Here is a 43,717-nt window from a genome sequence, read left to right on the forward strand (position 1 = left end):
TTGTCCCCATTCAATAACACAAGTAAGGTATAACGAAGTAACATAGTAATGAGACAGTCATTCACGAGGGGGAAGCGGATGGGCTATTGCCTGGGGGTTGTTGTTTTTTTGGCTAGCGCCTGCTCGGGCGATAAGGAGGCGGAAAACGTGTCCGCCACGGACTTTGTAAACCCATTTATCGGGGCAAGTACGAGCGTCGGAGCAGCGGGGGTTTATCACGGGCTCGGAAAAACGTTTCCAGGTGCAACGACGCCTTATGGAATGGTGCAGGTCAGCCCCAATACCATAACCGGAGGAGATAACAGCCCCGGATACAGTTTTGAACACAAGACCATAGAAGGCTTCGCGTTTACGCAAATGAGTGGGGTAGGGTGGTTCGGCGACCTCGGTAATTTTTTGGTGATGCCTACCACGGGGAAATTGAAAACGATTGCAGGAAAAGAGGATGGAAGTATCCGGGGATACCGTTCCTATTATAATAAAGATTCCGAGGTCGCCAAACCGGGCTACTACGCCGTGGAACTCACGGATTATCGAATCAAGGTCGAAACGACTGCCGCTCCCCACAGTGGAATGATCCGGTTCACGTTTCCAGAAAATAAGGAATCCCGGATACAGATCGATCTAGCCAGACGTGTGGGTGGTACATCCGTTAAGCAGTATATCCGCAAGGTTGATAACCAAACCATCCAAGGATGGATGAAGTGTACACCGGATGGGGGGGGCTGGGGAAATGGCGAAGGAAACGCAGACTATACAGTTTATTTCTACGCACGTTTCAGTAAGCCACTGGATAACCATGGCTTTTGGCGGGCCGATATTCCGGATGACTGGCCCCGGAAGCGGGACGATGTCGTGAGCGAACCCTACCTCCGACGTGTGGAAAAGGCCGAAATCATCCGGGGACAGACCGAATTGGAAGGAAAGCACCTGGGCTTCTTCTCCGATTTTGAAACGCATGAAAACGAAGAAATTACGTTGCAGGTGGGTATTTCGTTCGTCGATATGGGTGGTGCTGAAAACAATTTCAGAAGTGAAATAGAAGGAAAGAGTTTTGATCAGGTGCGAGCTGAAGCGTTGGCACTATGGGACCAATCGTTATCGGGTATTAAGGTGCAGGGCGGAACGGACGACCAAAAGACGATATTCTATACAGCGCTTTATCATACGATGATCGATCCCCGGATGTATTCGGATGTCGATGGCCGGTTTATCGGCGGCGACAAACGAATACACGAACGTGGAACGTATACAAGGCGGACCATTTTTAGCGGGTGGGACGTTTTCCGCAGTCAGTTTCCACTGCAGACCCTGATCAACCCCCGACTGGTTAGCGACCAATTGAATTCATTGATCTCGCTTGCCGATGAATCGGGTCGCGGCTATTTTGAACGGTGGGAGTTATTGAATGCATATTCGGGGTGTATGATTGGTAATCCGGCGTTATCCGTGCTGGCCGACGCTTATGTAAAGGGCATTAGGGACTACGATGTGGAAAAAGCGTACCAATACGCAGTCAATACATCAGCGCTCTTCGGCAACGACAAACTGGGCTACACCGGTCCACCGTTTAGCATTTCCAATACATTGGAATACGCGTATACCGATTGGTGTGTCGCCCAATTGGCCGATGGATTAGGTAAAAAAGAGGAAGGACAGCGTTTTCGCCAGAAGGCGCAAGCATACCGAAATATTTTCGATCCTGAAAAGGGGTGGTTCCGGCCACGTCGGAACGATGGTTCCTGGGAAGAATGGCCAGACAGTGCCCGCACCAAAGAATGGTATGGGAGTATCGAGTCCAACCCCTACCAACAAGGATGGTTCGTTCCGCATGATATTCCCGGCATGATTGAATTAATGGGAGGACGCAGCAAGACGCTGGAAGACCTCACGAATTTTTTCGAACAAACGCCAGACCATATGTTGTGGAACGATTATTACAATCATGCCAATGAGCCGGTACATCTCGTGCCCTTTCTCTTTAACCATCTGGACGCTCCGTGGTTGACACAAAAATGGACCCGTCATATCTGCGACAAAGCCTATAAAAATTCCGTGGAAGGCATCGTAGGAAACGAGGACGTCGGACAAATGTCGGCCTGGTACGTGCTGGCCGCCGCTGGTATACACCCGTCGTGTCCGGGGAGTACGCGATATGAGATAACAAGCCCGCTATTTGACGAAGTGGAGTTTGCACTGGATCCGCAATATTTCAACGGAAAGTCTTTTAAAATCAAAGCCCATCAGAATGCACCCGAACATGTGTACATCCAAAGGGCATTGCTGAACGGGCAACCATATAACAAGTGCTATATCGATTTTTACGATATCGTTTCAGGCGGTACACTTGAATTGTTCATGGGACCCCAGCCTAATCACGATTGGGGGATCAATCAACAGGTAGCTAAAACGGTGAAAAATGGGGTTGAAGATTAAAATATTACCAATCGTTTTCTTTACGCTCGCATTTTCTTTTGCGCAAGAACGGGATTTGGTGAAATATGTAAATACCTTACAGGGAACCGATTCCGAATGGGCGTTATCTTACGGAAATACGTATCCAACCGTCGGATTGCCATTTGGCGTACACTTCTTTTCTGCACAGACCGGCAAAAACGGAGATGGCTGGAAATACCAATACAAAGCCAATACCATTCGGGGGTTCCAGCAGGTACACCAGTGCAGTCCTTGGATGAATGACTATGCAGTTTTTTCGCTCATGCCGGGCCTCGGAAACCTGGTGGTCAACGAAGATGCCCGTGCCTTGGCATTCCGTCACGAGCATGAAGTAGCTAAGCCACATTACTACGCCGTTCAATTTGATAACGGCATACGGGCTGAAATAAGTCCTGTCGAGCGAGGAGCGCATATGCGGTTTCGTTTTCCCGGTAAGCAAAAAGCATATCTGGTGCTGGATGGGTATATCAAGGATAGCGAAGTGACGATCATTCCGGAGGAACGCAAGATTATCGGCTTTGTCAATAACGGCCGTTTTGTTCCCGGAAATTTCAAAAACTATTTTGTCCTTGTGTTCGACCGCGATTTCAAAAGTTTCGGCACGTGGGAAAATACGCAGGACCACATAAAGGAAGGCAACCTGCATGACACGGGAAAAGGAGTGGGGGCGTATCTTGAATTCGCCCCCGGTACAACCGTCGAGGTGAAGGTGGCCTCGTCATATATCGATCCCCAGCAGGCCGAGTTGACCCTTAAACAAGAATTGGGTGATGCTAAAAGATTTGAAACGACAAAAAATAAAGCCTTTGACATCTGGAATAAATTGCTGAACCGTATCGTGGTGGAAGGCGGAACGGAGGAAGAAAAGGCTACGTTCTATTCCTGCCTGTTTCGGGCCAATCTCTTTTCGCGGAAATTCTACGAACTGGATGCCAACGGCGATCCCCGCTACTATAGCCCCTACGATGGGAAAATCTATTCCGGCTACATGTATACGGACAACGGATTTTGGGACACCTTCAGGGCACAGTTTCCGCTAAGCAACATCCTGCATCCAGAAATGCAGGGCAGGCACATGCAGTCGTTGCTGGATGCCCAACAACAGGCCGGCTTTTTTCCTACCTGGTCCAACCCGGGAATGTCCGGTGTCATGATCGGAAACCATGCCATATCGTTGCTTACCGATGCCTGGGTAAAAGGAATCCGCACCTTCAACCCTGACAGTGCATTACAGGCGTATTACCACGAAGTGACAACTAAAGGAATTTGGGGTGGGTCCAACGGAAGGGAAGGGTGGAAAGATTACTTTACAAAAGGTTACATACCGTATGGTGAAATTCATGAAAGCACGGCAAAGACCTTGGAGTATGCGTACGATGATTTCTGCGGTTACCAGTTGGCAAAGGCGGTCGGCAATGATTTTTACCAAAATGTGTTTGCACGGCAAATGTATAATTACAGAAATGTATTTGATCCGACGGTCAACTTTGTGCGCGGAAGACAGGTAAACGGCGAGTGGCTTCCGGATTTTGATCCCGTCGAATGGGGCGGGCCTTTTACCGAGGCAAATGCGTGGCAATATACATGGTCGGTATTGCACGATGTGAACGGTCTCATTAACCTCATCGGCGGTGAAGAGCGATTTAATGCGAAATTGGATTCCTTTTTCACGATGGAGCAGCGTATTGAATACGGATCCTATGGAAGGGAAATTCACGAAATGCGGGAGATGTTACTGGCGAAAATGGGTCAGTATGCGCATGGAAACCAGCCGACACAACACGTTCCGTATCTCTACAACTTCAGCGGGCAACCCTGGAAGTCACAGAAGCAGGTCCGCATGGTGATGTCGAAGCTGTACAATGCCACCGAAAAAGGATATCCGGGCGATGAAGACCAGGGCCAGATGTCGTCGTGGTATGTATTGAGCGCGCTGGGAATCTATAGTGTTTGCCCGGGAACCGATGAATACGTGATTGGCAGTCCGCTTTTTGAAAAGGCCACGATCACCCTGGAAAATGGAAAGCGTTTTACCATCCGGGCAATCAACAACGGTCCAGAGCAGGTGTATATCCAGTCGGCGCGTCTAAACGGGAAGCCGTATGACAAGAATTACATCACGTATTCGGACATCATCAACGGAGGCGATATCGAGTTTGTAATGGGCGATACGCCGAATTTTGACCGGGGGATCAGTAGCAAATCCAGACCATTTTCATTAAGTCCGTTATCGGTGAACGAAGGTTCCGTCCGTTAATCGATTGAAAAGACCAGTATAGTACCCAAATTATAGATTAAGTTATGAAAAAGAGGTGTCTTATTTTCGCAATGCTAATTGCGCTTGTGGGTGCGTCGTGCAGCAAACAAGGTTTTCTGGACCAGACGCAATCGACCGATCTGAATGAAAAGGTCGTGTTTTCAGACAGCGCCTACACCATCGATTTCCTTTCGAGTATGTATGCGGATATCGGTTTTGCTACCTGGCCAAAGCGATTTGGCGGGGGTGGGCTGGATGCATGCACGGATGAAGCGGAAGGCACCGGTTTGGGAAGTATCAATACATTCATTCAGTTTGCCACCGGTACGGTCAACTCAACTATGATCACGAAAGATGCCTGGACCACGGCGTACACAAACATCCGAAGGGCCAATATTATGCTCAAGAATCTGCCGGACGCTAAATTCGGTGAGGATATCAAAATAAGGGTTAAGGCAGAAACCCGCTTTTTGAGGGCGTATTACTATTTTATTCTGCTGGAGCATTATGGGGGGGTACCGCTAATGGGCGATAGTGTCTACCAGAAAGAAGACCGTGTTCCTGCCACACGTAATACGTTTGAAGAGTGCGTGGAGTACATCGTGGATGAATGTGACGCCGCCGCAGAAGATCTGCCCTGGATGCATGTCGGTGAAAATTACGGACGCATCAGCAAAGCGGCCTGTTATGGACTGAAATCGCGCCTGCTGCTGTATGCCGCCAGTCCGTTGTTTAACGGTGAGTCGGCGGTAACAGACGAGCGTTTGCGTTCGGTCGTCGGTTATCCTGACGTCAACCCTTCGCGGTGGGAGCGGGCAGAGGAAGCTGCGGCACAGGTGATTGAAGGTTCTGGCGGGCAATATCGTCTGCATGTCGATAACGAAACGGAACCTGGCTACGGGTTTTACGAAGTCTTCCAGTTGCGAAAGAACACGGAGTACCTACTGGCCCGGATGCAGGCTTCAAACAGTGACCTGGAAGGAATCTGGAATCCGCCAACCTTTGGCGTTACCAGTCCCGGTGCCCGTCCGTACCTGGAAGTCGTCAATGCGTTTGGTATGAAAAATGGTTTGCCTATTGACGATCCGGCGTCGGGGTATGACCCTGAACAGCCTTATAAAGACCGAGACCCAAGGTTTGCCAATACGATTACGCGGGATCAATCGCTGGTTTTTCACCGGGATGGATTGACAAGACGGCCCGTTAATATCTATGTCAATAAAACCGACCCCAATAACATCACTTCCGGCCAGGATGCCGTCTATAAAGGGACGCCAACCGGGTATTATACGTATAAGATGCTCAATCGGAATGTGGCGGCAGATTGGTTCAATACCTATACGCCGCGGTGCTTCCCCATCATCAGGTACGCGGAAATTCTACTGAATTATGCCGAAGCACGTAACGAACGGCTTGCCTCGCCCGACCAAGAGGTCTACCAAGCGGTGGAAGCCATCCGCGAACGGGCAGGCCTGTCGCCTTACCAACTGCGGGCCGGATTAACCCAAGCTGAAATGCGGGAAATTATCCGAAATGAGCGACAAAAGGAATTGGCGTTCGAAGGACATCGGTTTTTTGACGTCAGACGCTGGAAGATCGCCGAGATGGTCGAAAATGCCCAATTGCACGGCACGGAACCGGTACGAACGTCTTCCGGAACCGTTTATCATACCATAAACGTGCGAAAGCGCATATTTAACCCGCGCATGTATTTGTGGCCCATTCCGCAATCAGAAGTGGCAAAATCAACCGATTTAATTCAAAATCCGGGATATTGATGGAACTGATTAAATCGTTCACGCGAGTTCATTCCCGATTAAAACAACGCATTATGAAAGTCAATTTCGTATTATCTGCAGCCTTACTGGTTTTGGGGCTGATAGGACTTTCGTCCTGTGAGGACGAAGTCTCAAACGTGCCGACAGCCGAGGCGGTGAAAGACATCACTGGCAGCTGGAAAGTGGTCCAGCTTACAAGAAATGGCGAGGATTTGAGCGAGCGCCTTGACCTTTCGGGCTTCCGCATCGGATTTAATTCAGATGGAACCTACACATTGGCCAATCAACTGCCGTTTATTGCCGATGCTCCCGGTACGTATAAGCTCAGCGACCCGCAATATCCATTTGCACTGGTGTTGACGCCTGAGGGTGTTGAGGAAGACGTGGTGGCAAGGTTCCAATTTCCGATGGTTAAAGGCAAGCGGCAGTTAAGCCTATCCTTCAGCCTCGGATGCGAAAGCAATACGTATCAATTTAATTTTGAACGCGAAAACCAAAACTGATGAAAAAGGCAACCCATACATTATTATACATTTACCTGCTCGTTGGTCTTTTCGTTACTATGTTCCTGGTGCATTGCGGACTGACGGCCCTGACGGTGACTGTGCCCGAACAAGCGATGGTAAATGAACGCGTAACCTTTGTGATGCATAGCGGCGCAGAGCCCCGGATAGAGGAACCGGGAACCTATACTACCCAGTTGCTCGCCGGCATCATGGTTCCAAAAAGCTGGAATGCCCGGCAAAATGCGGTGCTAACGTTCACCAGTCCGAAGGGAAACGGCGTCATGCGTATGATACCGGACTCAGAAATAGAGCCGGTGTCGGGCCTGAGCTGGCATCAGGCAGCCAAAAATATGTTTGGAATCGGCCCGAATCTGGTGGACGATTTTGAGTGGATTGTATACCGGAGTACCCAATCTTATACGTTCCGCAACAATGAAGATATCAGTTTCGATGTGAATGTAGAATGTAACGTCGGAGCAGAAAACATGTTGGTCCGATTGGGCTTCTACGTCGGTTCTTCCATTGAAAACCTCCGTCCCGAAGATACGGATTATAAAAAGGTCGCGTTTTCACAAGTATTTGAAGTTACCGGCGGGGAGGGCGACGTGATTGACTTTGTTAATCCGCAGTTGGCCACGGTGCAACCTGTCAGGAGCCTGGACAACGATATCGTCACGTTGACATTTGATGCGGGCGTTACTCACACCGTACTGGATAATCAAGAAGATATCTATTTAGCCATCCGATGCTTTGATGAAGAAGGGTTGCTTATTGACGAAGTTAACGAGCAGACCGATAAAACCCGGCTCAGGAGCATAGGTGGCAGAAAGTTTCTGCTGGATTTTTGGCCGAGGGGATTTTTCAATGTCGAAAGGGGCCAGCGGATCGCCCGTCTTGAATACTTCTATACCGATGCCAGCGGTACCTTACGCGTGGGATACGGTAAAACCGAAGAGCCTTTTAGATATACGTTTCGTTGTCAATGAGCGGGCTGTTTAGCAGTTGAATGAAGTTACATACTAACCAAATTAACTTGGAAATGTTGAGTCACTATATAAAAATCAGTGCAACCGGTTTACTCCTGCTACTCACGGCAAATCAAGTTGCGTACGCAGGAGTCGATAAGTCAGGTACCAGGTGCTGTGCGTTTAATCAAATGGGAGAAAGCAGGCCCATCAAAGTAGTTGATGAATATGGGAAACCGTTACCGGATGTAAAAATCTATTCATTGCAGGAGGAATTCCTGGGCGAGACGGATGAGCGGGGTGAGATTGATATCGCTGTTGTGGGGCCGGATATGCGTATATTACTGAGGCATCCGGCTTACTATCCCAAAACGTTGGCGGTTAAAGCGATGACCACCGTAGCAATGGTTCCGAATTACCTGCAAGAACCTGCGACGGTTGACGTGCTGCACGATAAACGTGACCGGAATTCGGTTATCGGGTCCGTCGCGGTTGTTTATAACAGTCAACTGAAATCGACACCTACCCCCTTGTATCTCAATGCATTGACCGGTAGGCTGCCCGGATTATACACGCAGGAAACCAGCGGATTTCGGTCGGCACGTACCGCTCCGATTACCGCAAATGACCTGGCGGGTTCGCTGCCCACAGACGCTACGAAATACAGCACCAGCCTTAGTGACAATTCGGAGGTGGCTTTTCAATTACGCGGACAAAATCCCGTGGTGCTAATTGACGGAGTTCAACGGGAAATTTACTCGATTGATCCGGAAAGTATCGAATCGGTTACCGTTGCGAAGGATGCGTTATCGGCCATCCTCTTGGGGCAACGAAGCTCCAGGGGAGTGCTGCAGATTACCACCAAAAAAGGCAAGCCGGGGCCTCCGCGTATTTCATTTACTGCGCAAACCGGTGTGCAGAATGCATTGAAACGGCCCGAGCCGTTGAGCGCTCATCAATATGCCTACTTGTACAACGAGGCCTTATTAAATAGTGGGCGGCCGCCGGTGTATTCACAGGAAGACTTTGATGCGTTTAAAAGCGGGAATTCTCCGCTTTTTTATCCCAATGTGAATTGGTATGAGACCGTTTTAAATAAGAATAACCCCATAACCAAATATAACCTCGGGGTAAACGGTGGGACAGAGACCGCGCGCTACGCTTTGTCGTTAAGTTACCTGAACCAGGAGGGAATGTTCCAGTCGTCCGATCAGTTTAATTACGAAACCAACTTAAGGCAACAAAGGTACCTGATCAATAGTTCCATCGATGTCGATGTGACGAGCGATCTCACCATCGGACTCCAGCTGTTCGGCCGGATTCAAGAGGGGCGGCAGCCCGGAGCTGGCGTAGGAAGCATACTCAATGCCTTACATGCTACACCGAATAACGCCTATCCAATTTTTAACGACGATGGCAGTTACGGCGGTTCGTCCGAATATACCACTAACCTGTATCAACAGGTTACCGGCTCGGGATATCGCTTGGATAATACCCGCGACGTGTTGGCAAACCTCGATTTCAATTACCGGTTTGACTGGTGGCTGCCTGGATTATATGCCAAAGGTAAATTCAACGTTTCATCGACTTCGTCCAGCTTAATTGACCGGAGCCGCCAGCAACCGGTGTACGACGTCCGTTACAATGAACAGGGAGAACTCATATACGTACGGTACGGCAATATAGCGGACCAGCCCAACTCGTTTGCTACGACATCTACCGCAAATTTCATCTATTACCAGGGAAGCCTCGGATACGATACCCATATTAACGACGATCACCTGATAGGAGCGCGGATTTTCATGGATCAACAGACGGCAAATTACCAGTTTGATTTACCTGCCATCCACACCAACGTGGCAGCCACCGCAAATTACGCCTACCGGAAGAAGTATTTTGCCGAGTTCGCAGCCAATTACTCCGGCTTTAACCGCTTCCAACCGGGGAGGAAATTCGGACTGTTCTACGCCGTAGGCCTGGCATGGGATGCGGCCCAGGAAGCTTTCTTGGCCGACCAATCCGATTGGTTGACGGAATTGAAATTGCGGGCCACCTATGGTAAAACCGGCAACACGAATGAAGGCGCGTTGGGTTATTACAGCTGGCGGCCTTCCTTCGGTCAAGACGGTGTCAATGGATATAACGTGGGTTCGGAATATTCGTTCGTAAGCAGTTTGGTGGAGAAAGGTCTGGCGAATGTCGATGCGACTTGGGAAAAAGGACATAAGTTCAATGTGGGATTGGATGTGTCGCTGTGGAATTCTCTTAGCCTATCTGCGGAATATTACCGGGATACCTATTACGATCTGTTGCAGCAACGTGGATCCACTATTGAACTGATTGGAATTGGCTATCCAAACGAAAACATCGGCAAGAACCGGTATGAAGGACAGGAACTTGCGATCACCTACCAGAACCGGGTGGGCGGCTTCCATTATTTTATTGCAGCCAATGCCTCGCGGATGCGCACCGAAGTGCTATACATGAACGAAGTTTTCCAGAAGTATCCTTGGAACCGCCGTACCGGAATGCCGGTCGGACAGACGTTTGGTTATCTAGCCGACGGATTGATAAAAAATCAGGCGGAAGCCGACGCTGCCCCGCTTCTCGGTGGAAATCAAGTGCATCCCGGAGATGTCAAATTGGTTGACCTGAATAACGATGGCATCATCAATATCTACGACCAAACGGCTATCGGCAATACGAAACCTTTATTGTATTTCGGAACTACCATCGGGTTCAATTTCAAAGGAGTTGATCTTGCCGTCCTGCTACAGGGAGTTGCCAACCGTACATACCAGCAAACGGATTATTCCTTCGGTAGCAGCGGGGAACGCCAAGGATACACCTACCTGCTTGGCCGGTGGACGCCGGAGACCGCCGAAACGGCGACGTATCCGCGCCTGACCATCGGTGCAGATCCGACCAACACGCCGTATCTCAACACGTCAAGCTATTGGACACGGTCAGGCGAATACCTGCGGATACGAAATGTCGACCTGGGCTATACGTTCCCGTTCTCCTTGAGTCGGAAAATCAGGGTCTCCGCCTTCCGTATTTTTGCCAATGCGCAGAACCTGTTTACCCTTACACCGTATGATAGGCTGGACCCCGAGATCAATGGCGATACCGCGTATCCCATTCAGCGTGTGATCAGTTTTGGGGTGAATGTCAAATTATAAACCTGAAATCAGTTAAAGATATGAACTACATGCATCTAAAATGGTTTATTTTCGTCGGACTCGCAGTCGCTGTCTTTGCCTGTAGTAGCGACCTCGAGGTTGAGCCTATCGAATTACAAACCTTGTACCAGGTATTTGATGAAAACGACTCGGCAGGCGTCGAGGCTAACCGGTTTTTATTGGACTGCTACCGCTTCCTGCCTGAGACGGGGAACCGCGTAGGGGGAGATTTTTTGGATGCCGCTACGGATGATGCGGTATCTTCAAACCCGACCAACACTTCCGTACAGCAATTGGCAATGGGAGCGTATGCGTCCGACAATTATCAAGATAACCGGTGGGCTTCCTGCTACCAAGGAATCCGTCGCGCAAGCATTTTTATTGCGAATATCGATCGAGTACCCTTGAAGGGGAAGCTGGCCAACGGAACTTCATTTAATCGGGTATGGAAAGCGGAAGCCCGGTTTCTGAGGGCGTTATTTTACTTTGAACTGGTCAAGCGCCACGGTGGAGTACCTTTGCTCGGTAATAAAGTATATCAACTGACTGATAATATCGAACTGCCCCGTCAGGATTTTCGGGAGTGCGTAGCGTTTATCGTCAGTGAATGTGACGCCATTAAAGACAGCTTGCGGACCGATCCGTTTAACCTTGCTTTCTACGAAAGACCAACCAAGGCGGCCGCGTTAGCGCTCAAAGCACGGGTGCTGTTATACGCGGCCAGCCCGTTGTTCAACGGGGAGAATATCGATCCGCAAAACTCCCTTACGGGATATACAGACTTTTCTGCCAACCGGTGGGAAGTGGCAGAAAATGCGGCGCGCGACATCTTGGAACTGAATCTGTTTGCACTCGAACCGGAGTTCAAGGACGTATTCATAACCCGGAATCGCGAGCGTATATTTTCGAAACAAGGCGGAAATAACACCAGCGTAGAGAACAATAATGGGCCTGTGGGGTATTCCTCCGGAGTCAATAACGGTCGGACAAGCCCTACGCAGGAGCTGGTAAACGCGTTTGGTATGGCCAACGGGCTGCCCATAGACGATCCGAATTCCGGATATAACGAAAATGATCCCTATGTAAACCGGGATAAGCGCTTTTATGCCACCATCTTCTATAACGGTGCCCCGTGGCTAAGCCGTCCGGTGGAAACCTTTGAAGGGGGTGCCGATAAGCCGGGGGGGACGAAGCAGCAGACGAAAACCGGTTATTACCTGCGGAAATTTATGGGAAATTTTGAATCGGCCGTCAATTATAGCAACGTAAACCACGATCATATTCTCTTTCGTTATGCGGAAGTGCTGCTGAATTTTGCTGAAGCACGCAATGAACGGTTGGCCGCGCCCGACCACGAGGTATATAGCGCGGTGGAGCAAATCCGGCAACGCGCCGGACTGGTGCCCTTCCAGCTTCAGGCCGGCCTCAGCCAATCGCAGATGCGTGAAATTATCCGGAACGAACGCCGCAAGGAACTCGCTTTTGAGGAGCATCGGTTTTATGACGTAAGAAGATGGAAAATTGCTGAACAGGAGTTTAACAAAGAATTGTCCGGGATGACCATCTATCAGACCGGCACCGGAGTCATTCGGCAACCCATTCCGGTATTGAAAATGAATTTCGACGAACGGATGTATTTGGCGCCGATTCCGTTTAGTGAGGTCATCAAAAATCCACAAATGATACAAAATCCGGGTTGGTAATCAAATCGTTAACTTCTATTGGAAATAAGTATGAAAAGGGGCATATATTTTTTACTGGTCATGGTGGCAACGCCCGTTATACTCGTTGCACAGACCGTAGTCTCCGGTATTGTAAAAAATACCGAGGGGCCGTTGTCCGGGGTGACCATCTCGGAGAAAGGCGGCAGCAATGCAGCCCAGTCTGATCAAGACGGCCGGTTCCGTATCTTGTTGAGTAAAGGCAGGAGCGTATTGGTGTTCAGCAGCGTGGGGTATATCACACAGGAACGGTCGGTTACCGGTGAAAAGGAATTGGAGGTGATCCTGCAGTCGAACGTCCAAGATATCAATGAGGTGGTGGTGGTTGGCTACGGAACGACTAAGAAGTTGACCAGCACCGGCGCGATTAGTTCAATCAAGGGAGCGGATATACGGCATATTCCCACGGCTAATGTGCAAAATACCCTTGCAGGTAGGTTGCCTGGGTTCGTGTCGGTACAGCGATCGGGACAGCCCGGCAGGGATGCTTCTGATTTTTATATCCGTGGCGTAAGCTCGCTTAATCCGGACGGAAACCAGCCCCTGATTATCGTAGATGATATTGAATATACATATGAGCAACTGTCACAAATCAATGTAAACGAGATCGAGAGCATCTCGATCCTGAAAGACGCGTCGACCACCGCAGTGTTTGGCATTAAAGGCGCAAACGGGGTGTTGGTAGTAAAAACCCGTCGTGGAGAATCCGGCAAACCAAAAATCAATGTTCGGTTGGAAACCGGAGCACAAAGTCCGGTAACCCGCTTGAAATTCCTGAATGCCTACGAAAGCGCGCTGCTTTGGAACGAAGCAATCGCCAATACCGAAGGAGATAATACCAACCAGCCGTTCAGCCCCGAAGCGCTGGAACATTTCCGGCTGGGTGATGCTCCGTATGCTTATCCCGATGTAAATTGGTACGAGCGGATATTCAAACCGGTGAGTTTCCAACGGAACAGCAACGTGGATGTAACCGGGGGCAGCGAGAGTATCAAGTACTTTATCTCCGGCGGCGCATTCTCCCAGGATGGCAATCTCTATAATTTCGAAGATCACGGAGACCAGGTCAATAATAATTACTATTACCGGCGGTTCAATCTGCGATCCAACCTCGACGTCCAAGCAACCCAAAGCCTGCAATTGCGCCTGGATTTCCGGGCAAACTTTAATCGGATAAACGCGCCTAGGGCAGGCAACATTGTAGGTGAAGTGTTTAACTTCAATAAAATCCGTCCGTGGTCGGCCCCATTTCTTAACCCCGACGGGTCTTATGCCTATGCCAACGATACGCAGGATTTGTTGCCGACCATCAATGCCCGGTTGGCAACAGCTGGATACCGGCTGGACCGGCGAAACGACCTGAATATCCTATTCGGTGGAACGCAGGACTTAGCGGCCATCACAAAGGGACTTTCCTTTTCAGCCCGTGTTGCCTATGCGAGTGTTGAATCTAATGGACGTGAGCAGGCAAGGGATAATTTGCCGGTATATCAGTATTTCCCCGAAACGGATTCATACCAGCTTAAAGGTGGTGCGCCATACGTTTTGAGCCCCTATACACTCCGTGCTTACCAGGGTGATTACAATAGCCGGGTAAATGTACAGGCCAACTTTAATTATGTCAGGTCGTTCGGCGAACATCAAATCAACACGCTATTGCTTTATAACCGGGAGTCCTATAATACCAAAGGCGACAAACAATCCAATTGGATTCCACAGAACTTCCAGGGATTTACCTTCCGGACCGGCTATAACTACAACGAAAAGTACCTTGTGGATATCACGGCGGCCTACAATGGATCCGACCGCTTTCAGGCCGATAAGCGGTACGGGCTTTTCCCCGCCATATCGGTAGGGTATAACGTGGCGAAAGAATCGTTCATCAGGAACAGGTTCGATTTCATCGACTTGCTTAAGCTCCGTGCTTCTTATGGGGTGGTGGGTTCTGATAAAGTGGCGGGCGATCGCTATCTATACCAGCAGGTTTACAACACAGGCGGCAGTTATTCGTTCGGAGAGACCCATCAGAGTGTCGGTACAATTTACGAGGGCAACCTCGGCAACAGCAACGTGACCTGGGAAAAGCAAAATTCATTTGATGTCGGACTGGACTTGAGTATCCTCAAGAATAGGTTTTCGCTGATGGTTGATTATTTCCACAATATTCGATATGACCAATTGGTCACTTCCCAGTCGCTGCCACTCAACATCGGAGTAGGAGTGTCGCCCACCAATATCGCGCGCGTAAGGAACCGAGGGGTGGAGTTCGAGCTGAACTACAACGATCACATCGGCGCGTTCAATTACAACGTAAAAGGTGTGCTAACTTATTTTAAAAATAAGGTGCTCTTTCAGGATGAACCTACACCCGCTTTTCCGTGGCTACGATTAACGGGGCATCAGGTAAACCAGCCCATGGGGTATCTGTTCGACGGTTTTTATACCGAGGAGAACATCGCCGAAAGTGCAAAACCTGCAGGTGGCTACGAAGTGCGCCCGGGCGATCTGCGCTATAAAGACTTGAACGATGACGGCGTGATCGATGATTTCGACCGGACTGCAATCGGCAGACCGGATATACCAAACACCAGTTTTGGCCTGACATTGGGAGGAAGTTATAAAGGATTTAGTTTCAATGTGCTGCTGCAAGGGACCACGGGATATAGCTTCAGTGTGCAGGGAAGCGGCATTGAGCCGTTTCAGAGTCAGTTTCAACCCATCCATCAGCAACGGTGGACTCCTGAAACCGCTTCGACTGCCCGGTTCCCCCGGTTGACAACAAACCCGACGACCATCAACAGCCCGTCGTCCTATCTGTCTGATTTTTGGTTGATTGATGCTACCTACCTCCGGTTGAAAACCGTTGAACTGGGCTACCAACTGCCCGATCGCTGGCTGCCGTTCAAGATGAACAACGCACGGGTTTACTTGAGTGGCTATAACTTGCTGACGTGGACGAACTATTCGCTCTATCAGCAGGATCCGGAAGTCACTTCGAATACAGCCGGAGATGCCTATCAAAATCAACGGGTAATCAATTTAGGTATTCAAATCGGGCTCTGATGATAGCGTGAAATATACTGACCAAATTAAACTAAAAGCCATGAAACGTCCAATATTCAGCATGATACTAGGATTTGTCCTGGTTGCCTCCTGCGATAAGCAATTCGAAACGCCACCTCACCCAGGTAGGATGATCAAAGAATTTAAATTAGAAAGCGGCCAGGTTGGGGCAGCAACCATCTATCGCGAGGGCGACGTGTTCAAAATATTGGTGCGGGTCGATTCCAAAACCGATCTGACGAACATTACGCCAATTATTACCATTTCTGATCAAGCGACGATCAGTCCGGAATCCGGTAAACCGATTGACGTGTCGGCCACGAAAACAGTCATCTACACGGTCACTTCCGCATCCGGATTAAGTCGCCAGTGGGAGGTTGAGTTCAGGGTGTATGAGTCCGGTATTACCGATTACGATACATATAGCATCGCTACGTCAACCGGATTGGTGTTGCAAACAGCGGGGAACATGGACTTTAATGAAAAGTATTGGGCGAACGCGACCATGACGGTAGCCGCTGCAGAAGCGACCACGGCGGAGAATCTTCAGCGGTGGCAGGAGTGGGATCTCATCTATCACACTACGGAAAATGACGTCCGTTATTATCAGCTACGCAACCTCAACAGCGGGATGTTCCTCCAAGCTGCGGATGCCGGGGCGCCTGTGACACAAAATCCGGAGCTGAAGACCAATGCCGACCTGCAACTCTGGCAGATCGAGGAGTCAACGGAGACCGGGCAATACGAGATTTCCAATAAAGCCAACGGGCTCTATCTGACCCTTAGCGGCCTTGGCGTAGCAAACCTGACTGTGGTAAACGCCGAAAAGCAAGAAAGTGAACGCCAGCGGTGGACCCTCACCAAGCTTCCGAAAGACAGCTACCGGGATGGCGATGTGACCCAGTTTTTTGCCCGGACTACCGGATCAGTGGCGTTTGATCAGGGCACCAGCATTCCGCTTTCCGATGGCCGCATACTTTGGGTTACCCAAGATGCGTGGTATGAAGGGAATCTCACGCCCAACGGCCGGCTTTACGGTGATCGCTTCATCTCTTACACGAATTCCATTATCATTCAATCAACCATTGACAACTGGGACCCAAGGTCGCCGATGATGACCAGGCAAGGGGCCCATCACAACATTGGCAATATCTGTCCCATTCCGGCGGGTGCAGGCCGGAACTGGGTCGGCCCCGGTGTCGAACTCGGCGATTACGTCTATCTCCACGGCGGTGAAGGAAACGGTCTTGACGATACCGACCAGGCGATTTACAAGCTGAAAAAGGAATCCGGCAACGAATGGAACCAAGTTGAACGGTTAGCCATACCGGGCATGACCGGTCAACTGGATATCAGTTACAAGGACGGCATGGTGAAATCCGGCGATGGATATGTGTATGTTTACGGGGAACGTGCAAAACCGGAAACGTTCGGGTACAATACCCTTTTGTATGTGGCACGATTCCCCCACGAAAATCCAACCAGCTGGACATTCTGGGACGGAACAACCTGGGCATCAGCGCCTTCAACGGCTTCGGCTGCGGTTATCGGAGAAGGAAACGGTACGAACAACTTCGGCTATTTAAACGGAAAGTACCTCCATTTAACTATGGACCAGGGTTTCTATTGCGGCATTCCGTCCCTCAACATGTATATATCCACGTCCGCTAGCCCCACAGGTCCGTTTACGGAGCCCAAACTCGTGTACAGCTTTTCGGAGTATTACAAAGGATATAATGCGCGGGTATATACGCCGATTATCCATGCGGCATCGCAAAACGGCAAAAATGAGCTGCTGCTCACCTATAGCATTAATTTTGGTGCCTGTGCGGAAAATAACGAAAATAACGTCAAAGAAGATGATGGCAACCTTGATCCCTATTATTATCGGGTCAAGGGGGTGCGCGTACCTTATGAAATGATTGGGCTTTAGGCAATACGACTGAAATTGCCCCGTTACCAATCTGGAAAATCAAGAGGGCTTCCCAAGGGTTCCCTTTCGGACGATTGGTTGCGAAAATTGCATGTAGATAGGAAGTTGAATAGTAAAACAAAACAAATGGCGAAACCATCTTTTTTAATACTTTTTTTCATCACAATCACCATTCACCGGCCTCTGGTAGCGCAGGAAGCGTATTTCATCGACGGTTATCACGGTGGCGTCTACGGGCACTATCCGGCAGGACAAACGGCCTTTATCACTAAAATGTTGAAGCAGTATCCCGACTGGAGCATCAATATGGAAGTGGAACCCGAAACATGGGACGTCGTCAAGCTGCGTGACCCCGTAGCGTATGAGGAGTTCAAGAAATTGTTTGAAGATCAGTCGATCCGTACAGGACGGGTCGAGTATATAAATCCTACGTACGCACAGAGCTACTTCTTTGCTACCTCCGGTGAAAGCAATATCCGCCAATTCTCCTACGGTATAGAGCTGTTGCGGAAGCACTTTCCGTCGGCGGTATTTACCACCTACTCTGCCGAAGAACCCTGTTTTACGAGCTCACTTCCCTACATCCTGAAATCGTTCGGATTCAAATACGCTTCCACCAAAAACCCCAACACCATGTGGGGCGGTTATACCCGGGCGTTCGGCGGGGAGTTGGTCAACTGGATCGGTCCTGACGGTACCGCCATCACTACGGTGCCTCGTTATGCCGTTGAAGACCTTCAGCCGGGCTCGACGTGGCAAAGCATCGCCTGGTTTAACAGCAAAGATTATATCCAAAAATCGCTTGACGCGGGAATCCAACATCCCGTCGGAATGTGTATTCAGGATGCCGCTTGGAGCCAGGGATGGGCAAAAGGACCGTGGCTGGGCCAGGATACCACACAATTTTATACGCCTACCCGGTATACAACGTGGCGCAACTACATTGCCAATTATTCCATCGGAACGCCCGATGAAGATTGGTACTTTACCCAAGAAGATGTCCTGACCAGCCTGGTATGGGGGAGTGAAGTAATGAATACCCTCGCACAGGAGATCAGAGGGGCAGAAAACACGATTGTACAGGCTGAGAAAATGGCAGTGTTTGGATCCTTGGTCGGAAACATGCAATGGCCCAAGCGGTTGATTGACGAAGGGTGGATCAAGTTACTGCTTTCGCAGCATCACGACTGCTGGATTGTTCCCTACAACAATCTCCAGGGTGGACGCACCTGGGCAGATCACGTAACCGAGTGGACCGGAGTGACCCATCAGAACAGCCAAGTGATTATCGACCGATCGCTGAAAGCTCTGAACAGCAAAAGCGGACAACGTGCGGTTAGGCTATTTAACACATTAGCGGTCGACCGGAATGAAATAGCCCGGGTTAAAGTACCTTCTACTTGGGGCCATTCTTCCTGGGAAGTAATTGACCAGCAAGGTAAAGCATATCCCACACAGCTTATCAACGAAGATGGGAGCACGTGGATGCTGTTTCCGGCAAGTGTTCCTTCCTTTGGCTATTCAACCTATACCATCCGGAGAGGAAAAGCAACCACCGGGCACGCTGTATCGTATCGTAAGGAAAAGGGTAAATATATACTCGAAAGCGATTTGTACCGGCTCGTTATCAATCCGGAAAAAGGCGGCGTAATCGAGAGCCTGATTGCTAAGAAAATGAACAACAAAGAGTACGTAGACCCCGCCAGTTCGTGGCACTTCAATGAACTCAGAGGCTATTTCGGCGAACAAGAAAAGTTTATATCCAGCGCCGACCAGCCCGCCCGTATACGGGTGGTAGCACAAGGGCCGCTGTTGCTTCAGCTAGCGATTGATGGTTTTATTGGTGAACACCCGTTTACGCAAACCATCCGGCTTCAACAACAGGAGGAGAAAATAGACATGGGCGTGTTTATCGATTGGCAGCGCAATCCGGCCATTGGCGAAACCGGCATCGCTTTCAGCGCCGAAAACCCGAGAAAAGCATTTTATGACGACCGTTATAAACTACTGGTCTGTTTTCCGGCTGCCATTAATGACCAGCAAATTTATAAGAATGCTCCTTTCGATGTATGTAAGAGCCAGTTGGAAAATACCTATTTCAATCGGTGGGATGAGATTAAACATACGATCGTGTTAAACTGGGTAGATCTCGGAAGCAACAGCAAGGATAACAGTCTGGCCCTGTTTACCGACCATACCACCAGTTATGTACACGGCAGCGATCATCCGTTGGCACTTACGCTGCAATATTCGGGCAGGGGATTATGGGGGAGGGACTATACCATAACCGGTCCCACCGATATCTCTTATAGTCTGATGCCACACGCCGGTCAATGGGATAGCGACCGGATTTGGACTAAAGGTGAACTCGCAAACGAACCGTTGGTGGCCACCTTGATCGACGCACAAGCCAATGACGTTGCACAGCAATCCTATTTGTCCATTCAAGACAATGCTTATGAGCTGGTATCCATGGAAATAAAAGGTACAGACCTGTACATCCGGCTCTTTAATGCGCAAAGTGATGATGCCGATAAGCAAATCACATTCGCAGGAAAAGCGGATACGATTGAGTGGGTGGAGTTAAGCGGTGAAACCTCGAAGGCTGCACAATACACCGCCACGGGCAACCAGAAGACGGCCATTATGGCCAATATTCCCCGTTTCGGTATCCGCACCATCAAACTTAGCAACGCGAAAATAGAATCATTACCTTAGCGTTGGCTATGTTTCCGTTGATCTCGTCGTTATTCAATTATTTATTCGGTACGGATTTCTCCTGGCCGATACCCACTTTCGGGTTTTTTGTAGCGCTATCATTTATCCTTTCCTGCTTGGTATTCCGGAGCGAATTCGATCGTAAGGAAAAGGAAGGATATATCGGCGTTGTTGAAGAAAAGGTCAAAGTAGGCGTGCGGCTTAAACTGTTTATTTTGATAGGGTATGGGTTGATCGGCTTTTTGATAGGGTTCAAAGGCTGGGGTGTGTTTCTTGAGTATGACGCATTCCGGCATAATCCCCTTCGCTGGTTGTTTTCAGATAGCGGTAGCTGGAGTGCCGGCGTGATAGTACTGTTATTCTTTTGGTTTTTTTTATTTCTTTCGCAACGGAAATTGTTCCTGAGTCCGCTTCAGGAGGAAACACGGAAAGTAAAGCCCAGGGATCTGATACCCACCATGCTATTATGGGCGGGTGTAACGGGATTTTTGGGCGCAAAAATCTTCAATGTCTTTGAAGATAATCGATTATCCGGGGCGCAGGGCCTTATGGAGCTACTGGATTCCAGCGGACTGACCTTTTGGGGTGGGCTTTTCTTTGGTGCGGCGAGTTATTTATATATCGGTATCCGTAAAGGGATCGATTGGAAGCATCTGGCAGATATCGGCGCATTGGGCATGTTAATGGCTTACGGCGTAGGCCGGATGGGGTGCCACCTCTCCGGAGACGGAGACTGGGGAATCGTGAATAAGTACGAAAAACCCGTTGAATGGCTGCCGCAATGGGCATGGTCATTCCGGTTCCCCCATAATGTTATCAACCAGGGAGAATATATACCAGGCTGTTCCGGCAAATATTGTGCTATACTTCCCGAAGGTGTTTTTCCTACTTCCTTATACGAAGCCGCCACAATACTGTTTGTTTTTGGTGTGCTTTGGTGCGTAAGGAAGAACATAAAGGTACCGGGGATGATGTTCGCTATTTACCTGTTTGTGGTCAGTATGGAGCGGTTTCTGATTGAATTTATACGTGTTAACTACAAATTCGATGTATGGGGCGTTGCTTTGTCAGAAGCCCAGTTAATCAGTATAGCGCTCCTGTTGTTGGCGGTGGTTGTTACCGTTTGGTTGGCTCGTTACGAAACATAAAGCTTTGCCTTGCCAAGTTCAACAAGTTTTGCATTGTTGTTTGTCTGCCCGAAAGTAAAAACCGTCCAACAAAACCCTAAAAATGTCAATGTTGTTTTTTTTCCCATTTGCTCAATCGCTTTCCGGTAATTCTCGACAATCCGTTCTATGGATATAAGTTGCGAACGACGACAACAAATAAGGCCATCCTCGTGCGGAAGCCATTGCATTCCTGTATTTTTCATGGTTCTCCCCATGATTTGAAAATTGTTCGTGTATGAGATGGAGGCAAGTTTGATTTTCTTTAACTTCCTCAAATTGGATATGCACAACACTGGCCTTGTCGGCATCAGGTTCGGGATTCCGCTCAAACGTGAGTTGCCATTTCATTGATAGACTTCGACCGCTATCGACAGTTAATACCGTGCCCCAATCACAACGGAACCCATTCGGACCAATTTCGCTGCACAATCCGTTTGAAACAGGATCTATACTTAATTCGACTAATTTTTCGTTCGACCAGGTATATTCTTTCGGCCACCAATGTGTTAACCTGTTAACAAAGCAATCAAATGCCTTTTCACGCGGGACTGATATTTCAATTTTTGTCGTCAGTGAATCCATAGCTTATTTTGTTATTAATCGTTGGTATCTATTTGACTTTTTTCGGCTTGAAATGTTTTCCCCTTTACACTGTCTTATACTTATATGCTTACCACGGATCGCATATTGGCGAGGAAATCAGGCTTTCAGTTTGGGAACTCAAGGCGCATGGAATCAAGTGTGGCATACGTTCCAAAAATATCTTTGAAAACGGCATGAAGGTTTGCTTTAGCAACGCTGCCGGACTCCTTAGGGGAGTCAGTTATCTGGGCTAACGAATTGTTGATATAAAGTGTAAACGCAATTAGTATAAATCTTGCAGAAAATAGCCGAATGGTCATGATGATTTTTATGGGCACCGGTTAAGCCGATTGTTAGCGTATTTGTTTATCTGTCACCAAATTTAATGTAAAGCTGAGATATCTTTACAATATGATATTTCTATACTAATGTTGGTTTTTTACTCTGCAAGAACATTCGTAATGTTCGCTAATGTATTTTATTGATTCAATACAAATTTCTCTGAGGATGTCAGTATTGATGTCAGCAAGCCTTTTTACATATATACAGGCTTTGCTCATTTTAAATTTTCCAAGGTCAGTCAATAGTTTTTTGCTTTTCACAGTGTCAGAGTAAACATAGAGTGTCAAGGCTGCTTTCCTTGGCGAAAACGCAAGAACTGGCGCATCTCCTTCGTGCCCACTTGCGTATTTGTAATGATAGTTACCAAATCCGATTATGCTGGGTCCCCACATTTTAGGTTCAGCGTCTGACCATTCTCGTAATAGGTCAATTAGTTGATAACTGTCGGCTTTCTTTTGTTCATCATCAACATATAAATTTATAAAATCAGTTATGTCCTCACCCGTATATGTCGTTTTTGTTTTTGCCATTTAATAAATATTTTGTTCGATTTCCGTTGCAAATCGTGGTCGGGCTGTGTTAGTCAGCGTAAATTCCAGTCCATGGAATGCCCGGCGGCCTGTGCCTAACCACTGAAGAGATAGTAGGTTCTCATTCAAAAAAATGCCCCACGCATATCCGGGAAGTTAGATATCGTTTCAAATATAAGAATTAGGTTTTTCATTTTAGCCCGCTGGGAATCAAACGTTTCTCAAAATTTAAGGAGATTAGCCCTGCAACCGCCGGGCCGCGTCTGAGGCAACAATGAGTCCTGCCGCCATCATGATCACGTCTTTCAGCACCAGGCGGCCAGCGCCGGAAAGGTAGGGGAATCCGTAGTGCGGTGTGGGGAAGTCACCGCCTAAATTGGGTACATAAACTTCTGGCGTGGTAAGAAGGAAAGAAAGCGTGACAATAGACATAAGAAATGTCAATAATCCTCCGATGATCCCTAGTTTGGCCGACCAGATACCTGCCAGGGTCAATAAGCCGATGATAACGATAACAGAACCCAGTCCATAAGAAAACAGATAGGTGCCATTTGCGCGGTGCCACTCGATATTTTTAGCAACGGTTTTTCCTTCCGGATTCTTATACTGTTGATACTCGGGTGCTGGCTTGGTATAGAAGAAGCTCATCAACGGACTATTCGCAACAAAAGGCACGATGCCGTCCGCTTCATATTGAAACGCCTTCAAGCCACCAATCCAGGCCATGACGATAAAAATGGCAATCCGTGCAAGATGAATGAAACCCCGTTGTCCGCGTACTAAAAGGTCGATAAAACTATTCATGTTAACCGATGTTTACCGGGCCGAAATTAAGCTGCCCAGGTATTTTACGGAATGGACAAACAGCGATCCGTCATGGACTTTTTTGCGCGACGATGGAAATGCCGACCTGCTCCCGGAATTTGGAAGGCGAAACGCCGACACGCTTCTTGAAATATCTGCTGAAGTAATGCTCATCATCAAATCCCAGCCTGGACGCGATTTCTTTAATAGATAAGTAGGTGAGATGCAGTTGCTTTTTCGACTCCAGTATAACACAATCTTGGATCAACGATGAGGGCGATTTACCAAGCTGCTGTTTTATTTTCTTGCTGAATGCACTTAAGCTCAGATTCAGCTTTTCTGCGTAAAAATAAGGATATCGGTGAGTTGTAAAATTATCGGCCAGCAACTGCTGAAATAGTGAACCTTCCTGCCCAAGTGCGGCATTCGGCAAAATGGCCGAGTCGATAAGCGCTTTTTTCGCTTTGCTTGATAGCGCCAGTATGAGCTGTAAGTAAGCTTTGATGACCGACTCGGAAAATGAGGCATTGGCGGAAAGTTCAGTACGTATCTTACCGATGATCAGCTCGATTTCCTGGTATAGGTCATTGTTTACGGCAACGAAAGGTTGGAGATAAATGTTGTTGAACAGCAATCCGTTGCAGGCCACTTCTTCTTTGTGGTATTCGATGCAGTAAAAGTCGCCATGAAACCGTATCCGTGTGGCAGACGTTAGGGACGCTCCTTTCCAAGACAGGTGTTGATAAGGGCTGAGAAATAACAGCGCGGTGGATGTGTTTTCGTAATCCGTGAAATCAACCATGAATTCCGTCGGGCACGGCAGCAAGATGATCTGGTAGTGTGAGCTATCTTCCCAGGAAGAATGCGTTTGTATGTTTACGGTATCGATGTGAAAAAGCATAGTGTCAAAAAATTCATCCCTAATGATTAGGGGCTGTCAGGCCAAACCTGTGTGAAGTTATGATTTTTCCTTGGGTTGTTACCTGCGTTGATATTTTGACAAATCGACTTATTTTACATTACGTCCATAAAACCAGTACACTACACGGTAAATTACACCCTCCAATTATCTAAGCGATATACTGCGTTCGCTCCCTGGCAAACGAAAAACCAAGCCCTGCGCCTTTACAATGATTAACTCGTCTGTTTCCATAGTCGCTGTTTCCCACTTTTACTATTCATAGATTTGCGCCGTCAGTGAATAACTGCCAAGTTCGGATATCCACATCAACATATTGGCCTCCTTACAATATTACAGGACCTGTCTGGTTTCCAGAAGGGTTCGGTTTATTTCGCCCAACATTTCCATTGTTCTTTTTTCTTTGTCGGATATGGCTTTTAGCAGGTCAGATGCTTGTTGGATGTATTTAACGTCTTTCGTTTCACTTACTTTTTCAAATAATTGCGAAACCAAGGTCCAGCGTTCTGCAATCTCTACAAATGCTTCGTGTCCTGCTTTTAATTCGTCGATTTTCAGCAGGTCGTAACTTTCTTTCAAAAAATCACGGTATAGATTTCGGAATAATGCACCACCGGTTCCCGCTTTTTCCATCATCATTGCAGATGTCTTAAACTCGTTTTCAATGTCATTGCTACTATTAAACCATTTGACTATTTCTCTGCTTGCTTTTACAATACCTTTATAGCCTATGTTCGTTATCGGTGGATTTAGATAGTCACTCGCGTTATTTCTAATTGCCTTAATAATCGAGGTTTCTAAATTCGTTTTCTTATCAGTCTTACTCAGCGTATAATACAAATTTCTTGAAGACATGGGGCCCTTTTCGGCTCTTGCCAATGCCAAACTTTTCAAGCTCGTCTTTACGCGACAGCCTTGTTGCTTTGTGTCCACCAAAAAGGCGTTTTCGTTATCATAGCCATAGATAGCTGCATAGTGTCCTGCAAAATGAAATGGCCGTGAAAAATATTCTAAATGAAAACAGTCTAATTTCAATCCGACCGCTTGCCCGCTGTCAAGCAGTTCTTTTACATTTTTCCACGCTTTTTGCTTCGATGTAGTTTCTTTAACGGTTAATTCAAGGTTTAGATTTCTCGCAATATTCCGAGTTAGAAGGTCAGTTTTGATTCGCCCACCTATAAAAGGGAAACTCATTGTTTTCATATTCCAAAAAATGAAACCCAATCCTTCGCCAAGCCCAAAAAGCATAGGCTCGGAAAGTTCAATGCCGAGTTGTCTTAACAGCGTTCCTGTCGCTGTCGTCTCGCAATGTTGTCCGTCAAACGCTTTTATATTTTCTATTTTCATTGGTTACTGCGATGTTGTTTTTGGCTTCATATTTTTTCACTCATGAAACCACTAAGGTATAAGTTTTTGTTAACAGATAATTGCCCCTTTATTCAAGGCGCCAGCGGTAATATCGCCTTCATACACCATTTAGAAACAGCAGCCCCGTTTATTTTACTTTCTCTGATGTAAACCTTGGCTTTATTCTGGTTGTTTTAGGGGCGCTTTTAGGTTATGTGGGATAGCGTTCAGTAGAAAAATAGTAGAAGATGAGTTTATTAATAGTCTGCGGCTGTTCGCTTGGTCATGGGCGATTATTTTGTCTATAATGTGTGCGGTAATGGCCAACCTGTTTGTATTTGGGACGCCATATTTATCACTTATGGTTTTGTTTCCTCACTTTTTGTTGACCCTTTTTATCTTAATCTTTAACATTCAATGGTAGCGTTATAGTAAGGGCAGGGGACAATGAAAAATCACATCAAAATAAATCGCGTAATCAAAGGCTTCTCTCAGGAAACGTTGACCCGAGCGGTCGGAGTAACCCGGCAAACAATCAATGCCTTGGCTGCGAAATATGTGCCTTCCACAGTTCTAAGCATTAAAGCTGGCTCGTGTCAGGGTTGCAGGCTATTTCATCAATAGATTCTTTGTAATTTCATCAATTTATATATTGTAAATTCATCAATAAATGCTTTGTAATTTCATCAATACCTGTATCTTTGTACGAAGGAACTGACTGAGGAATCCGATTTGACATGTTTATCGAACGACGCTTAACGCAACAGATTAACGCGCAACGGGACAAATTTCCCGTACTGGCAATTACCGGTCCCCGCCAATCAGGAAAGACAACCCTGTTGCGGCGACTCTTTGAGGGGTATGAATATGTAACCCTTGAAAACCCGGATAGTCGGCAATTTGCAGAAACCGATCCGGTTGGCTTTCTCGATCGGTACGAGCGCCATGTAATTTTCGACGAAGTACAGCGTGTGCCGCAATTATTTTCTTATATACAAGGCCGAGTAGATGAAAGCGGACTTATGGGTCAATACATTCTTTCGGGTTCCCAGAATTTTCATTTACTGAAAAGTATCACACAATCACTCGCGGGAAGGGTGGCACTATTCAAGCTTCTACCGCTGGATTTCTCCGAGCTCCTCTCGAAGCAATTATTAGCAGACGACTATACCATCGCGGCTGTCAGTGGGTCATACCCGGCGATTTTCGATCGCGGTATCCAGCCGCATATATTTTATACGAACTATATCCAGACGTATGTAGAGAAGGACGTCACAGAGCTTTTGAACGTCCGTGACACCAGGCAATTCCGGCAATTTCTGGCACTATGTGCAGGGAGGGCCGGTCAATTATTGAATATCAGCGCATTGGCTAATGCATGCGATATTGCCTTCAATACCGCAAAAGCCTGGCTATCTATACTCGAAAGCAGTTACCTGGTTTTTCTTCTCCAGCCTTACCACCAAAACCGCAATAAGCGACTCGTCAAAACCCCCAAATTGTTTTTCTACGATACGGGTCTGTTATGCCATCTATTAGGCATCAAAACCGCGGAGCAATTGGAAACCGACCGGTTAAAAGGCAGCGTGTTTGAAAATATGATGATTGCCGAATATCAAAAAAGAAATTTTCATCTATACGAACATCACGAGTTTTTCTTTTGGCAGGATTCCTCCGGTAACGAAATCGACTTACTTTGGCAAGAAGGCCGCACGTATAACGCTGTAGAAATAAAGGCCACTAAAACTATCACGAACGAACTTTTCAAGCAATTGGATAAATTCGAAGCCCAGGGAGCGGTTCTGGCGCCAATACGTAAAATTCTGGTGTATGGTGGCGGCGATAATCAACGGCGTAGCCGTTACGAAGTTAAAAGCTGGCGGACGTGTTGTTAACACCAATGGCTAATTAGCTAATTTCTTAAAATAGTCCAGGAAACCTTATACGGTCGGGTATTGCGGGCCAACACAATGTTAGCGGTTCGGGCTTTTGTCATTCGTTTCAAATTTTAGTAGCTCGGTATAAGGGTCGCCTGTCAGCCCAAGTGCCAATGCAAATGCTGGTTCCGTCTTCCGTCCTTGCCGTTTGAGTTTAATAATTTGTTGTCTGAATTTTTCTCCGTGTTTGTTCAGCAAATTATGTTCAACTATTAGATGTCTGTATGCAAATTGTTGTCTTGTCGGAATACGTTGTCCAAAAATCTCAATTTCAAAACCGTCCAAAAAGAAATTGGCAACAATAGCCAGGGTGTCTAAACTTGGCTGCTCCCTGATCGTAAAACTTCTTTCGTTGCTAAAATTGTCTTTGACTGATTTTTGAAACTCTTGTTTGTCCGCGAAACAGCAAATAATATCAAGGTCGCTATTTTCAATGTCAATGTTTATGGGTATTGTCCCCACAAGAATGGGGTCAAACTGCTTAAGTTTTGATAAAACTTGATTGTTCGTCAAGATAGCATATGCTTGTCGTTGTCGGTCGTTGCCATGTTGCAAATATTCTATATTGTCAAAATTCATATTCACAAACTTAGTTTTTCAGTTTCTAATTTCCCTTACGTTCAACTTAAAATCTTAAATGATGGAATAGCTACAATTGTGAATTACTATCTTGGCCTAAAATTCTGAAATAATCGAAGGGAGTATTGTGACGTGATGATGGAAGGTATAAATGAACTATATGAAAAGCTTGCCCGGCTGGAAAAGGAGAACGCAGCGCTTAAACTCAGAAACGACGAACTGGCGGACTTTTTCGAAAATGCCTCCATACCGCTTCACTGGGTGGATGGAGAAGGTATCATTGTTTGGGCCAACCAAGCCGAGCTGGATGTGCTTGGCTACACAAAAGAAGAATATGTCGGATTGCCCATCAGTAATTTCCATGCAGATCCGGAGGCGATACAGGACATTCTGACCCGCCTGTCCAATAATGAAACGCTCCATAATTATTCGGCCAGGCTCAAATGCAAAGATGGATCGATCAGGCACGTATTGATCAGCTCCAATGTCTTGAGGACGGACGGTAAATTCGTACACACAAGATGCTTTACCAAGGATATCACATCAATCGTCGAAGAGGAGAAGAGAAGGAATAGCTTACTGCTTCAACTGGAAGAAAGCGAAGCGAGGTTAAGGATGGCCATAACGTCCACCAATCTTGGTACGTGGGACTGGGACACCCAAACAGCGAATATCTACTTATCAGCGGAGGGTAAAAGGATATGCGGCTTCCCTTCGGAAGAACCGGTTTCTTTTGAAAAGCTCTCAGATCTCATCCATCCGGATGACCGGCAACAGGTAGATCAGGAGGTAAAACGCTCGACCGAATCGGGCATCGACGGCCTTTACGATATAATATTTAGAATCCACCGGTTTGACGACCATAGGCTATGCTGGGTAAGGGTACAGGGCGCTGTTTACCTGGACGCCAAAAGGGATTCAACGCGGTTCACCGGCACGATGCTGGATATTACCGATATTAAACAGGCAGAAGAAAAAAGTGCTCAGTTGGCAGCCATTATCAGAACTTCCAATGACGCCATCATCAGCATAACTTTGGAGGGGATTGTCACCAGCTGGAACGCTTCAGCGCAGCGGATGTTCGGTTATACTGCTAAAGAAATGATCTGCCAGCCAATTTCGAAAATAGTGCCCGAAGACCGGCAGGACGAGGAAGTGCATATCCTTCACGGCTAAGGAACGGCTTGGAGGTAGAGCATTTCGATACAAAACGCCTGACGAAGACAGGAAACCTGTTAGACGTGTCCCTCACCCAATCACCCATTAAGGATGCGAAGGGAAATATCATCGGCGTATCCAAAATAACCAGGGATATAACCGGAAAAAAACAGGAAGAACGGCGAAAGAATGATTTTGTAGCGATGGCCAGCCACGAACTGAAAACGCCATTGACCGCTATCACCGGGTTTGCGCAGATATTGATGAACCATTCCAAAAAGGCTGGTGATGATTTCAGTTGGCGTGTGATGTCAAGAATCGAGGTGCAGGCCAAAAAAATGAGTTCGACGATTCAGGGCTTTCTCAATTTGGCGAGAATCGAAGGTGGGAAAATCGAGCTTCGGAAGGAGGTTTTCGAATTGGATGCATTGGTGAGCGAAATTGTGGATGATGCCAAATTGTTAGGCACAAAACACTTTTTCAAGTTGACAAACAGTGAACCGGCGACCGTATATGCCGATCGCGAGAAAATAGGGCAGGTGCTGATGAACCTGGTCAGCAATGCGATCAAGTATTCTCCAGCTGGAAGCACCATAACCATTGGCTGCGAAAAAATGGCCGGCAAAGTTATCCTATCCGTACGTGACGAAGGTATAGGGATCAGTGCTGCAGATCAAAAAAGATTGTCTGAACGTTTCTATCATGTAAATAACGAAAAGATTCAAAACACAACCGGCTTCGGTATCGGACTTTACCTTGTTTCAGAAATCCTGCGCTACCATAATAATAGCAGTATTCTGGTCGAAAGTGAGGAAGGCAGGGGCTCGATATTCTATTTTGAAATAGACGTTCCGAGCCGCTAAATGTTAGCGCCTGTACTTGTGAAGCGGGGTCGGAAATGCCTCCCCCATTTTCGTTTCTCGCGCAATGTACCGGGTCGCTATCACGTTGGCATTTTCTTCATAGAAGCGCACTAACCTCCTAGCGGGAATACCTAGTGCTATGCCGACTGCCAGAACCTGTTGCCTTTTGTGTAACCGTCATATATGCTATTCTTTGAATCTAAGTTTAGTTGATAAATTTCATTCCATCAAATATAATCGTAAACCTGTGTACGTAAACCTGATATGTCATGACAACATGCCGTTTGCGTGTTCCTTAGTGTGTATTCGTCTCGTGATAAAGTCTGGTAGATTTACATTTTTGGTTGACAAAATAAAAAACATATTTATTTTTGTAAACCCTTTCGCGATTTGTTTGTCAAACTAACCGAAAGGAGTATGATAGCTATGAACCAACTATTTGGAGAACGATTTAAATCAGCCCGCCTACTGAACGGATTTTCATTGCAGGGTCTTGCCGATGCCTTGGGCAACAAAGTGACCAAGCAAGCATTACATAAGTATGAGAAAGGAGAGGTGGTGCCGGATAGTGAAAAACTATCGCTGCTAAGCGATGCGCTTAATGTGCGTCCGGATTATTTTTTCAGACCGATGGCGGTAGAGCTTGGTCCGATCGAGTACCGTAAGCTTAAGCGCATGCCCGCTAAAGAGGAACAGAGGATCATTGAACAAACCCGAGAATACCTATCGCGGTATTTGGAGCTGGAGGAACTGTTAGGTGTCAAATACGAGTTCAAAGATCCGTTGAACGATTTTCCCGTAATACGTGAGTTTAAGCAAATCGATGAAGCCGCACTCGAGCTCCGAAAGGCTTGGAACCTGGGATTGGGGCCGATTTTTAATATCCCTGAATTGTTGGAAGACAAGCACATCAAGGTTGTCGAAATCGATGCTGAAATTTCATTTGACGGTTTGCAAACCAAGGTAAATGGTAATATCCCGGTTATTGCTTATAACAGGAATATTGCTGATAAACTTGATCGCGTACGTTTCACCTTGCTGCATGAGCTTGGTCATTTGCTGTTGAAGTTCGATCCGCAACTAACCGAAAATCAGCGGGAGAAGTTATGCCACCAGTTTGCAGGAGCAATGCTTTTGCCAGAACAGACTATCCGCGAAGAGCTAGGTGCTCACCGAAACCGGCTTTCAGTTACTGAGCTCGGTCATATAAAAAGTCAATATGGGATATCCATGCAAGCATTGGTTTACCGGGCCAATTTGCTTAATATTGTCAATGACAATTATAAAAACCAATTTTTTAATATGATGAAACAGATGGGGTGGCGCACTGAAGAACCAACTGTTTATGTCGGTGTTGAAAAAGCAACCCGGTTTGACCAATTGCTCTATCGGGCAATCGCCGAGGAGTTGATTTCAATAAGCAAAGGAGCAGCACTTAAGAATATGAAACTCTCCGACTTCAGGAGCCAATCGTTGGTTATGTAAGATAGGTGATGAAGCTTGCTATTACCGACGCCTGTATTTTTATCGATCTTCACCTATTGGACTTAGTGGTGCCGCTTTTCGAATTGGATATTGAGGTACACACCTCACTTGATGTATTCAATGAACTTAATGAAGAGCAGCGTCAACTGTTGTCCGCATACTGATCCATGGATAAACTTACCGTACATATCCTTCAGCAATCGGATCGTGAAGCAATGCGTGGATTTGGTTTTCCACGCTCATTATCGGAGATGGATTGCACTGTGCTATATTTAGCTGAGCGTCTCGATGCTATGGTATTAAGCAGTGATAAGGTGGTGCGTAATTTTGCTAAAAGGAAGTCAATCGATTATCATGGTATGTTATGGATTTTTGATGAACTGGTCAGGCAGGAGCGTATTGGGGCGGCCACAGCGGTGGAGAGTCGATGCTTGCTCCGCAATATGATTATATTCTTGAGCGGTATTTGTTAATCTACAAGTTCGACCACGGAAAAAAAGCTGATCTGAAGGTGGTTTTGGTAGAATTAATAGACCGTCTTTTCTCCAAGGAGTGGAACAGGCTCTGTGATGACGGCCTTTTTTATAGCTGCTATGCGCTCAACTTCCGGGACAAAAAGGTAAAAGCCATGTACAAGCAACTCCAGGACACTTTGCGTGGGTGTTAGGGACTTTGCTGGAGGAATGCAAGCAGCGGGGCATTATTTCAGTTGGCGACTGCCAATCGACAGCCGATCTGATTTTCGTCTTAATTGACGGAGCTTATTACTACCTGAGCCTGGTGAAAGATGCGGAAGAGTACGAGCAGAAGATGGAGGAAAGCAAGCAGCATGCGCTGCGGCTGATTAATATGCGCCCCTCTGCTTAGTTATTCCGTAGATACCGCTTCTGTGTCGCCGGACGTCCTTCGCCGCGCGCTGCGCTTCGCCGTGGTATAGCGGATAACATTGAATAGTGCGATTAATACCCATACCGCATTTGCAGCAAGATTAGGTGGAACGTCAAAGTACAGTGCACTGATTACCAACCCCACCCCGCCGACTACATTCAATAGCTGGTAAGCGGGGTGGTCAAAACCGGAGTATTTTCAGGTTAAGGAGCAAATAGGCAATGGTGCAAAAAATAAAACCAAGCCATCCAATAATGGTAACCGTTGATGCTGTCATGGGAATGCACGTTTACCGGGCTAATGTACTAAACTTGGTTGGATGGAAAGCAACCCCCATCCACCGGTTGGCGGATAGGGGGTTGTGCAAACACATGAAAGACTTTTTTATGGAAGGCAATGTGTGCCGAATATTGCTGGACCCGAGCGCGGCTGTACGATTTTGTGCCGCTTTGGGACGTTGATACGCCGGCAAGCGACGCCCAAACTTTGCGGCCGGGCGCCAGCTTGTGGAACATTGCTTACTTTGCCAAAATCAGCCAAAGCATGGAGCGATGGCGATTTGGTTTACCTAATACCGATGGATTTTTCTTATTTCTTCAATGCTCATACCTGATTCCATCATTCTCCGACGTCTATCAAAATAGAGAAATGTCCTAATGTTGTATTCATCAACTTCGCTCGTTTGCGTAATCTTCTTCACAATGCCATCCCCTCCAATCCACACATAATGCGGTACAAAACGATGAGGAAACAGTTTCGTCAAAACCGTATCCTCTACCACGCTCGGTGTTTTTAATCCATTGGAAAATTTCATGGAACTGATTAACGCCGTTAGCACATCGTGTATTTTATTAGCTGACGTCCGATCGGGTCGGTAAGGATTTCTAGCATTGACCAGCAGAAACTGGAGCCCTGTAAATCGTTCAGGCAAACCATCTACCCGGTAAAAGCCCATATAGCACGGTGTGCATCCTTCGCTCCAGAAATCCAAAATCATCAACTCATTTTGCCGGTAATCGTTAAGCGAAACAGTATCTAGGCCTTGCGGATGATTAACAACCCTCAACGGATAAGACCAAAGTTCGTTAGGTATGGTGTCCCCTACTTGAAGTTCTTTCACCCATTCTTGCGAGAAACCTACGCTACACATCCAATAAGGAATAAAGATTATTATTATCAAAATACGAATCATGTCGTTCAAATTTAGCGTCAATTATTACCGATATTACCAGGTATTTTAGTGATTTCCAATATATCCTGAGGTAGCGGAAGCGCATATTGCGGCGAATTAGGCTCCAATGTAAACACCTCATTGCCTAACTGTCTTTTTAGCACAATCTGATGTCCCTCCTTGTTCAGACGTTTCAAATCCATCCAGCGTACGCCTCGATACAACAACTCCTTTCTCCGCTCCTGCAATACGATGGCCAATGCAAGTTGAGGATCCTGTTCAGTTATGGGTTCGAAAACCGCTCCATCCCTCCAGCGGTGCTGCAATAAATGATTCAAATCCGTCAGTCCTCCATTTACATCCCCCATCCGGACTTTGCATTCAGCCAGGGTCAGGAATAATTCATCGGTGGCCAAGCCTGAAAACGGAAATTGCGGGGAACGTGAATAACTTCCTTTAAACCGTTTGTAATTCCCTACCACCAGAAAAAACGCTTGATTTCTGAGGTCATCCGGGTGATAGGAGGCCACCAACAAAGAATCTACGAACGTATCATTCCTGGGAAAATGAATACCTCCCGCAGCCACTTCAGCATAAAAAATAGTTTCTTTGGTATAGCGTGCAAACGGCGAATTCGCAGCGATTGTTATGCCGTCGGCAGGGTCATTGTAATTCATCAAATCTTGCTTTAGCATTAACGACTTTTCGGCTGCTTCCATAGCACTTGGATAATCTCGCATCGAGAGATATACCCGCGCTAACAGCGCATAAGCAGCCGATTTTGATGGTCTATTCACATGTTCGGGTAAATCCGGAAGATACTGAACGGATTCGCTTAAGTCATTAACTACTTGTTTATAAACATCTTCAACGGAAGTTCTCACACTTGGCACATCAGGATTCGAAGTTAACCGCATTACGATGCCCAAATCTGTGGTTGCGGTCTGCTTATCATATGCGGGCGCAAAAGCCCAGGCCAAATGAGCAAAATAAAACGACCGGTAAAAAAGCGCCGAACCGTAAACATTATCCCTAATGGACTTTTCGTCTTGCCCTATGGTTACTCTATCCAGGTAATCCAAGCAAAAATTAGCGGAAAATATCGGCCACGATGCCGCCGACCAGTCATTCGGGTAGATATACTCGAAAGGACGCCACGTATATAGCGCCTGATTTCGCTCGGCCAAAGGAAAACCTTGATACCGTGGCAATGTCACGAAATAGTCGTCCGAAGAAGCGTCCGCAAGCATCGGTGTCCGTTGAAAATTCATTGCAGTTGGATTGTCCAAAATCGCTTGAAGATGTCCAATCGTGGTTGGTATGGCCACGTTATTGGAATTTTTGACATCTATATATTTTTCGCATGATGTGCCGACCAACAACAGCAGCAATATACTTACTAAAAAACCCTTTTTCATAAAAAAACATGTTATGTTATGCTAAATCCCGAACCTTAACCCAAATGAAAACGTTTTACCCGGCAATACCTGATCGGGATAATCCGGATCTTTCACCTTTTTTGCCGCCTTCCAGACGACCCCTAAATTGGAGACATTCAAATAAAGGTTGACGGAAGAAAAATAAGGGATGATCCGCTGATCAAGATGATAACCGATCTGAACGAATTGCAAGCGAATGTGATCGCCCTTTTCGATGTGTATCTCACTGTTCGAATAGATATCATCGCGCCCGTAAATGGTTTGCGGGTAGATAAAGGAGGGAACATTTGTCGTATGCTCGTCACCGGGGTTTTTCCATCTTTTGAGATAATCAGGGTGCGCATACCCGTTGTTGATTAGCGACGAATACATTATCGTACTATTGCGGAAAAAATAGCCAAATTTATACGTCATGTTTAGTTGCAAGGAAACACGCTTGAATTGTAATTCTTGTCGAAATGCTCCAAAATGCTCAGGAACGGCAGGCCCGATGTACACCACACCGCCACTCTTTTCTGCATGCCCGTAACCAGCATTGATAATAGCTGCGTAATCGTTGCTCAATTCACCGTTGAGATAACCTTGTGGGTTCCCTTCAGCATCGAGGCCTCCCCAACGAAATGCAGCCAAAGCGTACAACGGCTTTCCAACCACAGGGGTTATCATGCTGCCCGACGAAGACAATACCCTGGCAAGATTATCTTTATCGTCGGCGTAGAAGTAATCCTTTGTGATGCTACGGTTGAAATTATAAATCAGGGCCATATCCCATTTGAGACCATCATTTTGATCTACTACACGACCGTCCAGGGCGATATCTATCCCTTTCCCACTCATATTTGCTACGTTGGTAATCAACGTACTCTGTGCACCCCATACCAAGTAATCGTACCTTCTTGGACCATATAGATCTGTACCATCCTTAAAATAATAAGAGACGCTTCCTCGGAGCCTATTACGAAACAACGCGAAATCCGCTCCCAGATTAACCTGCCTTACCTGCTCCCATTTTAGAGAGGGATTCGGTATCGTGCCTATGTTTCCTCTTGGAAAGCCCCCGTCTTGTGGCGCATTGGTTGTGAATCCGATAACCGGAACGGCAGATTTCCTCAAATCGACATTTCCGCTATACCCCAAACTAGCTTTGAAACGGAGGGAGTTAATGGTCTTGGAAGAAAAAAAAGATTCTTTCGATAGGTCATACCCAAGGCCAACCGACCATAGCGGCTTCCATTTTTCATTCGTACTGACACCATAGAGATTGGAACCATCTTTTCGAGCGCTTGCGGAGACACTATACTTGTCCAAAAACAGGTAACTGAAATTACCGTAAATACTGACGAAGCGGTTGATTACGGAAGGCTCTATGATGGGGGCTCCAAGAATCGAGCTGCTTGACGAAGGGCGAGTGGGGTAGCTATTCACATGGTCCACCGATTGATAAGACAACGGGTCATTGATGTACCCGTAGGTAGTGCTCGAAAAGCCTTCCGTGGATACTTCCCGCATTTCGAAACCCATCATCGCTTGCACGTTGTGTTGTGCGAAACGCCGATTAAAATTCAGCTGGGAACGGAAATTATACGATTTGACGGCCGCCTGACTTCTGGATATGATGCCCCCTAAAGGTACAATGTATTTAACAGTTCTGTCGTTTTCCCCAATTTGCGCGAACCGATTAATCAGGTCCCTCGTGTAATAACTATCACCGTCGTGCTCATTGCTAATATCCGATTTTTGCTGTTGTACATGGTACATCACCTGCGCTGACAATCCTGGAATAATATCGTACCGGGTTTGTATGCTCGCACTTAGCTCGGAAATTTCGGATATGCGACGATCTTGAGTTCGATCGATCGTAGGGTAAAAATACCAATCTAATAAATCCCCTTGGCCAACGGTATCCAAATAGTGCTGACTATACCCTCTATAGATTGGTAAAACATTACCCGACGGATCGAAAAGTGGGACATAAGGGACGGATTGTCTAGATCCGACCCTAGTTAAAGAACCAAAAGGCTCAACCATGTCTTGCGTACCTCGGCGCCCCGTATAATAAACGCTAGTCTGAATCGTCAGTGGCTTGATAGGTTTGAAGGTATGATGGAGGTTTGCATTGTTCTTGCCGCTAGTGCTGCCGTAATGATCCGTGTTTTCATCGCGAGATGCCGATAGAAGCCAATTATACTTCGCGCTCCCACCACCTACATTTACAGCATATTGTTTCGTCAGGGCTTTCCCATAGAACGCATCTTGGTATTGCCGTCTTGTATCTACTGTTTTCAACCAGTCGATCATTGCTGCCGAATCAGCAGCGCTGATCTTGCCAGCCGACCGATCGGCAAATACTTTTACGGCAGGTGTAAGCGGTGTTGTAAGGCTATTCAAGATTCCGTTGAAATACCCGTTCTTGAACATCATTTCCTCTATACCGATATAATCGGCAGACGGCAATTGCGGAACATCGAACAGATTGGGTGCCGCAGTGACAATGGCACTGACATTGCCTTGTATGCTCAACGGCTGATTGAATTGACCTTTCTTAGTGGTAATCACGATTACGCCATTTCCTCCCCGAGCCCCGTAAATCGAGGTCGCTGCAGCATCCTTTAGAATGGCAACAGACGCAACATCGTTGGGATTGATGTTCTCTATGTCCCCTTCATAGACGAAGTTATCCAACACAATCAGCGGATCCAGGGGACCGTTGAGCGTGGAATGCCCCCTGATGACTATATTGGTTTTATTTTGCGGATTGTTGTAATTATTTTTACCGATGTTAAATGTCAATCCGTTCGTTACCCCATTGAGCCGGTCTAAGATATTGGTTCCGGCTTGTAAGTTTAACGTCCTGTTATCAATATGTACAATTTCTCCATTTATCTCATTTGCCTTTAAGGATTGATAACCTGTGTTGACCATCACTTCCACCTCCTCCAGTTCCGAAGGAACGGCTTTCAGCACCACGGAGCCGATGTCGGCCGCCGCCACGACGGTGGTCGAGACATACCCGATGTACGACAACTCCAACTGGTACCCCTCCGGCACATTCTTCAACTCAAAATACCCATTCCCGTCGGTCTTCGTCTGCAACGTGGTCCGCTTGCCTTTGTCATTGAGTACCCGTACGGAGGCTCCGGCCAACGGATTGCCCACGCTGTCCACAACACGGCCACGCACCTCGGGATAGGCGAGAATTAGCGTGGTGGCGGTCGTCGGCGGAGGGATCTCGTTCTTCCGCTCGGTAATGGCAATCATGCGGCCATCCACCTGGTAGGAGAGGGGGAGGCCGCGGAGCAGTTGCGTGAGCGCTTCCTCCACCGAGGCGTCGGCTACGGTGAAATCGACGCGCTTGTGCTTGGGGATGATGCGGCCGTCGTAGTACAGGTCGAATCCGCTTTGCTGCCGGATCTCGCGGAGTATGGTTTCAATGGGGGCGTTTTTGAGGCTGACGGTGATTTTCTGTGCGAAGCTTGCCGCACTCACCTGCATCAACGCCGCAATCAACAGTACGGTGGTCAATTGCATGATGCGTACATATTTTTGGTATACGGCGCTGCCTATACCGATGTTTAGGGTATATTTTTTATACATTTGTCATTGCGTTTGTTACCGCAGCCGGCTGTTAGGTTTGGACGCCCCTGCCGCTGCGGTGAAGTCAACTTCTGATTTCGGCAAACCGTGACCAGGAGTGTTTCCGCACTTCTGGTTGTTTTGTTTAAGGGGGGTTATGGGTAATCTTCTTCCATTGTTTTCTCGTTTTTTATGAATGATAGTATGTTATGATCCTTGTTTTACGACATACACCGTTCGGCCTTCCACGCGGAAATAGACTTGGCCCGCCCGCTCGATGAGGCGCAGCACGTCAGACAGCCGAGTATTGCGCGATATCCAGCCGCCGGCAATGAGGTCATCGGGTACCGACGCGTCATAGACCACGTCTACCTGATACCACCGGGCAATTTTGCGCATGGCAGCGCGGAAGTCGAGGCCGTTCAGCGCAAATTCGTCGCTTACCCAGTCGATCGCCTGTTCGGCGTTTGCCTGGCTGATGCGGATATGGCCACCCGCGTTGCGTGCCTGCTGGCCGGGTTGCAGTACCTCTTGACTGCCGTTGGCCGATAACCTGATCGACCCTTCCAGCAGTACCGTTTCAACGGCGGGTTCATCGGTATAGCCGCTGATGTTGAACCGCGTGCCCAGCACTTCCACCTCCTGGCCGGCGGCCTCCACAATGAACGGCCACTGCACATCCCTGGCCACCTCAAAGTATCCCTCGCCCGTGAGGCGTACCCGCCGTTGGCCTTCGTGCGCCCAACTGGCGGGGTATTCGAGCGAGGAGGCGGCGTTGAGGTGTACAAGTGATCCGTCGGGCAACCTTACGCGGTAGGTCTGCCCGCTGTCCGTGGATAGCGTGTTCCACATACCGGCGGCAGATACCGATGTCGCTTCGTAGGTCAGCAGCCCATCGTCGCTCTTGCGTACGATGACGCCCTGCTCGTGGGCCACCTCACCTGTTGCCGCTTCATCCAGTGCGATGCGCTGCCCGTTGCTGAGGGTGAGCGTGGCACCTGGTGCGCCGGGTGCAATATCGTTGGCGAATACGGAAAGGTGCGCCGCTTGGGGTGTCTGGCGATTAACGTATAGCCAAATCCCCACCGACAGCAACGCTGCCACCAAGGCTGCTGCGACCATTGCTGGGCGCCACCGCCGGAATCGGCGGATGCGTGGTGCAGGTATCCGATCCATCAGTGACAGCCATACGTCCCGACCGATGCGGTCCATCTCCCCGGCGAGCCGTTCGTCTTCCGCCGTGCGTGGCGGGGTCCGTTGTACTGCACGCTGGTAGGCGCGCTCCAGCTGCTTTCGTTCTTGCGGCGTAGCGCTACCGGACAGGTAGCTGTCGATTAAGCAGTCAAGCGGTGTGTCTCTTTCCATACGTCCTCCAACCACAAGACGCATGGCGGGTAGGGTAGGGGGACTTTTTATTTTCAGATTTCTAGGCAGATGCTAAGAGCAAGACGTAAAACCCTGCATAGCGGCCCAGTTTGGCCCTTAATAACCTGAGTGCGCGGTGGATTTGCTTTTTCACAGCCTCTTCCGACATCCCCAGCCGCTCGGCGATCTCTTTTTGCGTGAGAAAGGACTTGCGGCTCAGTTCGAACACTTCGCGCATTTTGGCCGGAAGCCTGGCGATTTCCGCATCGATCAGCGCCAGCAGTTCGCGCTCCTCGATTGCCTCCACGGTGGCGTTGTCCAAGCCGTCCAGCTCTTCCATCAGCAGCGAGACGAACTGGTCGCTCACCTTGCGTCGGCGGATCAGGCTGAAAATACGGTTGCGCATGGCTTTATAGAGGTAGCCTTTCAGGTTGACGCTCACATTCAGTTCGTCGGCTTTCTCCCAAAAAGCAAAAAACACATCTTGTACCAGGTCTTTGGCTTCATCCGCATCGGCCAATAGGTTATAAGCATGGAGATAGACCAGTTGCCAGTGCCGTTGGTACAGTTCGGTAAAGGCAAGCCTGTCCCGTTCCTTCACCAAAAGGAGCAATTGTTCGTCGGCAAACTCGGCATAGTTTTCCATGAAAAAGGCATTTCCAACCGGCCAATATTACTTAATTATTACGAAACTGCTAAATGACTGCGGCAAATTCCGTAAGCACGCCACATTGTAGGGTAGCCATTGCTTTTTTTGTTTGTGCTTGAGACCGCGCTGCTGCGTCCTGCCTGCTGTTCAACGGATTGAATTGCCCGATGATGGCATTGCGGATGCCATTGTCATAAAAATAAACCTTTGGTTTTGACTTCATTTTATTCCGCTGGATGGTAGAAAACGATAAGGAATTTAACAGTGAGCTGCATATTGGGTGATAGGGGGCTGCGCAATCACATGAAAGGCTTTTTATGGCTATAGCCAACCGAAATTGGGAGAACTCTACTTTTTTTTGTTTGATTATCAGCAGGAATAGGATAATCTTGAAACTGATTGAATTTGAAGTTTTTAGAGATTTCTGCTTCCGGTTTAGCGTATTGTTGGTGGACGCCCATCACAATCCCCAAGAAGGCTACATCAGTAAACTTTGCTTCTTGTTCCAGCCCGAACCGATCTTCGTTTATGTGTTTGCGGGCATCTTTGTATCTGCTTCTGTGTAATTCGCAACTTTTTTGATGTTGAAATTGCTGTATGCGTGCGAAACGAAGTTTCTTTTTTCAAAATGGTTTCCCAACTCAAACCTGCTTGGTTAATTTCCATAATCAAACGTCCAAACAATTCGTTGTCATCATGAATGGGAAAACCGTAGTAATTGTCGTGATATTTTTTGTGCAACGCCTTTTTTTCTTCGGATTGCATTGTTTCTATGGCTGTGCAATAAGACGTACTTTTTTTAATCTGTTATTTTCAACGACTGTATTTGTTCATCAATAATTTCAAAATGGTAGTGTAACACAATAGGGCTGCCGTCAAAATTTCCTGAAATTTCGGCTGATAAAATACTTGTCTTTTCTTCTGCGACAAAGTTAATAGGTTTCATTAAGGTTTTGAATTGTTCGTTTGCATTTGCAATCCAATTTTCAATTTCTTTTCGTCCGTTGTAGGTGTTTTCTTCGTCAAAAACTACGGCTGTATCTGAAAAACAGTTGGCATAAGCAACGCTGTCAAAGTTATCTTGTGCTTTTACTAAATCTGTGATTACTTTTGGTAAGTTCATTGTTCTAAATTTTTGAGATGATTAAATGGTGGGAATTGTGCCACCGTCAATTACAAACTCTGTTCCCGATAAATAGTTGGCTCTTGGTGAAACCAAGAAGCCCACCAATTCGGCAACTTCTTCGGGTTGTGCAGGTCTGCCGTAAGGAATACCGCCTAAACTTTTCATTACTTGCTGTATGGCTTCTTCAACCGTTATGCCTGTTCTTTCGGCAATTTCGTTCGTCATTCCTGTTGCACCGTCCGTTTTAATCCAACCCGGTGAAACCGTTAAAACTCTTACGCCTTTTGGCGAAACTTCTTTTGATAAACCTTTACTATAATTGATTAAGCCCGCTTTTGCGGCTGCATAAGGCAAAGTGCTGTCATATAGAGGTAACTTGCCTTGAATAGATGCAATGTGAATAATTACACCACTTTTACGTTCTATCATTTGCAGTAAAAATCTCCTGTCTAAACGAACAGGTGCAAGCAAATTTGTTTGTATGGTTTGTTGCCAATCTTCATCGCTCAAAACTGCAAAACCACCGCCTTGCGTTTCAGAACCACCTAAGTTGTTTATCAAAATGTCTAACCGCCCGAATTTTTGTAAAACTTCTGAAACCACTTTTTCCGTTCCTGCGGATTTGCTTAAATCTGCCGAAATAAAATACAGTTTTTCTTTTAGTTGTTCGGGTGCATTTCTTGCTGTTATGATAACCGTTGCACCTGCGTTAAGTAGTCTGTCGGCAATGGCTTTTCCTGTACCTTTTGTTCCGCCTGTTACCAAAGCAATTTTGTCCGATAACTCATTATTGAAATTAAATTCTTGTTCCATTTACTAAAATTTTGGTGCAAAGTTCAGAAGTATAACTGTTTCTGGCAATTACGGAAAACTGAATTGCATACGGATAAATTTTTCCCTATTGTGCATTTTTGAACATTGGGTTAATTTTGCAAGATGTATGAAAGAAAAATTCCGTTGAACCTGAATTGTGGTCTTGATTTGATTGGCGAAGTACTCTACGGCAAATGGAAAATTCGTTTGCTGTGGTTTATCAATGAGGGAAACAAACGCCCAAGCGAATTGCAACGCAAAATTCCCGATGCTTCACGTAGGGTTTTGAATATTCAGTTAAAAGTATCCGCCCTATGAACTACATGTTTGATTGCTGCACTATTTTCTTATAGTTCTGTGGATATAGGTCTTTCAGGTTCTTGTGGTTGATGGCCATG

General features: G+C 47.2%; 37 protein-coding genes (1 of these 37 running past the window's edge). 21 read left to right on the forward strand and 16 right to left on the reverse strand.

Annotated features, from left to right (window positions below):
• The 12 genes from BM030_RS15910 to BM030_RS15965 form a co-directional block, all read left to right on the forward strand.
• Positions 1-17 carry the 3' end of an SGNH/GDSL hydrolase family protein gene (locus BM030_RS15910; protein ID WP_090974594.1) on the forward strand. It extends 1,390 nt beyond the left edge of the window, so 17 of the gene's 1,407 nt are visible here — the last part of the coding sequence; the start codon falls outside the window, past its left edge; the stop codon is at positions 15-17.
• A gap of 31 nt (positions 18-48) precedes the next feature.
• Positions 49-2,436 (forward strand): GH92 family glycosyl hydrolase, encoded by a 2,388-nt coding sequence (locus BM030_RS15915; RefSeq protein WP_244518996.1) that lies wholly within the window; start codon positions 49-51, stop codon positions 2,434-2,436.
• Positions 2,420-4,714, forward strand: a complete 2,295-nt coding sequence (locus BM030_RS15920) for a GH92 family glycosyl hydrolase (protein ID WP_090974596.1) — start codon at positions 2,420-2,422, stop codon at positions 4,712-4,714. Before BM030_RS15915 ends, BM030_RS15920 begins: the two co-directional genes overlap by 17 nt.
• 44 nt (positions 4,715-4,758) lie before the next feature.
• A complete protein-coding gene (locus BM030_RS15925) occupies positions 4,759-6,492 on the forward strand; it encodes a RagB/SusD family nutrient uptake outer membrane protein (RefSeq protein WP_090974597.1) in 1,734 nt (577 codons plus the stop codon).
• Between the two features lie 53 nt (positions 6,493-6,545).
• Positions 6,546-6,995, forward strand: a complete 450-nt coding sequence (locus BM030_RS15930) for a DUF5004 domain-containing protein (protein ID WP_090974635.1) — start codon at positions 6,546-6,548, stop codon at positions 6,993-6,995.
• Complete coding sequence (locus BM030_RS15935; RefSeq protein ID WP_090974598.1) at positions 6,995-7,984, forward strand: DUF4961 domain-containing protein; 990 nt, start codon at positions 6,995-6,997, stop codon at positions 7,982-7,984. The genes BM030_RS15930 and BM030_RS15935 overlap by 1 nt, the downstream gene beginning before the upstream one ends.
• 170 nt (positions 7,985-8,154) lie before the next feature.
• Complete coding sequence (locus BM030_RS15940; protein WP_244518997.1) at positions 8,155-11,145, forward strand: SusC/RagA family TonB-linked outer membrane protein; 2,991 nt, start codon at positions 8,155-8,157, stop codon at positions 11,143-11,145.
• A 20-nt stretch (positions 11,146-11,165) separates the two neighbouring features.
• Positions 11,166-12,848, forward strand: coding sequence for a RagB/SusD family nutrient uptake outer membrane protein (locus BM030_RS15945; protein ID WP_244518999.1), 1,683 nt, complete (start codon positions 11,166-11,168; stop codon positions 12,846-12,848).
• Positions 12,849-12,878: 30 nt separating this feature from the next.
• Positions 12,879-15,929, forward strand: a complete 3,051-nt coding sequence (locus tag BM030_RS15950; protein ID WP_090974599.1) for a SusC/RagA family TonB-linked outer membrane protein — start codon at positions 12,879-12,881, stop codon at positions 15,927-15,929.
• 40 nt (positions 15,930-15,969) lie between these two features.
• A complete protein-coding gene (locus tag BM030_RS15955; RefSeq protein ID WP_244519001.1) occupies positions 15,970-17,862 on the forward strand; it encodes an RICIN domain-containing protein in 1,893 nt (630 codons plus the stop codon).
• 126 nt (positions 17,863-17,988) lie between these two features.
• Positions 17,989-20,580, forward strand: a complete 2,592-nt coding sequence (locus BM030_RS15960; protein WP_090974601.1) for a glycoside hydrolase family 38 N-terminal domain-containing protein — start codon at positions 17,989-17,991, stop codon at positions 20,578-20,580.
• 8 nt (positions 20,581-20,588) lie between these two features.
• Positions 20,589-21,728, forward strand: a complete 1,140-nt coding sequence (locus tag BM030_RS15965; protein ID WP_090974602.1) for a prolipoprotein diacylglyceryl transferase — start codon at positions 20,589-20,591, stop codon at positions 21,726-21,728.
• 111 nt (positions 21,729-21,839) lie between these two features.
• Here BM030_RS15965 and BM030_RS15970 read toward each other — a convergent pair whose 3' ends face one another.
• The 5 genes from BM030_RS15970 to BM030_RS15995 all read right to left on the reverse strand — a co-directional run bounded on the left by BM030_RS15970 (position 21,840) and on the right by BM030_RS15995 (position 26,273).
• On the reverse strand, positions 21,840-22,331 hold the full coding sequence (locus tag BM030_RS15970; protein WP_090974603.1) for an SRPBCC domain-containing protein: 492 nt from the start codon (positions 22,329-22,331) through the stop codon (positions 21,840-21,842).
• A 425-nt stretch (positions 22,332-22,756) separates the two neighbouring features.
• Positions 22,757-23,203: a DUF1801 domain-containing protein gene (locus tag BM030_RS15980; protein WP_090974605.1), complete on the reverse strand. Its 447-nt coding sequence runs from the start codon at positions 23,201-23,203 to the stop codon at positions 22,757-22,759.
• A gap of 237 nt (positions 23,204-23,440) precedes the next feature.
• Positions 23,441-24,007 (reverse strand): DUF417 family protein, encoded by a 567-nt coding sequence (locus BM030_RS15985; RefSeq protein ID WP_090974606.1) that lies wholly within the window; start codon positions 24,005-24,007, stop codon positions 23,441-23,443.
• Positions 24,008-24,077: 70 nt separating this feature from the next.
• The gene (locus tag BM030_RS15990) at positions 24,078-24,908 is read right to left on the reverse strand and encodes an AraC family transcriptional regulator (protein ID WP_090974607.1); all 831 of its coding nucleotides are present in this window, start codon (positions 24,906-24,908) and stop codon (positions 24,078-24,080) included.
• A gap of 351 nt (positions 24,909-25,259) precedes the next feature.
• Positions 25,260-26,273, reverse strand: coding sequence for a BtrH N-terminal domain-containing protein (locus tag BM030_RS15995; protein ID WP_090974608.1), 1,014 nt, complete (start codon positions 26,271-26,273; stop codon positions 25,260-25,262).
• A gap of 737 nt (positions 26,274-27,010) precedes the next feature.
• On the opposite strand from BM030_RS15995, the gene BM030_RS16000 reads away from it, so the two are divergent.
• Positions 27,011-28,168 carry an ATP-binding protein gene (locus BM030_RS16000; protein WP_090974609.1) on the forward strand — a complete coding sequence of 386 codons (1,158 nt, stop codon included), beginning with the start codon at positions 27,011-27,013 and terminating at the stop codon, positions 28,166-28,168.
• Between the two features lie 78 nt (positions 28,169-28,246).
• Here the strand turns inward: BM030_RS16000 and BM030_RS16005 are convergent, their stop codons facing one another.
• A complete protein-coding gene (locus tag BM030_RS16005) occupies positions 28,247-28,789 on the reverse strand; it encodes a DUF4269 domain-containing protein (protein ID WP_090974610.1) in 543 nt (180 codons plus the stop codon).
• Between the two features lie 135 nt (positions 28,790-28,924).
• On the opposite strand from BM030_RS16005, the gene BM030_RS16010 reads away from it, so the two are divergent.
• The 7 genes from BM030_RS16010 to BM030_RS20365 all read left to right on the forward strand — a co-directional run bounded on the left by BM030_RS16010 (position 28,925) and on the right by BM030_RS20365 (position 33,162).
• Positions 28,925-29,965: a PAS domain-containing protein gene (locus tag BM030_RS16010; protein ID WP_090974611.1), complete on the forward strand. Its 1,041-nt coding sequence runs from the start codon at positions 28,925-28,927 to the stop codon at positions 29,963-29,965.
• Between the two features lie 8 nt (positions 29,966-29,973).
• Positions 29,974-30,810 (forward strand): PAS domain-containing sensor histidine kinase, encoded by an 837-nt coding sequence (locus tag BM030_RS20360; RefSeq protein WP_090974612.1) that lies wholly within the window; start codon positions 29,974-29,976, stop codon positions 30,808-30,810.
• Between the two features lie 426 nt (positions 30,811-31,236).
• Complete coding sequence (locus BM030_RS16020; RefSeq protein ID WP_244519003.1) at positions 31,237-32,295, forward strand: helix-turn-helix domain-containing protein; 1,059 nt, start codon at positions 31,237-31,239, stop codon at positions 32,293-32,295.
• A gap of 5 nt (positions 32,296-32,300) precedes the next feature.
• Positions 32,301-32,459 (forward strand): hypothetical protein, encoded by a 159-nt coding sequence (locus BM030_RS19880; RefSeq protein WP_211657631.1) that lies wholly within the window; start codon positions 32,301-32,303, stop codon positions 32,457-32,459.
• Positions 32,460-32,462: 3 nt separating this feature from the next.
• The gene (locus tag BM030_RS19700) at positions 32,463-32,768 is read left to right on the forward strand and encodes a PIN domain-containing protein (RefSeq protein WP_139215923.1); all 306 of its coding nucleotides are present in this window, start codon (positions 32,463-32,465) and stop codon (positions 32,766-32,768) included.
• Complete coding sequence (locus BM030_RS20500) at positions 32,723-32,962, forward strand: hypothetical protein (RefSeq protein WP_090974614.1); 240 nt, start codon at positions 32,723-32,725, stop codon at positions 32,960-32,962. Before BM030_RS19700 ends, BM030_RS20500 begins: the two co-directional genes overlap by 46 nt.
• The gene (locus tag BM030_RS20365; RefSeq protein WP_139215924.1) at positions 32,956-33,162 is read left to right on the forward strand and encodes a hypothetical protein; all 207 of its coding nucleotides are present in this window, start codon (positions 32,956-32,958) and stop codon (positions 33,160-33,162) included. Before BM030_RS20500 ends, BM030_RS20365 begins: the two co-directional genes overlap by 7 nt.
• On the opposite strand, the gene BM030_RS16035 is transcribed toward BM030_RS20365, so the two are convergent.
• The 10 genes from BM030_RS16035 to BM030_RS16080 all read right to left on the reverse strand — a co-directional run bounded on the left by BM030_RS16035 (position 33,163) and on the right by BM030_RS16080 (position 43,319).
• A complete protein-coding gene (locus BM030_RS16035) occupies positions 33,163-33,345 on the reverse strand; it encodes a CBU_0592 family membrane protein (protein WP_090974616.1) in 183 nt (60 codons plus the stop codon).
• 406 nt (positions 33,346-33,751) lie between these two features.
• Positions 33,752-34,333 carry a TlpA family protein disulfide reductase gene (locus BM030_RS16045; RefSeq protein ID WP_090974618.1) on the reverse strand — a complete coding sequence of 194 codons (582 nt, stop codon included), beginning with the start codon at positions 34,331-34,333 and terminating at the stop codon, positions 33,752-33,754.
• A 59-nt stretch (positions 34,334-34,392) separates the two neighbouring features.
• The gene (locus BM030_RS16050) at positions 34,393-35,772 is read right to left on the reverse strand and encodes a RagB/SusD family nutrient uptake outer membrane protein (RefSeq protein ID WP_090974619.1); all 1,380 of its coding nucleotides are present in this window, start codon (positions 35,770-35,772) and stop codon (positions 34,393-34,395) included.
• Positions 35,773-35,793: 21 nt separating this feature from the next.
• Complete coding sequence (locus BM030_RS16055; RefSeq protein WP_090974620.1) at positions 35,794-39,387, reverse strand: SusC/RagA family TonB-linked outer membrane protein; 3,594 nt, start codon at positions 39,385-39,387, stop codon at positions 35,794-35,796.
• A 186-nt stretch (positions 39,388-39,573) separates the two neighbouring features.
• On the reverse strand, positions 39,574-40,731 hold the full coding sequence (locus BM030_RS16060; RefSeq protein ID WP_170845775.1) for a FecR family protein: 1,158 nt from the start codon (positions 40,729-40,731) through the stop codon (positions 39,574-39,576).
• Between the two features lie 61 nt (positions 40,732-40,792).
• Positions 40,793-41,377 carry an RNA polymerase sigma factor gene (locus BM030_RS16065; protein WP_090974622.1) on the reverse strand — a complete coding sequence of 195 codons (585 nt, stop codon included), beginning with the start codon at positions 41,375-41,377 and terminating at the stop codon, positions 40,793-40,795.
• Positions 41,378-41,426: 49 nt separating this feature from the next.
• Entirely contained in the window at positions 41,427-41,603 is a 177-nt protein-coding gene (locus BM030_RS19890; RefSeq protein WP_170845776.1) for a hypothetical protein, read from the reverse strand.
• 260 nt (positions 41,604-41,863) lie between these two features.
• The gene (locus tag BM030_RS16070) at positions 41,864-42,145 is read right to left on the reverse strand and encodes a DNA-3-methyladenine glycosylase I (RefSeq protein ID WP_090974623.1); all 282 of its coding nucleotides are present in this window, start codon (positions 42,143-42,145) and stop codon (positions 41,864-41,866) included.
• A 34-nt stretch (positions 42,146-42,179) separates the two neighbouring features.
• A complete protein-coding gene (locus tag BM030_RS16075) occupies positions 42,180-42,503 on the reverse strand; it encodes a nuclear transport factor 2 family protein (RefSeq protein ID WP_090974624.1) in 324 nt (107 codons plus the stop codon).
• Positions 42,504-42,524: 21 nt separating this feature from the next.
• The gene (locus BM030_RS16080) at positions 42,525-43,319 is read right to left on the reverse strand and encodes an SDR family oxidoreductase (protein WP_090974625.1); all 795 of its coding nucleotides are present in this window, start codon (positions 43,317-43,319) and stop codon (positions 42,525-42,527) included.
• 123 nt (positions 43,320-43,442) lie between these two features.
• On the opposite strand from BM030_RS16080, the gene BM030_RS16085 reads away from it, so the two are divergent.
• On the forward strand, positions 43,443-43,637 hold the full coding sequence (locus BM030_RS16085; RefSeq protein WP_317615120.1) for a winged helix-turn-helix transcriptional regulator: 195 nt from the start codon (positions 43,443-43,445) through the stop codon (positions 43,635-43,637).
• Positions 43,638-43,717: the final 80 nt, after the last annotated feature.

This window comes from Parapedobacter composti, from assembly GCF_900112315.1.
Lineage (GTDB): Bacteria > Bacteroidota > Bacteroidia > Sphingobacteriales > Sphingobacteriaceae > Parapedobacter > Parapedobacter composti.

What these genes read in the sequence shown, in the direction of transcription:
- BM030_RS15915 (WP_244518996.1), top strand. Translation starts at nt 49, where the DNA reads ATGAGACAGTCATTCACGAGGGGGAAGCGGATGGGCTATTGCCTGGGG.
- BM030_RS15920 (WP_090974596.1), top strand. Translation starts at nt 2,420, where the DNA reads ATGGGGTTGAAGATTAAAATATTACCAATCGTTTTCTTTACGCTCGCA.
- BM030_RS15925 (WP_090974597.1), top strand. Translation starts at nt 4,759, where the DNA reads ATGAAAAAGAGGTGTCTTATTTTCGCAATGCTAATTGCGCTTGTGGGT.
- BM030_RS15930 (WP_090974635.1), top strand. Translation starts at nt 6,546, where the DNA reads ATGAAAGTCAATTTCGTATTATCTGCAGCCTTACTGGTTTTGGGGCTG.
- BM030_RS15935 (WP_090974598.1), top strand. Translation starts at nt 6,995, where the DNA reads ATGAAAAAGGCAACCCATACATTATTATACATTTACCTGCTCGTTGGT.
- BM030_RS15940 (WP_244518997.1), top strand. Translation starts at nt 8,155, where the DNA reads ATGGGAGAAAGCAGGCCCATCAAAGTAGTTGATGAATATGGGAAACCG.
- BM030_RS15945 (WP_244518999.1), top strand. Translation starts at nt 11,166, where the DNA reads ATGAACTACATGCATCTAAAATGGTTTATTTTCGTCGGACTCGCAGTC.
- BM030_RS15950 (WP_090974599.1), top strand. Translation starts at nt 12,879, where the DNA reads ATGAAAAGGGGCATATATTTTTTACTGGTCATGGTGGCAACGCCCGTT.
- BM030_RS15955 (WP_244519001.1), top strand. Translation starts at nt 15,970, where the DNA reads ATGAAACGTCCAATATTCAGCATGATACTAGGATTTGTCCTGGTTGCC.
- BM030_RS15960 (WP_090974601.1), top strand. Translation starts at nt 17,989, where the DNA reads ATGGCGAAACCATCTTTTTTAATACTTTTTTTCATCACAATCACCATT.
- BM030_RS15965 (WP_090974602.1), top strand. Translation starts at nt 20,589, where the DNA reads ATGTTTCCGTTGATCTCGTCGTTATTCAATTATTTATTCGGTACGGAT.
- BM030_RS15970 (WP_090974603.1), bottom strand. Translation starts at nt 22,331, where the DNA reads ATGGATTCACTGACGACAAAAATTGAAATATCAGTCCCGCGTGAAAAG.
- BM030_RS15980 (WP_090974605.1), bottom strand. Translation starts at nt 23,203, where the DNA reads ATGGCAAAAACAAAAACGACATATACGGGTGAGGACATAACTGATTTT.
- BM030_RS15985 (WP_090974606.1), bottom strand. Translation starts at nt 24,007, where the DNA reads ATGAATAGTTTTATCGACCTTTTAGTACGCGGACAACGGGGTTTCATT.
- BM030_RS15990 (WP_090974607.1), bottom strand. Translation starts at nt 24,908, where the DNA reads ATGCTTTTTCACATCGATACCGTAAACATACAAACGCATTCTTCCTGG.
- BM030_RS15995 (WP_090974608.1), bottom strand. Translation starts at nt 26,273, where the DNA reads ATGAAAATAGAAAATATAAAAGCGTTTGACGGACAACATTGCGAGACG.
- BM030_RS16000 (WP_090974609.1), top strand. Translation starts at nt 27,011, where the DNA reads ATGTTTATCGAACGACGCTTAACGCAACAGATTAACGCGCAACGGGAC.
- BM030_RS16005 (WP_090974610.1), bottom strand. Translation starts at nt 28,789, where the DNA reads ATGAATTTTGACAATATAGAATATTTGCAACATGGCAACGACCGACAA.
- BM030_RS16010 (WP_090974611.1), top strand. Translation starts at nt 28,925, where the DNA reads ATGATGGAAGGTATAAATGAACTATATGAAAAGCTTGCCCGGCTGGAA.
- BM030_RS16020 (WP_244519003.1), top strand. Translation starts at nt 31,237, where the DNA reads ATGAACCAACTATTTGGAGAACGATTTAAATCAGCCCGCCTACTGAAC.
- BM030_RS19700 (WP_139215923.1), top strand. Translation starts at nt 32,463, where the DNA reads ATGGATAAACTTACCGTACATATCCTTCAGCAATCGGATCGTGAAGCA.
- BM030_RS20500 (WP_090974614.1), top strand. Translation starts at nt 32,723, where the DNA reads ATGCTTGCTCCGCAATATGATTATATTCTTGAGCGGTATTTGTTAATC.
- BM030_RS16045 (WP_090974618.1), bottom strand. Translation starts at nt 34,333, where the DNA reads ATGTGTAGCGTAGGTTTCTCGCAAGAATGGGTGAAAGAACTTCAAGTA.
- BM030_RS16050 (WP_090974619.1), bottom strand. Translation starts at nt 35,772, where the DNA reads ATGAAAAAGGGTTTTTTAGTAAGTATATTGCTGCTGTTGTTGGTCGGC.
- BM030_RS16055 (WP_090974620.1), bottom strand. Translation starts at nt 39,387, where the DNA reads ATGTATAAAAAATATACCCTAAACATCGGTATAGGCAGCGCCGTATAC.
- BM030_RS16060 (WP_170845775.1), bottom strand. Translation starts at nt 40,731, where the DNA reads ATGGAAAGAGACACACCGCTTGACTGCTTAATCGACAGCTACCTGTCC.
- BM030_RS16065 (WP_090974622.1), bottom strand. Translation starts at nt 41,377, where the DNA reads ATGGAAAACTATGCCGAGTTTGCCGACGAACAATTGCTCCTTTTGGTG.
- BM030_RS19890 (WP_170845776.1), bottom strand. Translation starts at nt 41,603, where the DNA reads ATGAAGTCAAAACCAAAGGTTTATTTTTATGACAATGGCATCCGCAAT.
- BM030_RS16070 (WP_090974623.1), bottom strand. Translation starts at nt 42,145, where the DNA reads ATGCAATCCGAAGAAAAAAAGGCGTTGCACAAAAAATATCACGACAAT.
- BM030_RS16075 (WP_090974624.1), bottom strand. Translation starts at nt 42,503, where the DNA reads ATGAACTTACCAAAAGTAATCACAGATTTAGTAAAAGCACAAGATAAC.
- BM030_RS16080 (WP_090974625.1), bottom strand. Translation starts at nt 43,319, where the DNA reads ATGGAACAAGAATTTAATTTCAATAATGAGTTATCGGACAAAATTGCT.
- BM030_RS16085 (WP_317615120.1), top strand. Translation starts at nt 43,443, where the DNA reads ATGTATGAAAGAAAAATTCCGTTGAACCTGAATTGTGGTCTTGATTTG.